Here is a 56,690-nt window from a genome sequence, read left to right as displayed (position 1 = left end):
ATGCCTGAGAGAACTTTTACCCAACGATACATTTTAACTGAAAATCAACGCGAACAAGGGCATCAATACGCACAGGTTAGCATCGATGGGGATATTCTAAAAATCAACGATATGCCTAAAACTGCCCAGGCCATCTTCCATCAGTGTAAACAGGCTTTTACTGACTTCTGTGATAAGAAAAATATTGCCTATGATAAAAATGATGTAGATAAAATTGCTATGTCATTAACCTCCGCATACTATGAAAACAATATGCAGGACGTGTCTTTATTCAATATTAACGATAATGGGAAAGTCTCGGTCGGACACAGAGCCCCCGGATTAATAATGGCTTCTGTAGATATGTGGGAAGCGGCTAAGACGCCGGTAGAGGAAAGCCTGAGCCAAATTCAGCAAACGGCACAACGAATTGAATATGAGGAGCAACAAAAACAAATCGTGCAATCCCAATCACGTGGAATGATGCTTTCTTAACTAAAAAGGCCGTCTGAAATCTGGAAATCAGGTTTCAGACGGCCTTTTTATCTATTCAAACCATCGGCGGATTTATACGCCCAAAAGTTCTTTGCCGAGGAAGCTGCCTTTTTCGACACCCGGCAGGACGAAGAAATAGCCGCCGCCAAATGGGCTGATGTATTCCTCCAGCGGCTCGCCGTTGAGCAGGTTTTGCACGAAGATGAAGCCGTCGGCAAGGTTGGCCTGATAGCAGATGAACACCAAGCCGACATCGAGCTGGCCGTTGGCGGCGAGGCCGCGCGAGTAGTTGAAGGCGCGGCGGTAGAGCAGGTGTTTTTTCATGAACTCCGGATCGCGCGGGTTGGCAAGGCGCATATGGCTGTCTTTGGGCGTGATTTTGCCGTCGGGGTCTTTGGCGAAATCGGCGGTGTCGCCTTCTTTTTTACCGTCCATGGGCGCGCCGCTGTATTTGCGCCGGCCGAAAATATCGGTTTGTTCCTGCATCGGGGTGCGGTCCCAAAACTCGACAAAGTGGCGGATGAGGCGGACGGCCTGATAGCTGCCGTTTTTCGCCCATGCCGGTTCGTCCAAGCTGTTGGCGGCAACGCCCGTCCACAGGACTTGATCGGCGACTTTGGGATCTTCGACTTTGGGATTGCCTGAGCCGTCGCGGAAACCTAAAAGATTGCGCGCGGCAATGGCGCCGGGTTCGGCTTTAGGGAGCCAACCGTCTATGCTCCAGCGGATGACGGCAAACTGGGCAGTGTTTTTGATGATGTCGCGCAGGGCGGCTTGGCAGGTTTCGGGGGAGAATGCGCAAATTTGCAGGCTGAGGTCGCCGTCGCACCAAGATTTTTGGAGTTTGTCGTTAGGAAAGTCGCGCATTTCCTGCAGGTGTTTCGGCTTTTTGTCTTTGAGGCCGAAGCGGTCGTCAAAGAGGCTGCTGCCGACGCCGACGGTAACCGTCAGCCCATCGGGACGGAATTGTTTGCCGAGGATGCCGCTACCCGCAGGCGGGAGCTTATCGTCGCCGTCTTGGTATTCGCCGCCTTGGGTGAGGAATTCGATGCGGGCGGTCAGGGCACGGAACAGGTTTTCAAGTTGTTTGGCGTCTTTGGCGGTAACGTCAAAGGCACACATGATGCCGAAGAGCTGGTGTGGCGTAACGATGCCTGCCTGATGCTCGCCATAACACGGATAGGCCAGCTCGGAATGTTGGTTGTTTTGGGTCTCGGCGGCGGATTCGCCTTGTTTTTTACCGGCAAAATAACCGGCAACGCCGATGGCGCCGGCGGCAAGGGCAGTTTTGAAAAGGGTTCGTTTTTCGGGTTGTGCCGGTTGTTTGTTTTGGCTCATGGTCTGCTCCTTGGCAGGGAACGGAAAGATTGCAATCGTGTGAAGTAAGGTCGGTTTTCAAGCATATTTTGTGTGGGCGATAATAAGATTCAGACGGCCTTTCAATATCCAAAGGCCGTCTGAAAACGCGTTATCTTATTTCAAACCCAAAATGCCGCGCAGTTTGGCCAAGTCTTCTGCCAAGGCATTAATCGGCGCTTGCAGGGCTTTGCGGTCTTCTTCGCTCAGTTTGTCGTACAGCTCGAAGCCGTCTTGTTTTTTGTATTTCGCCAAAATGTCTTCAACCTGTTTGAAGTTGGCATCGGTTTTTTCCAACAACGCTTTGTCTTTGGCTTCGATCAGCGGACGGAACAAATCAACGATTTTTTTGGAGCCTTCCACATTGGCTTGGAAGTCGCTCAAGTCGGTATGGCTGTAACGGTCTTCTTCGCCGCTGATTTTGCTGCCGGCCACTTCTTCAATCAGTTCGGACGCGCCGCCGACCACCTTACCCGGAGGAAACGCCAATGCGTCGATTTCTTTTTGCAGTGCTTCGACATCGGTCATCAGTTTGGCTGCAATTTCCTTCACGCCGGATACGTCTTTTTCTACCCAAAGGGCGTGTTCGATACGGTGGAAGCCGGTAAATCCGGCATCTTTCGCACCGTCTTTGAAGTCGTCTTCACGCGCATCGATGACGGGGTCGAGTTCGCTGAAAAGCTCGGCAATCGGTTCGATACGTTCGTAATGGACGCGGGTGGCGGCAAACAGGGATTTGGCCTTTTCAATGTCGCCGGCTTTAACGGCTTCGGTAAAGGTTTTGGTTTTCGCCACCAGCTCTTTAACCTCGCCTTGAACGTAAGCTTTATAGTCGGCGAGCGGTTGGGACAGTTTTTCCAAATCCGCTTCGTTGGCAGTGTCTTTGAAGCCGCTGTCGGTAACAATCAGCTTACCGCGCGGATTTGTCAACAGGCCGCAAGTCATTTCGTATTCGCCCGGCAGTAGGGTAACGGTCATTTTGTCGGATAAACCCGGGGCGATGTTTTCACGCTCGTCCACCACCATCACGCCTTTCAGGATTTCCCATTCCAGCTTGCGGCCGCTGTCGTTTTTAATGTTGAACACGACTTGGCCGCTGGGGACGGTCAATTCCATCGGTTCGCAGGCAGTATCGTTCACACCGATATTGACCGAACCGTCGGCATTGGCGGCAGCGGATGCGCCTGAAGCGGCAGGCGCGGCTTTTTCGGCTTCAGGCGGCTGACACGCGGTCAAACCCAGAGCCAACATTACGGACAAAGCAGTCAGATTGAATTTTTTCATTTTCATTCCTTTTTATTTAGTTAACGTTTTTGCCGGCGCACTGCCGCGCAAAAACCAAATCATGACGGGAACCAGATACAGCAGCCAAATCAGGACTTCGCCTTCGGTCGGGTGGTCGGTATAGCCGAAGAAACCGCCGAGCAGCACGCCTAAAGGGCTGTCTTCATGCAAATATTTCGATGTATCGAAAGCAATATCCTGCATCACATTCCATACGCCGGCCTCATGCAGCGCGCGAAACGAACCGGCCAGCAGACCGGCCGCCACCACAATCAAAAACGCGCCCGTCCAACGGAAAAACTTCGCCAAGTTCAGGCGCATACCGCCCTGATAAATCAGCGTACCGATGACAACCGCCACCAACAGCCCCAACACCGCGCCTATCGGCATAGACCATGTCGGGCTTTGCTGGAACACGGCCAGCAGGAAAAACACGCTCTCCAAACCTTCGCGCGCCACAGCCAAAAACGCCATGCCGACCAAGGCCCAACCCTGGCCGCTGCCGCGGTTCAAGGCCGACTGAACAGAATCCTGAAGATGCTGTTTCATCGAACGCGCGGCCTTCTTCATCCACAAAATCATGTACGTCAGCATCGCCACAGCCACCAGGCCGATGGCGCCGACCACCAATTCCTGTTCTTTTTGCGGAATCTCGCCGGTAGCGGAATGAATGCCGTAACCAATACCCAAACACATGACCGAAGCCAAAAACACGCCCAGCCAAACCTTCGGCATCAGCTCGCTGTGTCCCGACTGTTTCAAAAAACTGGCAACAATACCGACGATCAGGGCGGCTTCGATGCCCTCGCGCAGCATAATCAATAAAGCAATCAGCATAAAAAACTCTAAAGTGAAATGTTCATTTGTTAACGCATTTATAACGCTTTATGCTTAATAACGCAAATTATTTTTATTTTTTAATAACCCCATATTTATTAAGATTTTTTAAAATAAAATAACGGACGTAATCAATAAAAACTAAAAGGCCGTCTGAATAAGGCCGTCTGAATTTTATTTTTTCAGACGGCCTTAATTTATCTAAGCAATTGTAAATAAATAATAAAAAAGTTCCATAGTATAAATTTCCCTATCAGTGATATTTTCAGAATTTATCAAATTTAAAAGGTTGATTTACAACAAAAATTAAAACCGCCTTATCTTTTATAGTTGGCATATTGCTGGTGCAATCAGCAATCCATGACATAACAAACGCATAACAAAGGAACCCTCCTATGCCACGTTTAAAACTCCACCAAATCGCTTTGGCTTTGGCCGTTTCTGCCGCGCTGACCGCCTGCGGCGAGAAAACGGCTCAAACAACCGAAACCCCTCAAGCAGCTTCTGCCGCGAGCGGTGCCGATGCTGCCGCAAGCACCGCCGCTGTTTCGCCCCTCAAAATTCTGCCGATGTTTCTGCCGAAGACAAAGCCCTGTTGGAACGCGCGCAAGCTACGTTCAAACCTTTGCCTGACTTAGCCGAAATGCAAAAAGTTCGTCCGTTTACCGAAGAACAGGTCAAACTCGGCCAACAACTTTGGTACGAAAACCGCCTGTCCAAAGGCAACACCGTCAGCTGTAACTCTTGCCACAACTTGGCAACTGCCGGCGTAGACAACATGCCGACCAGCGCGGGTCACAAAAGCCAATTCGGTGGCCGTAACTCCCCAACTGCTCTGAATGCCGCCTTGTTGGGCAGCCAATTCTGGGACGGCCGTGCCGCCGATGTGGAAGAACAAGCCGGCGGCCCATTGCTCAACCCTGTTGAAATGGCCAACGCTACCGAAGCCGATGCCGCCGCCAAAATCGCCGGTATCCCTGAATACCAAGAAAAATTCAAAGCCGCATTCCCTGAAGACGGCGCGGTTTCCTTCAAAAACATCACCACCGCATTGGGCGCGTTTGAACGTACCCTGCTGACTCCGACCCGTTGGGACGACTACCTGAAAGGCAACGTATCTGCCCTGAGCGAACAAGAACGCAAAGGCGTACGCGCATTTATGGACAACGGCTGTATCGCTTGTCACAACGGCGTCAACTTGGGCGGTGCCATGTTCCAAAAATTCGGTTTGGTGGATGGTCCTTACTGGAAACACATCGACGATCCTAAACACGACAAAGGCCGTGCGGACGTAACCAAAAAAGCCGAAGACGAATTCTTCTTCCGCGTTCCCGGCTTGAGAAATGTTGAGCGCACCTATCCATACTTCCACAACGGCAGCGTTTGGGAACTGGATAAAGCCGTCAACATCATGGCAAAAGCCCAATTGGGTAAAACTCTGGCTCCGGAAGACACTGAAAACATCGTTGCCTTCTTGAAAGCCCTCTCCGGCAATGTTCCGGAGTCTGCCCGAACCATGCCTGAGCTGCCTGTCTCCCACGATGTCAAATCCCAACCTGACAACAAATAAGGTTTAGCGCAAAACAAAGGCCGTCTGAAAATCCGTTTCAGACGGCCTTTTTGTTGCCGGCCATATGGGCGCCTTTGTTTCACGATTCCACACAATATGGTAATCTTGAGCCGATTTTCACCATACATCCGAAAGGAACATCATGAGCCTGATTATTGAAGACTTGCAAGAAGGCCACGGCAAAGAAGCCGTCAAAGGCAAAGAAATCACCGTACATTACACCGGCTGGTTGGAAGACGGTACCAAATTCGACTCCAGCCTCGACCGCCGTCAACCGCTGACCATCACTCTGGGCGTCGGCCAAGTGATTAAAGGTTGGGACGAAGGCTTCGGCGGCATGAAAGAAGGCGGCAAACGCAAGCTGACCATTCCTTCCGAAATGGGCTACGGCGCACACGGTGCCGGCGGCGTGATTCCTCCGCACGCGATCTTGATTTTTGAAGTCGAGCTGCTGAAAGTGTACGAATAAGCATTTGACGCTTCCAAAGGCCGAGGCCGTCTGAAACCCGAAGTTTGGTTTTTCAGACGGCCTGTTTTTATCAAGATTCGGTATAATGCCTGTTTTACAAACAAACCATTTCCCAAGGAACCCTCATGCTTTTACCCGAACAAGTCAAAACCCTGATTGAAGGCGTTACCCCTTGCGAACACGTCGAAGTCGAAGGCGACGGCCATCACTTCTTCGCCGTAATCGTTTCTTCTTCCTTTGAAGGCAAAGCCCGCCTCGCCCGCCACCGCCTGATTAAAGACGGCCTCAAGCCGCAACTCGAAAGCAATGAATTGCACGCGCTGTCGATTTCCGTTGCCGCCACGCCGGCCGAATGGGCGGCCAAACAGGCTTAATTCGGAATCAAACAAAAGGCCGTCTGAAACTTCAGACGGCCTTTTTGCATTCAAACCCAAGCAGCCTCAGCTTCCGGCCTGCATCTGTTTTTTCGGGAAAAACTGCACCACATTCTCCCCTTGAGGCAACATCAATTTCTTCACGGCATGGCCGTACACAGTTTCAAGCGTGATGTTCAGACGGCCTTCGTTGGCAAAAATCTTATCCACAGCTTCCTTGGCCGCTTGCGGATTGCTGAACTTCAACGCATTCCACAATCCCAAGGTTTCCATGTCCTGCCAAAACGTCCCGGCTTTTTTATAGCTCAACTCAAGCTTGGCCGTGTCGGTTACCGGATCGTAAAAGCCGTTGTCGGCGAGCATATCGCCCAAGTCGTGCATATCAATCAGCGTGGGCGCTTCGCATTCGATGCCTTCATGGTTCAGACGGCCTGTCAGTTCGGTCAGGCTGTCGCGGCCAAAGTGCGTGAAAAACAATAATCCGTCGGTTTTCAAAGCAGCGGCCCAGTTTTTCAATACCGGCAAAATATCGTCGGCGCGGCTGAGGCTGAGGTTGGCCCACAGCATATCGGCAGCTGCTTCAGGCAGCGGCGCGGTCAGGGCTTGGCAATGTTGCGGAATGGTTTTGCCAGTCAGCTTCTGCCAGAAACCGCCTTTGCGCGCGGCGGCGGCGGTTTTCAAAAAGTCGGCATTCGGATCGTATTCTTCAAACACAGCGTCGGGATAACGCGCGGCCAGCAGGCTGCGGCTGATGTCGGCATCGGCACCAATCAGCATGATGCGTTTGGGTGCATTGCGGACCAGCTGCAGGCGCTCGTCGGTGTCTTGGGCGAGATGGCGGTGAATTTGCCAGCGTTTGTCTTGTTCGGTCATGGTGGGTCGTGTCAGCGGGCTTTGCCCGACAATATTCTGTTTTTATGGTTGATGTCTGTTTCAGACGGCCTTTTCGACGAAATTGCGGTAGGTTTCGGCAAATTCGTCGGCATGGCTTAAAAAGGGCGCGTGTGCGGCTTTGTCGATAAGGACCAGCTCGCTGTTGCTCAAATGGCGGTGTAAATATTCGCCCATGCGCGGCGGCGTAATGGCGTCTTTCTGTCCAAACACCAGCAATGACGGCGTTTGAATCAGCGGCAACAGCGGACGCGCATCGGCATGGTTGACCGCTTCAAGCGCGGCCTGTAAGGCGGAAGGCGTGCCGCAGCGCGCTAAATCGGGCAGCACCCGGTTTAAGATTTCGCCGGAATGGGGCGTGTGCAACAGTTGCAGTTGTAGAAACTGCTTAATATGTTTGGCATAATCCTGCTGGAATGCACCGACCATCTTGCCCAAGGCAGGTTGTGCCAAGCCTTCCGGATAATCCGTGTCGGCAGTCAATCGGGCAAAACTTGCCGTCAGGCAGAGCGATCGGATTTTATTGGGATAAAGCGCGGTCAGATACAGGGCAACCAGTCCGCCCAGCGACCAGCCGAGAATGTGTGCCGGCGTGTCGATTTGTCCGGCGAAGGCTTCGGCAACGGCGGCAATATCAAACGGCTCGGTAAAAGGCGCATCGCCGTGTCCGGGCAAATCAAGCGCGCGGACGTCCCAACCGGCAGGCAGGCGCGGTATCAAATCGTCGAATACATGGCGGTTCGCCGCCCAACCGTGTATCAGATAAACTTTTTTGGCGGAGTGTGGCATGAATGTTCTTTCTTGGTGGCGCAATTTGAAACGGCTCAATGCGCGACGTTGCGTATTATGCCACGATTCCGTTTCAGACGGCCTTTGCCGAGGCTGCACAAACGATTTGACGGAATATTTTATCGACGCGGCACAAAGCTGCCCTTTGTGTTTCCGCCATGTCGCGGGCGGGGCAGTGTGCGGCAGTTGTCAGAAAAAGCCGCCCGCATTTGATAGAATGTGGGCCTCGCTGTATTACGAACCGCCCGTCAGCAGCATGATACGCGAGCTGAAACACTTGGCCGACTTGGGCATGAGCCGTCCGTTGGCGGATTTGATGTGCCAAAACGCACCGGACTGGCTGGCGGCGGAACACTTCGATTTCGTCCTGCCCATGCCTTTGAGCAAAGAGCGGCGGCTCAAGCGCGGATTCAACCAAAGCGAGGCATTGACGGATATTTTGGCAAAACGCTACGGCTGGACGCTGCTGCCACGCCACGCGGTTTTCAGACGGCATGGCGAGCCGCAAAGTACGCTAAAAAGCGACGAACGTCGGCGAAATATCAAGAATGCATTTAAAATCAAAGCCGAATTGCCGAAGGCGTGTAATATTCTGTTAATTGACGATGTCTTCACCACCGGTTCGACTTTGGACGAATTGGCGAAAACGCTGAAAAAATCAGGCGCAGGTAAGATTTTTTGCTGGAGCTTGGCGCGTCCGCCAATGAAAAAATAGCTTAAAGTTTTTGACACCCATGGAACATTTCGGCATTATGCCACTCTATAAGTGATTGATTTATATGTTTACCATAGTTTTGTACCAACCCGAAATCCCGCCCAATACGGGCAATATCATCCGCCTGTGCGCCAATACCGGTGCCGATTTGCACTTGGTCAAGCCGCTTGGGTTTCCGCTGGATTCGTCCAAAATGAAACGCGCGGGCTTGGATTATCACGAGTTTGCCAAACTGACGGTACATGAGAATTTCGAAGACTGCCTCAAGGCCCTTGAAGGCCGCCGCATTTTCGCGCTGACCACCAAAGGCTCTACCCGCCCCGACGAAGTTTCCTTCCGCGAAGGCGACGTGTTGCTGTTTGGTCCCGAAACACGCGGCCTTCCTGCCGAAGTTCTCGACAGTCTGCCTGCCGGACAAAAAATCCGCCTGCCGATGATGCCCGGCAGCAGGAGCATGAATCTTTCCAATACCGTCGCCGTCATTCTGTTTGAAGCATGGCGACAAAACGGTTTTGCCGGCGGCGTATAACAGGCCGTCTGAAACCGCTGCGTTATCAACTCAAGAACGGAACCCGTTTTGACTTTTACCAAAAAAACCCTCCTTTCCCTAGCCGCCGCCACCATCGGCGTCCTTTCCATCAATGCCGCTGTTGCCGACAGCGTGGTCCGAGTCGAAAAACTGCATCCTTCTGCCAACCGCAGTTACAAAGTTGCCGGCAAACGCTACACGCCGCTGACCCAAGTTTCCTCTTTCAGCCAAACCGGCAAAGCCTCATGGTACGGCAACCAATTCCACGGCCGTAAAACTTCCAGCGGCGAGCGTTACAATATGAACGCCCTCTCCGCCGCCCACAAAACCCTCCCTATTCCCAGCTACGCACGCGTGACCAATATGCAAAACGGCAAAAGCGTCATCGTTCGCGTCAACGACCGCGGCCCTTTCCACGGCAACCGCGTCATCGATGTTTCCAAAGCCGCCGCCCAACAATTAGGCTTCATCAACCAAGGCACGGCCAACGTCAAAGTTGAGCAGATCATCCCCGGCCAAACCGCCGCTCAAACCATTATTTCCCCAAACAACAAAGAATTTTTTGTTGATTTGAAATCCTTCGGTACTCAACGCGAAGCACAGGCTTATTTGAACCAAGCCGCACAAAGCCTGCCGTCAGACAGCAAAATCATGCTTGAAAAACGCAACTACGAATACGTTGTCAAAATGGGGCCGTTCAGCAGCCAAGAACGTGCCGCCGAAGCAGGCGAACGCGCCCGTCATCTGAACCTGGCATCCGCCATCTGATTTCGTCCGCGTAACCGCTGAAGTTTGATACAATACAAGGCCGTCTGAAACCCGATTGCAAGGTTTCAGACGGCCTTTTTTAATCACAGGGGAACACCATGATCAGCAGGCTCACAGGCAAATTGATTGAGAAAAATCCGCCGCAGGTCGTTATCGACGTCAACGGCGTCGGTTATGAAGCCGACGTTTCCATGCAGACTTTCTACAACCTGCCCCCCGTTGGCGAAACCGTCCATCTCTACACCCAGCTTGTCGTCCGCGAAGACGCGCATTTGCTGTTTGGATTCGCCTCAGCCGAGGAACGCGCCACTTTCCGCCAACTGGTCAAAGTCAGCGGCATTGGTGCCAAAACCGCATTGGGCATTTTGTCGGCCATGAATGCCGACGAGCTGGCGCAAGCCGTCGCCGAAGAAGACGTCAAACGTCTCTCCTCCGCCCCCGGCATCGGCAAAAAAACCGCCGAACGCATGGTGTTGGAACTGCGCGGTAAACTCGTATCCCATACCGTTTCAGACGGCCTGTTTGCCCCTGATACCGTTGCCGACGAAAGCCAAGACATCATCAACACCCTGCTTGCCCTCGGCTACAACGAACGCGAAGCCAAAGCCGCCACCAAAGGCATTCCCAAAGGCACGGAAGTCGGCGAAGGCGTGCGCCTGGCCTTGAAAAACCTGCTCAAATAAGGCCGTCTGAAACATGAAGGCATTGGCCCTGAGCATCACCCTCTTTCTAAGCGCATGCGTCTATACCGAGACCCCGTATGGACGCACCGCCGTCTTAGACCTGCCCGTCCACTCGCAAACCACTGTCAACAAAACCGTGACCATCAACGCCCCGCCCGGGACGACCGTCATCTATCAAGACAGCGAACCCGTCCGCAATTACCCGGCCTATCCCGTTTATCCCCGCCGGGTTTATCGTTATCGATAAACAACGCTGACCGTTTGAAACCATATATTCAGACGGCCTGTTGAGAGACCAACCATGAAATACATCCTTCCCCTGCTTTTACTCCTGAGCGCCTGCACACCGGATACCAAGACCACGGATGCCGCATCCACCCCCAAAACACACGGCTTCGCACACCGCCTGACCGAAGGCGAAAAACTGCTGACCCAAGCCCTCATCAAACAAGACCTCGCCGCCTACTTCAAACACGAAACCGGCGGCGCATTTGCCGAACAAGCCCCCTTATTCTCGGCCCAGCAACTTGCCGAACAGAAAAACATCCCCAAAAACGATGCCATCGGCGTTTACGGCAAAATCATCAAAACTCAAGGCCGCACCGCCTGGCTGCAAACCGACAAGCAAACCCTCAAACTCGATTTGGCCGAACCGCTGCAAGAAGCTCAAGGCGAAGTTACCCTTGTTTGCCAACACGAAAACACCGCATTCCAAGACTGCCAAACAGAAGAAAACTTCGCCCGACGCTTTACCGAACAAATTTTCTCGGCGGTCGAGTCCGGACGCGTATCCGCCCAAACAGACGCACCGGCCGAAGAAATCATGGCCGGCCGCCTCATTCCGTTTTTAAGTGCCGCCAGCGACTTTACCGGCAACTTCAAAGCCTGCGCCACCACCATGACCGAATACTGCACCAGCCGCCTGGCACGCGAAATGCCCGAATCCGCAGTTCGCAAAAAAGCACAGGAATTGGGTTTGACCGAAATAGCATTTAAAAAGAAAAAATAAATATTTAGGCCGTCTGAACCCTATGGCGGCTGTGTTATAATCCGCACCTCATACAGGTCGGACAGACAGTCGCCGCGTATCGCGTAAGGCATACGGGGAGGAAAGTCCGGGCTCCACAGAGCAGAATGCCGGCTAACGGCCGGGCGCGGTAACGCGACGGAAAGTGGAACAGAAAGCAATACCGCCGATGATTGCCTTCGGGCAAAACAGGTAAGGGTGAAAAGGTGCGGTAAGAGCGCACCGTGCATTTGGTAACAAAGCGTAGCAGGCTAAACCCCATTCGGAGCAAGACCAAACAGAACGCGATGACGCTGCTCGCCGAGCGTTCGGGTAGGTTGCTTGAGCACACCAGCAATGATGTGCCTAGAGGAATGACTGTCCGCGACAGAACCCGGCTTACCGTCCGAGCTGTATGTCCCCATACCGCGGCAGGTTTTTAAAACCTGCCGCATTTTTATAGAAATAAAAAGGCCGTCTGAAACCTCAATCTTGGTTTCAGACGGCCTTTTTTTAAACCGCTGTTTATGGACGGTATTCCGGTTTCATGCCGTTGGGCAGGAGCTGCCATACATAGCCGGTGGTTTTCATTTTGCCGGCCACTTCGCCTGCTTCGTCACCATAACCCCAGAAATAATCCACACGGACCGCGCCTTTAATCGCGCTGCCGGTGTCTTGCGCCATAATCAAGCGGTTGAGGGCTTTTTTGGTGATCGGGTGGGCAGTGGCGACAAATAATGGTGCGCCAAGCGTGATGTAGTGACGGTCGATGGCACCGGCGTATTCGCCCATCAACGGCGTACCCAATGCACCCACCGGGCCGGAATCACTGCTGCCAGTCAGCTCGCGGAAGAAGACGTAGCTTGGGTTTTGCCCCAAAACTTCGGCAAGGCGGCCGGGGTTTTGCTTCATATAGGCCTTGATGCCCTGCATGCTGGTCTGACCCAGCGGCAGATAGCCTTTGTCCGCCATATAACGGCCGATGGAAACATACGGATGTTCGTTTTTATCGGCAAATCCGACACGGATGTATTTGCCGGACGGTGTTTTCAGACGGCCTGAACCTTGAATGTGCATAAAGAAAAGTTCGACCGGGTCATCTGCATAACCCAAAATCGGTGCTTTGCCGTTAAGCGCGCCGCCGTTGATTTGGCTGCGGGTGTAGTAAGGAACAAAACGGCTGCCTTCAAAACGGCCTTTCAGCGCAGTGCTGCGTGCTGTAATCGGGAATCTGGACAAGTCGGCCGTGTATGTGCCGCTGTTGTCAATGACGCCGCTGTTTGGGCCGGTTTGGCGGATGCGGACGGTGGCTTTGCTGCCCCTCAAGTTTGCAGCCAGCGGAACGGAAACGAAATCGTTCGGAATGCCGTAAATAGGGAAACGGGATTGGCTTGTGGATTTGTCGTCGCCGTGCAGGACCGGTTCATAATAGCCGGTAATGGTGCCGGCAGGATTGCCGCCGTTATCGACGCGCCATGCGGTGAAATAGCGCTCGAAAAAGTGCTTGGCTTGGAAATGGTGCACCGGTGTTTGCATGGCTTGGATACAAACGTCCTGCCAGCCTTGGCGGTTTTTAAGTTTTTCACAGCCTAAGCGGAAAGACTGCAGGCTTTTGGTAAAGTGTTGGAGGTCCCAGTGCGGCAATTCGTTGTAGGAAACTACGGTGTAGTTTGCTCCTCCCTCGCTCACTGTCGTACCGACGGGATCGGGCGTGCCAGTGGGGCGGTCGGGGCCTTTGATAACGCTGGTGTCGGTTTCGGGGAGGTTTTTAATGCTTTTGCTCGGACAGGCGGCAAGAATGGCTGCGGCAATACTGACGAGCGTGATGCGGTACAGATGTTTTTTCATGGAATCAATAGCGTGCTGAAAGGCCGTCTGAAAGCTATTTTTCAGACGGCCTATGTTGGAAAGTGCTGATTTTAACACAAAAAAGCCATTTATCGGCGCGGCGGCAATTTGACGACAACCGTATCGGCCAGTATATCGTAGAGCGTGCGGCGGTCGCGTTTGACAGAGAAGAGCATGATGAAGTTGATCAGTGTAATCAGTAGTGAATAAATTAAAATGTTTCCTTTTAATACAAAGTATGTAGCAAACACAATGGCAAGTACAATTAAGCCCCATGCAACTTCTCGTACCAATACCGTACCAAGAAAACCCGGATTGCTGCCATTGCTTTTCAATACTCGAATACGCATGATCTTTTTACCCAAGGATTGACCATAGCGGCTCATGTAATAAAGCTGAACAACACCGACAATTAAATATACGATAGAGGTCAATCCTAGCATCTGTGTCATATCGGCCCGCTCGCTGACACTTATTATAAGCTCTTGTGTAAAAGCAATATTTTTCTGCTTGGCAATTGCTGCTGTCTCAGTATATAAAATATAATAATAGGGTAAAAAAATAATTACATTAAATAAATAATTCAACAAATATGCCGCGACCCGTGACCATACTGAAGCAATATGGACATCCACTATTTCTGTTTTAGGCAAATCCGACAAATTGATTTCGCTCATTTAATCTTCCTCTGTGCTATTTAATGAGATGCAATTTCATTGCCATCTTAACCTATTTTTCCATCATTCTAAAAAATTTCGATAAAAACCTTTACATTTTCCGCAGACAGCGTTAAAACGTTTGTTTTCCCCTTTTTTATAGTGGGTTAACAAAAGTCTGAACAAAGCGCAGGCGATGCCGTTCCGATTTTTGTTAATGCACTATAAACTTATCCGGATTTTCTTTGTAAGGAGTAACACATGAAAGTAGGTTTTGTCGGCTGGCGCGGTATGGTCGGCTCTGTTTTGATGCAGCGTATGAAAGAAGAAAACGACTTCGCCCACATTCCCGAAGCGTTTTTCTTTACCACTTCCAACGTCGGCGGCGCTGCCCCTGATTTCGGTCAGGCAGCCAAAACATTGTTGGATGCCAACGATGTTGCCGAATTGGCAAAAATGGACATTATCGTTACCTGTCAGGGTGGCGATTACACCAAATCCGTCTTCCAACCCCTGCGCGACAGCGGCTGGAACGGCTACTGGGTTGACGCGGCTTCTTCCCTACGCATGAAAGACGATGCGATTATCGTCCTCGACCCTGTCAACCGCAACGTCATCGACAACGGCCTCAAAAACGGCGTGAAAAACTACATCGGCGGCAACTGTACCGTTTCCCTGATGCTGATGGCTTTGGGCGGTTTGTTCCAAAACGATTTGGTCGAATGGGCAACCAGCATGACCTACCAAGCCGCTTCAGGCGCAGGTGCGAAAAACATGCGCGAACTCATCAGCGGCATGGGTGCGATTCACGCTAAAGTGGCGGACGAACTTGCCGATCCTTCCAGCGCGATTCTCGATATCGACCGCAAAGTGTCCGATTTCCTGCGCAGCGAAGACTATCCGAAAGCCAACTTCGGCGTACCGCTCGCCGGCAGCCTGATTCCGTGGATTGACGTAGACTTGGGCAACGGCCAGTCCAAAGAAGAATGGAAGGGCGGCGTAGAAACCAACAAAATCCTCGGCCGCAGCGACAATCCGACCGTAATCGACGGCTTGTGCGTGCGCATCGGCTCTATGCGCTGCCACAGCCAAGCCCTCACCCTGAAACTGAAAAAAGACCTGCCTGTTTCTGAAATCGAAGCCATCTTGGCAGGTGCAAACGATTGGGTGAAAGTTATCCCCAACGAAAAAGAAGCCAGCATTCACGAGCTGACGCCTGCCAAAGTTACCGGCACGCTGTCTGTTCCTGTCGGCCGTATCCGCAAACTGGAGATGGGCGGCGAATACATCAGCGCGTTCACTGTCGGCGACCAACTCTTGTGGGGTGCTGCCGAGCCGTTGCGCCGCGTATTGCGCATTATCTTGGGCAGCCTGTAATTTAGGTTGGCATGAAAAAAGCAACGGTTTGAGCCGTTGCTTTTTTTGTCACAACAAGGCCGTCTGAAATGTTCAGACGGCCTTATTTCCTATTCTTTCTTACCGGCCAAACCGATTTCTTTGGTAGAGTCGCCAACTTTGATTTGCGCCTTACCGGCAATTTCTTCAGCCTGAGGGCCGAAGAGTTTCAAATCATAACGGCCGCTTTCGATACCGTTCAAACTGGTTTTACCGCTGATGGCAGCTTTACCATTGTTATTGGCAATGCCTGCGGCAAGCAGATCGACATTATTGTGGGAAGCCATGCTGCTGATTTTGCCGTAACCTTGTTTTTTATCGAAATCGACGGTGTATTTCAGACGGCCGCTGCGGTCGTCGCCGTTAAACGCAATACCCGAATACTGATAGCTGCCTTGTTTGGGCAAATTGCGGTAAGCGGTTTCATCGCCTTGGACTTCGCCGACAGTGAATGTGTATGTATCCAGGTTTTGCAGCTTGCCTGCGTCATCGGCTTTTTGTTTGGCGTAACGCGCGGCAACAGTGGAATAATTTTGTTTATACACTTGGAAGTCGCCGGTTTCCAAAGTGATGACTTGGCCGTTTACCTTGATTTTTTGGGCGTAGTCGTAAGAGGATACTTTATCGGTTTTCAAAAAGCCGGTATCGAGTTTGCCGCCTTTTTGCAGGGTTTGCGTTTTACCGTTAGCCGTCAGCTCCAACGTACCGTTTTCAGGGACGGATTCGTTCAATTCAACGGACAACACGCCTTTCGGATGCGGATTGAGCGGCTCGGTCACGGCATTCGACAAGCCGCTTGTTGCGCCGCCGCAGGCAGCCAGCATCAAAGACAGGGAAGCAGTCAAAGCAGAAATGCGGAGGGTTCTCATCATTTTTTCCTTTCCTTTTTTATTTGATATGATATTTATCATATACCTAAAAAAATGAACAATAAATGATTTTTGTCAAAATTAAGTATTTTGAATATTGATTTTATAAATATTGAAACATTTTTAGAATATCGGGCATTCAGTCCTTCCCGCCTCCCTTCCGCTATAATCATTTTATTTTGCAAACGGATTTCATCATGCCGAAAATCACCCTTATCGCCGCCTACGCCGCCCGCCGCTGTATCGGCATCAACAACACCATGCCTTGGCATTTGCCCGAGGATTTTGCCTTTTTCAAATCCTACACCACCGGCAAACCCGTCATTATGGGCCGCAAAACATGGGAATCTCTGCCGCGCAAACCGCTGCCCGGCCGTCAAAATATCGTCATTACCCGCCAAGATTATCAGGCCGAAGGCGCGCAAACGGCGGCTTCTTTGGAAGATGCGCTGGCTTTGTGTCAGGGAGTTGAAGAAGTCATCATCATGGGCGGCGCGCAAATTTATGCACAAGCCCTGCCGATTGCCACCGATTTACGTTTGACCGAAGTCGGTTTGGATGTGGATGGCGATGCGTTTTTTCCTGAGTTTTCCACAGAAACATGGCAAGAAGCCTCTCGGGAAAACCATGTTTCCGCCAAAGGCATCGAATACGCATTTGTGCATTATGTGAAGGCATAATCCGACAACGCAAAGGCCGTCTGAATCCCTGTTTTTCAGGTTTCAGACGGCCTTTTTATTTCGTTTGTTTACGGCATACCGTTTAAGCTGTTTTGTTTTTCAAAGGCAGTTTGATATGCGGTTTGGCCGGCTTGGGTGCTTCTTTCAGTCCAAGTTCGATTTGTTGCTCTTCGCTCAACAAATTGCTCCAGTCGCCTTTTTTATACCAGTCGCGGCCGTCCAACTCGATGGGGTGCTGAATGCGCTCGCAACCGTTGCCGCATTGCAAATCGTCTTCTTTGCAGTATTTGTCGCAACCCCAGCAGATACGCTCGGGATTTTTCGGGAAAATGGGAAATTTCTTGGCCATGATGTTCTTCTTTTGTTTGTGTGCGGTATGGGCAGAATTATAAGTGATTTGAATGGGGCTGGCGGCGGGTTTATCGTGTTTTACGCTGATTTTTTAAGATGTGTTAACCTTTCAGACGGCCTATACTGTAAAAATAATCCCTACGCGGTACAACAAAAGGACCCGATATGAACATATGCCGTCTGAAGCCTGAATTTATCGAGCCTTTAGCCCTCGCGCTGTTTGAGGAGTGGCACGATTTTGCGCCGTGGTCGTCTCTGGACAAAATCCGTGCATATTACGCGCAGTGCCTCGATGGGGATGACTTGCCGCTGGCGTTTGCGGCTGTGGATAAGGAAGGGCGGCTGATGGGTTCGGCGGCATTGAAGCAGTTTGATATGGCGTGTTTTCCCGAATACGAATATTGGCTGGGCGATGTGTTCGTTTTACCGCAATTTCGCGGTTTGGGCGTAGGCAGGCAGCTGGTCTCGTTTTGTCTGGATAAAGCACGCGAACTGGGTTTGCCGCATCTGTATCTCTATACGCCGGATGTGCAGGCCGTGTATGAAAAGTTCGGCTGGAAAGAAATCACGCAGACTTGGCACAACGGGGAAACCGTATCCGTCATGAAATTGGATTTATAGCTTGAAAAGAATAAAAGGCCGTCTGAACATTTGGTTTCAGACGGCCTTTGCCTTTGAATTATCCACAACTACCCTATCCGTTTAAACGGCGGCAAACAGGCCAATAATTGTTGGCCGTAGCGTTGCGTTTTGACGCGGTTGTCGAGGATGGTCACGCGGCCGTAATCCTGTTCGGTACGGATAAGGCGGCCGACGGCTTGAATCAGTTTGATGCTGGCTTCGGGTACCGTAATTTCGATAAAGGGATTGCCGCCGCGTTGTTCAATCCAACGGTTTTGGGTTTTCTCGATGGGATTGTCCGGCATGGCAAACGGCAACTTGGCAATAATGACTTGCACACAGGCCGTGCCGGGCAGATCAAGGCCTTCGGCAAAACTGTCGAGGCCGAAAATAATGCTGGCTTTGCCTTCGGCAATGGCTTGATGGTGCCTTTGTAAAAGAACGGCCTTGGGCAACTCGCCCTGCACAAGCAGAAGCGGCAAGTATTCGTCAGGCAGTCGTAAGGCGACATCCTGCATTTGCTTGCGCGAGGAAAACAACACCAGCGTACCGATGGCTTCAACCGGCGAAACCAGCTTCGGCAACCATTCGACAATGGCGGCCGTGTGCGCATCAGGGTCTTTGGGGCTGGCGTGTACGGGCGGAATATACAGCTCGCCTTGCGTATCGAAATTAAACGGGCTTTCCAATGCAAGCGTGGTGGTTTCAGGCAGCCACAGCAGGCCGGTTTGGCGCAAAATCAGGTTGAAGCTGCCGAGCGATTGCAGGGTGGCCGAAGTCAGTACCGCGCCTGCCGCACGCCGCCACAGGCTGTTGGCAAGGTGGGATGCGCTGCTGATGGGGCTGGCGTTGAAAATGTAGTCGTTTTTGTCGTCGGCACGGCGGGTTATCCATTTCGCCAACGGCTCTTCGCCTTCAATGGGAACGGTGGAGAGTAAATCCCAAACCGCGCTGATTTGTTCGATACGGGCGATAAAAAGGCCGAACTCGCTGGTCAGGCGGTCGAGGAGCGTGCTGTCCTGCTCTTTTTCGCGGCGTGCGGCGGAAAGCGCATCATTCAGCCCGACAACGTGTTTGAGCAGGCTGCGCGCAGCAATGGCCGTATTGGAAACTGTGGTTTCCAGGCCTTCGGGGATTTTGCCGTCTTCCCACAGCCAAGTCGGTTCATTATGTTTCCGCCTGTCGTTTTCAGACGACCCAAGACTTAAAGACGGCTCTTCCGCCAAATGGAACTGCCATTCATGCAGGCTGTCGAGCAAGGATGTGGCAGCTTCATCGGCAAGGTTGGCAAGTTCGGCTTTATCGGTCAGCGCGGCAATTTTGCCGGTAAGCTGCGGCAATTTTTCCAGCGTCCAAACGGCAATATTCCATGAATGTTCGGCGGCAAAACGGCTGAGGGCTTTTTTGGGCAGGTGGTGCGCTTCGTCTATGCAATAGAAACTGTTTTCGGGCGCAGGCAGAATCACTCCGCCGCCCATACTGATGTCGGCAAGCAGAAGATCGTGGTTGGCAACGACGACATCGACGGTTTCCAAGACATCGCGTGCCAGGTAAAACGGGCATTCCGGACGGTTGGGGCAGGCGGCTTTCAGGCAGCCGTGGCGGTCGTTGGTCACTTTGAGCCAAATCGCGTCATCGATTTTTTCCGGCCAAGCATCGCGATCGCCATTAAAGCGGCGGGCGGAAAATTCATCGGCAATGTAGCGCAACAGATTTAATTCTTCCGGCTTGGGTTTGCTGTCCCACAACACTTCCGGCGCTTCAAAACCAAGCAGGTTTTGCTGGGCGTTGTTTTGCGTCAGTTGATAGAGTTTGTAGGGGCAAAGATAACGGCCGCGCCCCTTGGCAAGCGCAAAGGTCAGCTCCAAACCGCTTTTTTCGACCAGAAACGGCAAATCGCGGTCAACCAACTGCTCCTGCAAAGCCACCGTCGCGCTGCTGACAATCAACCGTTTGCCGCGCGTCTGCGCCATGATGCCGCCGGCCAAAAGGTAGGCCAACGATTTACCCACGCCGGTCGGCCCTTCGATCACAGCAATGCTCTCGCCCTCGCGTTTGGGCGCTTCTTCGCCTTCTTCACGTGTCAACGTCCGCGAAAAAGCGTTCGCAATCGCCGCAATCATTTCCCGCTGCGAAGCGCGCGGACGGAAACCGGGCAGATTTTTGCCGATGTTTTGGTAATGGTCGCGGATGGCGTTTTTTTCTAAATCGGTGAGCATTGAGGCCGTCTGAATGGGTTTGCAAGAATAGCGTATTTTAGCATTTTTACCTTCATGAAGCCCTTGTTAAATTAAATGTAATTAGCATAGATTATAAGATATAATGTTTATAAGTAATCTACTTAGGAGTGCCTACTATGACCATAGAAATTTATTCTCATAATGCTTTACATTATTTAGTTGATATTACCCGCTTTGAAGAAGAACTAAAAAAAGAAATAAAATTCAACCAAAACGTTAAAGTATTTTTTATAAATAATCCTAAAATCAAAGGATTAGTAGAAACTGATATTGATTTACTCCTACTTATTGCTATTGAAAATAAAACTAATAGTTATTACACTATAAAATCCAAGGAAGATAATAAAATATTGTATTTCAATAATCTTATTATACCAATTAAATTTATTGATTATCTTGAAGATATTATAGCACCTGAACCTAAAGGAAAAATTAATTATATTTATACTGATAAATATGAAGAAAATATTGGTATATATATTAATGAATTATCAAATAAAACAAAGCATTATTTAGAATCTATTTGGAAAGATTGCCAACTTGATCTGTCTTTTAAAGACAATCCTATTAAATTTAAAATTACACCACATCCAATTATTTGGACACTAAGCCATAATAATAAATACTATGATTTCACTCGACCTAATTTTATTTATGCTCCAAGATTTGGATTTAATGAACTCATCTATTATCTAAGAAATAATCCTCCTGAAAAAACAAACCGATTTACCTCTAATGCACACTGGTCTATTGAAAAAGATAATCATAAGGCCTATATGATTATTGATGATCATATTAACTTATTAAAAAAACAATTAGAAAATGATAATAAGATTGGATTATTAACTAAGAAAAAAATTGATCGTCTAAATAAACAATATGCAGAAGATTTAAAAATATATGAAAAATATCTTTCTGAACAAGGAAATATTCCTCAAGAAAATAATAACATCTTTGATTTTGTTTTTGGGTTAGACAATAAAAAACAAAAAATAACTATATTACCAGAAAGAATTCGGGCAGAAAAAGAACTTAATAAGAATCTTATCATCATTAGTGGCAAGGCTGGTTCTGGTAAAACATTTGAAATGCTGTCATTAATCAAAAAATCCTATGAAAATGCAAAAGAAAAAACAGCTTATGGGGCAAGAAGTGGTTACTATTTAACTTATAATAAATTATTAGCAAACGATGTTAGAACAATAACTAATCACTATCAAAGTGGGACAAAAACTGCAGTAAAAACAATACATAAATTTATTTATCAAAGAACAATGAGTTTATTAATATTAAGAATAATGAATACAGAAAGAATTAAAGAACTTTTAGAAATTCAAGATGAAAGAAAAAACAAAGTAGTAGAGTACATTTCTAAAAAACCTATAGTCAATACTCCTGATAGTTCATGGGATAAAGGTACAAGGGAGTTTTTCTTAAGATGGATAGGAAAATCTAAAAACCCTTCATTAGAAGATTTAGAAAAACATGTTTATGCAAATAAAATAAAAATTGAAAATAAAATAAATCGTGAGGTATTTTTAGTAGATTATTATCAAGTTTTACGTTATCTCATTCTTGCAATTCAAAATCCAAGAGAATTATTTTATAAACTAAAAATAAATTCTCTCACTGAAAAAAGATGGGAGGAACTTCTTGCCCTAAAAGAAGCGAAAAACAAATATAAACAGACACCGGAAGATTTTACTAAACTTGTAAATCGTTCTTTAGGAAGTGTTCGTGGGCAGGGAAAAATTTTATTTATTGATGAAGGACAAGATTGTCATCCTCTTGAGCGTGATCTTTTTCTTTTACTTTGGGGAAAGAAAAATATTGTAGTATGTACAGGAGGTAAAGAACAGCTTATCCGCCATAGTGAAGAATGTAACTGGAAATACCTAGATACTGAAAAAAGAGTTGTTCATAACGTAATTGAGATTCAAAAACGTAATCGTACCTTTAGAATGAAACAGAATATTGTTGATTTCTGTAATTTTATTGCTAATGAATTCCAAATCAACCTTGATTTAAGTGCTATTCGGTCTAACGAGGATAAAGGTACAGTCCTCATTGAGATGAATGACCCTATACATACTAAACTTAAAAGTACAGTAGATACACTAAAAAAAATAGGTATAGATAACGAACTTTCAAATTACGAAAGTATTCTATTCTTAATGGAGTCAGATTCTAAATGTTTATTCGAAGAAGGAAAAAAAGTTGAAGATATTCAAATTGATAGTAATAATAATGTACTAGAATCTGAATCAACAAAAGATAAGATCTCAAATTTGTCCCAACTAGTCGGTATTCCTGAAGAGAATTTATTTTTACATAATCAGGAGAAAAAAAATCAACAAATTCACGAAAATAATATCCAGGAAGATAGTTTTCATGTTGAGGAATTTCCATCTGCAGATACTTATCGAGGTATTTTTTATGAATCTTGTAGAGGTTTAGAAGCATGGTCTGTTGTCTGTCTTGATCTTGATTTATTCTTTGACCGTAAAAAACAAGAAGAAACAGCAGCAAGTTATCTAAGTGATGATTTATATTTTACAGAAGAAGAGCGCAAACAAAAATATGCAGCAACTTGGGTATTAATGGTACTTACTCGACCAATTGATACACTATATATTCATATTAATAACCCAGCTTCTGAATTGGGAAAATTAATGCAAAAATATATTGATCAAAAATAATCAATTGTATTGAAACCGTGATTTACTTTCTTTCTACACAAAATTATTTTCATCTTCCCTAAAATCTTTTTATAAACAGATTTTAGTAGTTGTAATGAAAGAATTATTTTTCCGGATCAGTAAATCTTAAAGCCATCTGAAACTTTATTATAAATTTCAGACGGCCTTTTGCTTTGGGAGAGAATAAATAGGGGATATCGTTAATTAATTGCTGTCTTACAGCAAACGGGCATGTGTATCGTTATAACCGATATCTGTAATTTCTCACACGCCGGTAGCCGGAACGGTAAATTTCACGCAGTCATCGTCTTTACGCGGATCACATGCATCGTAGTATTCAACCTTAGTCAAACCTGGAATCTGGCCGGAGTCATTGGCATGGTTCCATTCAGACATACGACTGTCAGCAAATGATGCGGTGGCGGCAGTTGCAATAATCAGGGTCAGGAGTGTTTTTCATGATACTTTCCTTTTTTAATCAGAATATTATCTATGTTTAGGTTTATGTTTAACCGATGAAATGCATTGTATTGATTTTATATTGGTTGATAAATACACATTTATTGATGTTGTATTAACCAATAAGAAACAATAAACCGCTTACACACTCAAGGCCGTCTGAAACTTTAGCCGCACTGATGCAGAGGTACCCACAATTTTTGCTTGTCGGATTTGTTTTTCTCGTAGCGGTTCCACGCTTTTTCGTGAAAATAAAAGACGACGGTATTGACGATGGGTTCGACCAAAGCCACCGCGCTGGAAACGCCGATACTGCCGGTCAAAATATAGGCGACACTAAATGCGACGCTGAAATGCAAAATAGCAAATGTAATGGTTTTAATCATGCTGTTTTCCTGATACATTGATGTTTTAATCGCTACATAATAATTATTATCAACTAACGCGTAAATTTTAAATCCTTTATCCTAATTTAGATTTTATAAATCGATATTTTATTTTTGATAGGAATTTTATGAACCCGCTCCATATTGTCGTCCTCGACCGCGATACTCTCGTCAACCGCCCGTTTGATTTTGATTTTCCACATACATTGAGCAGCTACGGCACAACCGAAGCGCACGAAACGCTGGAGCGTATCCGCGGTGCGGACATTGTGATTACCAACAAAGTCGTGATTTCCGCCCAAGCATTTGCCGAAAATCCACAACTCAAGCTGGTTGCCGTTACCGCGACAGGCGTCAACAATGTGGACGTTGAGGCTGCCAAACAAAACGGCACGGCAGTGTGCAATATTCGCGCTTACGGCAATGAATCCGTGGCGGAACACGCGTTTATGATGATGATTACCCTGATGCGCAACCTGCCTGCCTACCAGCGCGACGTTGCTGCAGGCTTATGGGAAAACTCGCCGTTTTTCTGCCATCTCGGCGCCCCGATGCGCGATTTAAACGGTAAAACGCTGGCGATTTTCGGTCGCGGCAATATCGGTAAAACGCTGGCAACTTATGCTCAGGCTTTCAAAATGAATGTCGTGTTCGCCGAACATAAAAATGCCCAAAGCGTCCGCGACGGCTATGTTTCCTTTGACGAAGCCATCCGCTCTGCCGATGTCGTGTCGCTTAATTGCCCGCTTACGCCGCAAACGGCAAACATGATAGGCGAAGCCGAATTGCAACAAATGAAACCCCGCGCCATCCTCATCAACTGCGGTCGCGGCGGCTTGGTCGATGAAGCCGCTTTGGTTGCGGCGTTGAAATACGGCCAAATCGGCGGTGCAGGTTTTGACGTATTGACACAAGAGCCGCCACGCGACGGCAACCCTCTGCTGAAAGCCCGACTGCCCAACCTTATCGTTACGCCACACATTGCATGGGCAAGCCAAGAGGCCGCCAACCGCCTGTTTGACATTCTTTTGGACAACATCAACCGCTTTGTGGCCGGCAATCCGCAAAATCTGGTTTAATCTATGGAAAACCTGTTGATAAGGTTGTGAACAATTTTAAAGGCCATCTGAAATATTCAGACGGCCTTTATTAATCTTTATTCATTTCATAAAGTTATCTATCAAATAGGCTAAATCGTTTCATTCTTCATTGTGGATAACCCTATAAAAAGGCCGTCTGAAATACTCAGACGGCCTTTTGTTTGCTCAGGCAAATTAAATATCGTATGTGGTTGAAGCGGTATCGCCACCCTTGCCTGTCCAGTTGGTATGGAAGAACTCGCCGCGCGGTTTGTCTGTACGCTCGTAAGTGTGCGCGCCGAAGTAGTCACGTTGCGCTTGCAGCAGGTTGGCAGGCAGGCGCTCGGAAGTGTAGCCGTCAAGGAAGGTAATGGCAGAAGCCATGCAAGGCATCGGAATACCGCATTCGATCGCTTTAGCCACCACTTTGCGCCATGCAGGCAGACAGGTTTCCAATACGCCTTTGAAATAAGGATCGGAACCCAAGAAGACCAAATCAGGATTGGCTTCGTATGCGTCGCGGATGTTGCCCAAGAACGCGCTGCGGATGATGCAGCCTTCACGCCACAAGAGGGCGGTGTTGCCGTAATTCAATGCCCAATCGTTGTTTTCGCTGGCTTCGCGGATCAGCATAAAGCCTTGTGCATAAGAAATGATTTTGGATGCCAACAGGGCTTGGCGCAAAGCATCTACCCATGCGGCTTTATCGCCTTCAATCGGGGTAATGGTTTTGCCAAACAGGCTGTTTGCTTGGATGCGTTGGTCTTTAAACGCGGACACGCAACGTGCAAACACGGCTTCGGAAATCAGGGTCAACGGGATACCCAAATCGAGGGCATTGATGCCGGTCCATTTGCCTGTACCTTTTTGACCTGCGGTATCAAGGATTTTTTCAACCAAAGGTTCGCCGTTTTCATCTCTGTAACCCAAAATCGCGGCGGTAATTTCGACCAGATAAGAATCCAGTTCGGTTTTGTTCCATTCGTTGAAAATGCGGTGCATTTCGTCGTAGCTCAGACCCAAGCCGTCTTTCATGAATTGGTACGCTTCGCAAATCAACTGCATATCGCCGTATTCGATGCCGTTGTGCACCATTTTGACGAAGTGGCCCGCACCATCGCGACCGACCCAGTCGCAGCAAGGCTCGCCTTGAGGCGTTTTGGCGGAGATGGCTTGGAAAATCGGCTTAACAGCAGGCCATGCGGCTTCATCGCCGCCAGGCATGATAGACGGACCGTGACGCGCGCCTTCTTCGCCGCCGGACACGCCCGCGCCGATAAAGCGGATGCCTTTTGCCGCCAGCTCGTGGGTGCGGCGGGTGGAATCGGGATAGTTGGCGTTGCCGCCGTCAATAATAATGTCGCCTTGGTCCAAAAGCGGAACGAGTTGTTCGATAAAGTCGTCAACGACAGAACCTGCGCGAACCATCATCATGATTTTGCGCGGTTTTTCCAGTTTATCCACTAAATCTTGCAATGAATAGGCACCGATAATGTTGGTGCCTTTAGCTGCGCCGTTGAGAAAATCGTCTACTTTAGCGGTGGTCCGGTTGTACGCCACGACTTTGAAACCGCGATCGTTCATATTCAAAATCAAATTTTGACCCATAACGGCCAAGCCGATTACGCCGATATCGCCTTTCATTGATGGAAGCTCCATTATTAATTTAATTTATCAACCGTAACTCTATCTGATTTACAGAGATTTAACAATCCTTAACTATCTAATTTTTTGAAAAGATGCCTTTACGTTTCAGACGGCCTTTACCTTTGGGAAAACAAACTATAAATTAGATTTTAAATAATAAATAGAAGATGATATTGAGTGCTGCCACAGCTTGTTGATAACTTTGATTATAAAAATTTTTCAAATACTTAGCTGATATTTTTTGATGAGGATAAAGTATGGTCGGCCTTGTTTGTAGGTGTGGATAAATTTTTTCTGCTGCTCCATTCTGTGGGTAACTTTTTGCCTGTGCACAATCTTAGCTTGTTTTATACTTCTCCAATTGGAACTGATTGACTGGAGAAATAGTCAAATAGTTTTTTATTTCAAGCTATTTTCATATTTCCTTTTGTTTAAGCTGGGAAAAGGCCGTCTGAAAATATGTCAATAAGGGTATGCATATGAAGTTTTCTTTTAGTATTAACCTGTTATCCGTTTTGATTTTGGCCGCTTGTGCGCAACAGCCAGTTCAAAAGCCTCAAGTTTCCCTGCCCTCCGTATCTATGGATAACCATGCGCCGGAGCAAGGGACGGGGCTGACGGAGCAGAAATTAATCCGCGCCAAACATTATATGGCGGCGTCTGCCAATCCGCTGGCAACTGAAGCCGGTTATGAAATTTTGAAGCGCGGCGGCAGTGCGATAGATGCGATGGTTGCCATGCAGACAACTTTGGGACTGGTTGAGCCGCAGTCTTCCGGATTGGGCGGCGGCGCGTTTTTGGTGTATTGGGACAATAAGGCGAAAAAGCTGACAACGTTTGATGCCCGAGAAACGGCGCCGAAAGCGGCAACGCCGGGGCTTTTCTTGGACGAAAACGGCAAACCGATGGGCTTTATGAAAGCTGTGGTCGGCGGCCGTTCGGTCGGTGTGCCGGGGATTCCGAAGCTGCTCGAAGATGTCCACAAGCGTTACGGAAAATTGCCGTGGGCAAGTTTGTTTGAAAAACCGATTACTTTGGCGGAACAGGGTTTTGCTGTTTCTCCGCGTATGGCGAAATCCATCGAACAAAATTTGGAACCCTTGCAACGTTATCCGCAAACTGCTGCCTATTTCTTACCCGACGGCAAACCTTTGGCTACGGGAACGGTTTTGAAAAATCCTGAATTTGCGCGTTCTGTGCGCCTGTTGGCGGAAAAAGGCAGTGCGCCGTTTTATCAGGGAATGCAGGCGCAGAATATTGTTCGTGCCGTTACCGGTGCTGTGGATAATCCTGGCAAAATCAGCATGGCGGATTTGAAAAACTACCGCGTTATCGAGCGTGAACCGGTTTGCGCGCCGTATCGTGAATATGAAGTTTGCGGTATGGGCGCACCAAGTTCGGGCGCGATTGCTTTGGGGCAGATTTTGGGTGTATTGCAGAATCAGGATATGAAGGCGTTGGGTGTGGAAAATATCCACAGTTGGCGCTGGATAGGCGATGCGTCGCGGATTGCTTTTGCCGACCGTGATTATTATGTCGGCGATCCTGCGTTTGTGAATGTTCCGACCCGTGCCATGATTTCTCAGGCTTATTTGAAACCGCGTGCTAAAGAAATCCGCCAATCCGACAAGGCATTGGAAACTGTTCAGGCAGGCAAGTTCGGCAAGGTATACGCGCAAGGCATGGCGGTCGAGCTGCCGTCCACCAGCCATTTGGTGGTTGTGGATAAAGACGGTAACGTTGTATCGATGACGACTTCGATTGAAAACGCGTTCGGTTCGGGGCTGATGGCAAACGGCTATCTGCTCAACAACGAATTAACCGATTTTGCCTTCAACCCTGTCGGCGCGGACGGTAAAACGGTGGCAAACAGCGTGGCAGGCGGCAAACGTCCGCGTTCTTCGATGGCGCCGACCATTGTGATGAAAGACGGAAAACCTTATATGGCGGTTGGTTCGCCGGGCGGCAGCCGCATTATCGGTTTCATTGCTAAAACACTGGTGGCGCATATCGATTGGGGTATGGACATTCAGACGGCAATTTCACTGCCGAATATGCTCAATCGCGGCAGCCAGTATGAAATCGAGGATAAAACAGCGGCTGCGGATAAAGCGGCTGCGTTGGAAAAACTGGGCTACAAAGTCCAAATCCGCGATTTGAATTCCGGCGTGCAAGGCATTGTGATCGGCAAAGACGGTTTGCTCGGTGGCGCCGACCCGCGCCGTGAAGGCAAGGTCATGGGCGATTGATATTGTCAGTTTGACTGAAAAAGGCCGTCTGAAACCTAGTTGTTCAGACGGCCTTTTAGTTTTAGAAAATATATGGATAAGTTGTGTATAAGAATAACGTTAAATTTTAATATTTTTATTTTTCAATAGGATAAAATGGATGAATATGTGGATAATTACTTGTGGAAAATGACATGAAAAAGGCCGTCTGAAAGGTTCAGACGACCTTTTCATTGGACTGCTTTATCTATTTTCTATCAGGCTGCCGGCAACTCGTGAAAAGCAGTGGGCAAGTCTTCGTCATCGGCAAACTCAACCCATTCGTAAGCGCTTTCATCTGCCAAAACGGCACGCAACAATGCATTATTGATGGCATGGCCTGATTTGTAACCTTCAAATGCGCCGATAATCGGATGGCCGACAATGTATAAATCGCCAATAGCATCAAGGATTTTGTGGCGGACAAATTCATCGGGATAGCGCAAACCTTCCGGATTCAAAACATCCATGTCGTCAATCACGATGGCGTTGTTCAAATTGCCGCCCAGTCCGAGATTGTGGGCGCGCATCATTTCCACTTCGTGCATAAAGCCGAAGGTACGGGCACGGGCAATCTCATCAATATAGGATTTTCCTGCAAAATCAATCTCGAAAGTAGGTGCGCTGCGATTGAATACGGGGTGGTCAAATTCGATGGTTAAAGTAACTTTAAAGCCATCGTAAGGCGTAAAGCGCACCCATTTTCCGGTTTCTTTGATTTCAACAGGTTTGAGGATTTTTAGAAAACGTTTTTGGGCTTTTTGATCGACAACGCCTGCATTTTGTAAAAGGTAAATAAACGGCAGGCTGGAGCCGTCCATAATCGGAATTTCGGGTGCGTTCAATTCAATCAAGGCATTGTCGATGCCATAGGCAGACAGAGCCGACATAATGTGTTCAATCGTGCCGATGCGCACGCCTTTATCGGTAACGATGGTTGAAGAGAGGCGGGTATCGTTGATCAAATAAGGATTCAATTTGATTATTTCGCCCATTTCCCCACTTAAATCGGTACGGCGGAACGAAATACCGCTGTTTTCTTCGGCAGGATGCAAAGTCAGAGCGACCCTTTCGCCCGAATGCAGGCCAACGCCAGTAACGCTTACTGATTTGGCTAAAGTCCGTTGCAGCATAATTGCTTCCTTTTAAAAAGTCTGATGGGCAAATGATACGTTAAAAAGGAAAAAACAAGCCATCATTTTTAATAGTATTTGCCAATATGGATGTTTTGCGGGTGTGAATTTCAAAATTTTAATTATCCACAATAGCATGTGAAATTGAAGTGGGTAATTTGGGTTTTATCCACAGAAAAATAGAAGAACTAAGATTCTATCCTTTTTTATTCCGGCATTCAGTTGGGGTTGGCCTCAAAGATAAAAAGCGACTATCAAATTGGTTTTAAAGAAAGTTATTCCGTTATCCACAGATGGTTTGGTTCTTCATCAAAATCATCATTTTAAAAATTAAAATATTATAATTTGAAGAAAACACTGAATTATCAACACAAAAATGGCAAAATACGGAGGAAATAGAACTAAGTTTATGATTTCCATAAACTTATGAAACTTTTAAGATTGTAAAAAGGTTTTTATGAAATAAAATATCAAAATTAAGGACTGATTCGATTTACCTGATATTTTCCTACAAACAAGAATTTCATGTTTTCTTTATTTAAATCAAACAACTTAAAAGTAATTATCTATAATCCTAGAAAGTAATTTTATTTCAGGATACAATGGCTTTACTGAAAAATTTTTCCCATTCCATCTAATAGGAGTAGCAAAATGAGTATTAAAGTAGCGATTAATGGTTTTGGCCGTATCGGTCGTCTGGCATTGCGTCAAATTGAAAAAGCCCAAGGTATCGAAGTCGTTGCTGTTAACGACTTGACTCCTGCCGATATGCTGCTGCACCTCTTTAAATACGACAGTACTCAAGGCCGCTTTGAAGGCTCTGCCGAATTGAAAGATGATGCGATTGTTGTGAACGGCAAAGAAATCAAAGTATTTGCCAATCCTAATCCTGAAGAATTGCCTTGGGGCGAGCTGGGTGTGGACGTTGTTCTCGAATGTACCGGTTTCTTTACCAATAAAACCAAAGCTGAAGCCCATATCCGTGCCGGTGCGCGCAAAGTTGTAATTTCTGCACCTGGCGGCAATGATGTGAAAACCGTTGTATATGGCGTAAACCAAGATATTTTGGACGGCAGCGAAACTGTTATTTCAGCCGCTTCTTGTACGACTAACTGTCTGGCCCCTATGGCTGCGGTATTGCAAAAAGAATTCGGTATTGTTGAAGGCCTGATGACTACCATCCACGCTTATACTGGCGACCAAAACACCCTTGACGCGCCACACCGTAAAGGCGACTTCCGCCGCGCCCGTGCCGCTGCATTGAATATCGTACCGAACAGCACCGGTGCCGCTAAAGCCATCGGCTTGGTTATTCCTGAGTTGAACGGCAAACTTGATGGTTCTGCCCAACGCGTTCCTGTTGCTACCGGCTCTTTGACCGAACTGGTTTCTATTCTCGAACGCCCTGTTACCAAAGAAGAAATCAATGCAGCCATGAAAGCCGCCGCTAGCGAGTCTTATGGCTACACTGAAGATCAAATCGTTTCTTCCGACGTTATCGGTATTGAATACGGCTCACTCTTCGATGCGACTCAAACCCGTGTGATGACTGTTGGCGACAAACAATTGGTGAAAACCGTTGCTTGGTACGACAATGAAATGTCTTACACTTGCCAATTGGTTCGTACCTTGGAATTTTTTGCCAGCAAAATCTAAAGGATAACGGGCTGAATCAATCAGTCTATGGATAATTAAAAGGCCGTCTGAACATTTCAGACGGCCTTTTGTTTGTAGATAGATTCAATTTGCAATCAGATTGTGGATAGTTTAATCACTGTGGCACATTTGTTTTCTATCCTAAACTGCACTTCATAATCTGCAATATTCATTACATAAACCCGTTCGGGAATATCTTGATAGGCAGGACGGGGATCTTGGGCGATGCTTTGTTCAATGAGATGTTTTTCTTCTGTGGATAAATGTTCCGCAAGCGTACTTTCTGCCCAGACTACACTCAATTCTTCAGGTTTGCCGCTGACAAAGCCTGATGATGCGTCAGGTTTGGATTCCACAAACGGGATGTAGGGTTTGATATCCACTACCGGAGTACCGTCCAACAGGTCTGCACCGCTGCAATAGATGCGGACAGGTTTGCCTGATTCGATGCGTTCGAGTTTTAGCAGGGATAAACCGAGATGATTGGGGCGGTGCGGGCTGCGTGTGGCAAATACGCCCATTTTTTGTTTGCCTCCAAGCCGTGGCGGACGCACCATTTGCGCCCAACCTTCATCCAATACGCCGTGGAAAATAAAACTTATCCACACATAGTCGAAATCTTCCAAGCCCCGAACGCTGTCAGCGGTAAATTCAGGAGTGAGTTTAATGCAAATTTCTGCCGCAGGAACCAAACCTGGTTGGCGGGCAATGCCGAATTTTTGTTTGTAGGGGGAATGAACGGTTGCAATAGGCGTAATCGAATAGGACATAATTTGTGGATAAATATTCTGTGCAAACTGTCATCATATCACAGATGTTTTCCCACATTTTGCAGTAGTAATTTGTTATAATACAAAGCATTTATTCCAAATGTCCGTACATTGGCAATAAATGAATAATTTAAATTATTTAAAATAAAATCAATAGGTTAAATTAATACATGATTGTTTCTATCGATGTAGATGCACAAAAAACGTTTACGCCTTTGTGCCCGAAAGAATTACCTGTTGCCGAAGGTCATCTGATTGCGGATGAACTCAATGTCCAAGCCGCATTGGCGGATTTACGCGTTATGACGAAAGATGCGCATCATGTCGCGGCAAAATGGCTTGTGGATAATCCTGTTGATATGTTAAAACCGACGGGTTTACCCGATGCGGATTTGACTTGGGTGTCACATGCGATGGTTGGAACATATGGCTATGAGTTGTTGGATGGCCTGCCTTCAGCCAAGGAATACGATTATTGTGTTTGGAAAGGCGTCGATCCTGAGTTACATCCTTACGGCGCATGTTTTCACGATATTGAGGAAAAGCTCAGTACAGGTTTGATCGAATGGTTGCGCTGTCAAAATGCAGATACAGTTATTGTCGGCGGTTTGGCAACGGATTATTGTGTGAAGACAACGGTTTTACAGTTGCTTAAAGGCGGGGCTTGGAAAGTCATTGTCAATCAGGCTGCTTGCCGTGGCATTGCTCCGGAAACGGTTGAATCTGCATGGCAGGAAATGCATTCTGCCGGGGCTATTATTTTAGAAAACGCCGAAGAAATAAGAAAATACATTAATAATCAATAAATTATATTTTTAAATTCTGTTGTTTCACGTGAAACATTTTCCAAAATATGAAGATTTTACTTGTCCGCTTGTCCAGTATGGGCGATTTAATTCATACGTTGCCCGCAGTTGAAGATTTAGCGCGACAATGTCCTGATGTGGAGCTCCATTGGCTGTGTGAGGCAGGGTTTGCAGATATTGCCTGCTTGCATCCTTTTGTCAAAAAAGTTCATGTAATGAAATGGCGGCAGTGGCGCAAACACCTTTTTCAGGCTGAAACGTGGCGTGAAATAGGCCGTCTGAAAACGGATTTGCAGGCTGAATCTTTTGATTTTGTTTTAGATAGTCAAGGACTGATTAAAAGCGCATGCTTTGCCAAAATGGCGAAATCCCCTATTTACGGTTTGGATAAACACAGCGCGCGTGAAAGTTTGGCTGCCCTTGCATACAGTAAAACGTTTGTCGTACCGAAAGGCAAAAATGCGGTTTGGCGAAACCGTGAATTATTTGCCCAAGTATTTGGTTATACAATGCCTGAGACGCAGGTATTTGGTTTGTCGGTTCCTGAATCAGGCCGTCTGAAAAATTTGCAATCCCCTTATTACGTTGCTTTGCATGCAACCAGTCGCGACAGTAAATTATGGCCGGTAGAACACTGGCGTGCATTATTGAAAAAGTTGAATGAAGAACAACAATGCAATGTGTATCTGCCGTGGGGAAATGAAATCGAAAAAATGCGTGCCGAACAGATTGCAAGCGATTTATCGTTTGCTTCGGTTTGCGACAAAATGAATTTATTACAGGCTGCATTTTTATTGAAAAACGCAGAGGGTATTATTGGCGTAGATACCGGACTGCTGCATCTTGCTAATGCGCTGGAAAAGCCTGTTGTAGGAATTTATACAGATACAGATCCGGCCAAGACCGGCGTTCAAGTTTCGGCTTATGCAAAAAATTTAGGCGGTATTGCTCAAATTCCCAATATTGACGAGGTTTATCAAACCTTGATGGATTGTGTTGCAGCATACGGTAAATAATTGCTGGGGAGTTGGATTTATTTTCTGAGTAAATGCTTTAGAAATGATATAATTCCGCTCTATTTACCAAGATTTATACAAATTTGGTTTTATCATGTTGGTGAAAACCGAATTGGATTTTATATAAAGAATGTATCAAAAGCAGTATGCTAGATTTGATGGACATTCTTTTTAGGAGAATTGAATGAAAGCACTGGTCGCAGTAAAGCGCGTAGTGGACTATAACGTCAAAGTTCGTGTGAAAGCCGATGGTTCCGATGTGGATATCGGTAATGTCAAAATGTCGATGAACCCGTTTGATGAAATCGCGGTAGAAGAAGCTGTCCGTTTGAAAGAAGCCGGAAAAGTAAGCGAGATTGTTGCTGTTTCTCTTGGCGAGAAAAAATGCGAAGAGACGTTGCGTACTGCTTTGGCGATGGGTGCCGACCGTGCGGTTCATGTTGAAACTGATGCGAAGTTGGAGCCTTTGGCCGTTGCGAAATTGCTGAAAGCTGTTGCGGATAAAGAAAATCCGCAAATTTTATTGCTGGGTAAACAGGCAATTGACGATGACGCCAACCAAGTTGCCCAAATGCTGGCTGCGTTGTTGAATGCGGCTCAAGGTACTTTTGCATCAAAAGTGCAAATTGAAGGCGAAGAAGCATTGGTAACCCGTGAAATTGACGGCGGCGAAGAGACTGTTGCATTGAAGCTGCCTGCGGTCATCAGTGCAGATTTGCGTTTGAACGAACCACGCTTTGTCAAACTTCCTAATATCATGGCGGCAAAGAAAAAGCCTTTGGAAAAATTAAGTCCTGCCGATTTGGCTGTGGATATTTCTCCGTGTTTGAATACCGTGAAATTTGCCGAACCTAAAGCACGTCAAGCCGGTGTGAAAGTGGCTGATGTTGCCGAGTTGGTTGAAAAGCTGAAAAACGAAGCCAAAGTGATCTAAGGAGTATGAAATGAGCGTATTGATTATTGCGGAACATAATAACCAACATTTGAATCCTGCCACTTTGCATGCGGTAACAGCTGCCGCTAAATTAGGTAATGTAGATTTATTGGTTGCTGGCAGTAATGCTGCTGCGGTGGTTGAAGAGGCAAAACAGGTTGCAGGCGTAGCGAAAGTTTTGGTAGCCGATGCGCCCTATTACGCTGAAGGCTTGGCAGAAGAATTAGCGCCTTTGGTTGTTAAACTGGCTGCGGATTACCGCTATGTGGCTGCGACTGCAACTGCGTTTGGTAAAAATCTGTTGCCCCGGGTTGCTGCCCTGTTGGATGTACCACAAGTTTCCGATTTAACCGAAGTTGTGGATAACTCGACATTTGTTCGTCCGATTTATGCCGGTAATGCATTTGAAACTATTCAATCCAATTCTGAAAAATTGGTACTGACTTTCCGTGCGACAGCATTTGATGCTGCCGGACAAGGCGGTAATGCAGAAGTGATTAATGTTGAGGCAACGCCTGCTCAAAACCTGAGCCGTTTCGTAAACCGTCAACTTTCCCAGTCTGACCGCCCAGAATTGACTCAGGCAAAAGTGATTGTTTCCGGTGGTCGTGCATTGGGCAGCGCTGAAAAATTCAATGAAGTATTGACTCCTTTGGCTGATGTTTTGGGTGCGGCGATTGGGGCATCCCGTGCAGCAGTGGATGCCGAGTATGCGCCAAACGATGCCCAAGTCGGACAAACCGGTAAAGTGGTTGCGCCGCAACTGTACTTCGCTATCGGTATTTCCGGAGCTATCCAACACGTTGCCGGTATGCAGGACAGTAAAGTGATCGTTGCTATCAACAAAGATGCTGACGCTCCGATTTTCAATGTAGCAGATTATGGCTTGGTTGGTGATTTGTTTGAAGTTGTGCCTCAACTGACTGAAGCACTGAAAAACTAATGTTTCACGTGAAACGTTCAGACGGCCTTTGCTATATAAGGCCGTCTGAAAATATTTCGGCATGATTACGACCTATAAAACCATTACCACTCCGACACAGGCTGAATTTAAAGATAAAGGCAGCCGCTTCATCGCATATGCCTATCCGATCCGCACGTTAGCTGATGTGAAGAAATATCTCGACCCATTAAAGGAAGAGCATCACAAAGCACGACATTGGTGCTACGCCTACCGATTGGGTGTGGATGGAATGCAGTTTCGCGCAAATGATGATGGAGAACCGTCCGGGAGCGCTGGCCGCCCTATTCTGGGGCAGATTGATTCTGTCGGCGTAACGGATGTGTTGGTTGTGGTTGTGCGTTATTTTGGCGGTACGCTATTAGGCGTTCCCGGTTTGATTCATGCCTATAAGGAATCAACGGCTCAGGCATTGGCGATAGCTGAAGTTGTTGAAAAGAATGTTGAAAAAACAGTTTGGTTGAAATGTGAATATCCTGTTTTGAATGAGGCGATACGGATTGCCAAACAATATCAGGCCGATATTGTGGAACAGGATTTGCAGCTGGATTGTAAGTTGACAGTGAAAATAGCGTTGGCCGATTATGAAGCCTGTATTGCCGCCTGGAAAAATACGCGCCAAATTGAAGTAGATACTGAGAAGCCGTTTGAATAAAAGGTCGTCTGAACATATTTGATCAATCAAAAGTTTCAGACGGCCTTTGATGTTTTAGCCTTGGTATCTGTCTAAAGCATTTACGCTTGAGCGCAAGTGTTCCCAAGCCAGTTGATGAAATTCTCCCAGTGCGTTCCATAGGGCATCTTCGCTCATAATGCTGTATTCGCCCTGTGTACGCAAATCAACATCTACCCCTTCTTCAATGGCTTGATAACACGCTTGGTATTCGTTGGTATAGAATTCATCCATGTCCTGCATGAGGCTTGCAGCATGTTTCCAGCGGGCGATATCTGCTTCCAGTTGCGGCAGTAATTCGCACCATTCGCGGTATTTGCTTTGAATTTCGTCAATACGTTTTTGCATGATTTGTCCTTTCGTTGTTTGAAATTAGAGTATGGTTGTCTTGGTGCAATATTATTCTTAATTTGAAACAGCTATACAAGATGGAACAATAATTCCATCGATTGAATTTAATTGACAACATCTATTCTTCAAGGAGACGGTATGAAATTGCTCGTTATTGGTAATGGTGGACGTGAACACGCACTGGCTTGGAAATTGGCGCAGTCGTCTAAAGTAGAAACTGTCTTTGTTGCACCTGGTAATGCCGGAACGGCAATTGAACCTAAACTTCAGAATATCGCATTAACGGCGCATCAAGATTTGATTGATTTTTGCCGTAATGAAAATATTGCCTTTACCGTAGTCGGCCCTGAAGCTCCTTTGGCTGCGGGTGTGGTGAATGACTTCTGTGCTGCCGGATTGAAGATTTTTGGCCCGACTCAATACGCTGCCCAGCTGGAGAGTTCAAAAGATTTTGCTAAAGCGTTTATGGCAAAATATAAGATTCCAACCGCGCAATACCAAACCTTTGAAAATGCCGATGTGGCACATGATTACGTCAACCAAAAAGGTGCGCCGATTGTTATTAAAGCGGATGGCTTGGCTGCCGGTAAAGGCGTGATTGTCGCCATGACTTTGGATGAAGCCCATGCCGCTATCGACGATATGTTGTTGGGTAATAAAATGGGCAATGCAGGCGCGCGTGTCGTGATTGAAGATTTCCTGCAAGGCGAGGAAGCGAGCTTTATCGTTATGGTGGACGGCAATCATGTTTTGCCGATGGCAACCAGTCAAGATCATAAACGCCTGTTGGATGACGACAAAGGCCCTAATACCGGCGGTATGGGCGCATACAGCCCTGCTCCGGTGGTAACGCCTGATGTGTACGAGCGTGCGATGAATGAAATTATTTTGCCGACTGTGGCCGGTATGAAAGCAGAAGGTCATGAGTTTACCGGCTTTTTATACGCAGGTTTGATGATTGATAAAAGCGGTGCGCCTTATACCATCGAATTTAACTGCCGTTTCGGTGACCCTGAAACTCAGCCGATTATGAGCCGTTTGAACAGCGATTTGGTGGATTTGGTTGAAGCGGCAATCGACGGCAAACTGGATAGTGTTACCGCCGAATGGAATCCGCAGACTGCCGTAGGCGTGGTGTTGGCCGCACAAAACTATCCTGACTCTCCGAAAAAAGGCGATGTGATCTTTGGCTTGGATAAGGCCAATCAAATCGGTAAAGTTTTCCATGCCGGTACTGCAACGAATGAAAAAGGCGAAGTGGTAACCAACGGCGGCCGTGTGTTGTGTGTCGTCGGTTTGGGCGATGATGTTGCACAAGCTAAAAGCAAGGCTTATGAGGCATTGGAAACCATCCGTTTTGACGGTATGCAATACCGTAAAGACATTGCCGATAAAGCCATCAACCGTTAATAATGAATAGAAACAAGCCGTCTGAACACAGATTGTCCGACAATCTCAGTTTCAGACGGCCTTGGTATATGATGATGTTCCCTAGAATTTTATCGGCTGCAGCCCAACGCAGGTTGCAGGCGCATCTTAAAAAAGGCGGTTTGGTCGCCTATCCCACCGAGTCTTGCTATGGCTTGGGCTGTATCCCTACTTTGCCCAAAGCACTCAATCAACTAATCCATCTGAAAAAACGACCGCAACACAAAGGTATGATTGTCATTGGCTATAGCTTGGAACAGTTGCAACCTTTGCTGCAAAGGCCGTCTGAAAATATCCAAACCATGCTGCATGAAGCATGGCCGGCTCCGAAAACTTTTTTATTGCCGGCCGGCAATAAAGTATTGTCTTCGTTGCGAGGAAAAGGACGCAGTAAATTGGCTGTCAGGGTTCCGGCGCACGCAGGTGCAAGGCGTTTGTGCCAGGTTTTGGAAATGCCTTTAGTCTCTACTTCATGCAATCGCGCAGGCAAACGGGCGTGCAAAACGGAAAGGGAAGTCAGAAGACAGTTTGGCAGGAAAGTATGGGTTGTAGGCGGATTGATAGGTAAGCAGAAAACGCCTAGTCAGATTATTGACGGAGAAACAGGAGCAAGGCTGCGTTAAAGAAGGGTTGTATTATCAAAGGAAAGGTATTCATTTGGAGAAGCCAATTTTTTCCAAAAGATTGGAATACCTGTGTGAAAAGCATTTAGTGCAGATCCAGTTTGATACATAGCAGTCTGTAAATACAGATCGATTAAGCAGATAGTAAGTCAGTAAATAGAGTAGAAAGCAGTATTTTGTGAAATACTCTGGCAAAAAGTGAAGCAAAATTTGAGCGTAAAAGAATCGCTGTAATAAATTATTTTTGAATAAACAAATTTTGTGGATAAATTTGAAGATAAATTTCCATAAAAACATAAAAAGGCCGTCTGAAACTTGATATTCAAAGCATTCAGACGGCCTTTTAAATATTTAAACTGTGGATAACTTTGTGAATAAGTGTGGATTAAAGCTTATGTCCGCACACTGTTTCATATTGTTTTTCAGTAATCGTGCCGCTCATGACGCTCATTGGGCGGATGCTGGTCGGCGTATAGCTTTGGTTGGAAATCACCCGGCCGTGTTCGTCCATCAGTTGCAGCGCTGCCAGGCGATAGGTTTTGTTTGAGCAATGAATTTCCCAGCTGCCGATGGCCGTTTTATAGGCAGGCGTGTTGACGAAACGTTCCTCTTTCAGTTTGGAAACGGTTTTTTTATCGCGGAAAGTAACCAGTGCGCCATTTCTTTTAATGCTGCTTTTATCAATGGCTACTTTGATATTGCCTTCAGAGATGGTGCCGATGTTGGTCCAGCTGCCACCGCCGCTCGATGTGGTGGTTGTTTCACAGGCACTCAACATCAAAGCCGCAAATACGGTTGCAGTTAGGGAAAAACGTTTGATATTCATAAAACCTCATTATTTACAGAAAGTCAGCCGATATTATCCGTGAAGATGGCATATATCGTAAATCGAATTTGCAAAGTTGAACCTCTGAAAAGAATTTTATGAGAAATACGCTGAAAAGGCCGTCTGAAACCTGCTTTTCAGACGGCCTTGAAGTGTAAAATCATGTATAATTGCAAACAATTTGGTTTTCATCCCATAGGAAGATCCGACATGATTAACCCTATCGCTGCACTTTCCCCATTAGATGGCCGCTACGCCAAATCTGTTGAAGCATTGCGTCCGATTTTTTCCGAATACGGCCTGATGCGTGCGCGTGTCAAAGTTGAATTAAACTGGCTCAAAGCCCTTGCCGCCGAGCCTAAGATTGTAGAAGTTCCTGCTTTCAGCGATTTTACGCTTGCCGAAATCGACAAAGTGATCGAAAACTTCTCGCTTGAAGATGCCGCCGCCGTCAAAGCCATTGAGGCGACCACCAATCACGACGTCAAAGCCATCGAATATTGGCTTAAAGAACGCTTCTCCGGCGTGCCTGAAGTGGCAGCCGCCAGCGAGTTCATCCACTTTGCCTGCACCAGCGAAGACATCAACAACCTGTCCCACGCTTTAATGCTGCAAGAAGCGCGTGAAGCTGTTTTGCTGCCGAAACTGGCCGAAATCATTGAAAAACTGACCGGCATGGCGCATGAGTTGGCTGCCGTCCCTATGATGAGCCGCACGCATGGCCAGCCTGCTACACCAAGCACATTGGGTAAAGAAATTGCCAATGTCGTGTACCGCCTGCAACGTCAGTTTAAAAACCTGCAAGCGCAAGAGTTCCTCGGCAAAATCAATGGCGCAGTCGGCAACTACAACGCCCATATGGTCGCCTATCCCGATGTGGATTGGGAAACCCATTGTCGCAACTTCGTTGAAATCAGCCTCGGCTTGACCTTCAACCCCTACACCATTCAAATCGAGCCGCACGACTATATGGCGGAATTCTTCCAAGCCATCAGCCGTGTCAACACGATTCTGATCGACTTCAACCGCGACGTTTGGGGCTATATTTCTTTGGGTTACTTCAAACAAAAAGTCAAAGCGGGTGAAGTCGGTTCTTCCACCATGCCGCACAAAGTCAATCCGATCGACTTTGAAAACTCCGAAGGCAACCTTGGTATGGCCAATGCCGTATTGGGCTTTTTGTCCGAAAAACTGCCGATTTCCCGTTGGCAGCGCGACCTGACCGACAGCACCGTATTGCGCAATATGGGCGTAGGCGTGGGCTATGCCGTATTGGGCTTTGCCGCCCATCTGCGCGGTCTGAACAAGCTTGAGCCGAATCCTGCCGTCCTTGCTGCCGATTTGGACGCTACTTGGGAGCTGCTGGCCGAGCCGATTCAAACCGTAATGCGTCGTTATGGCGTTGCCAATCCTTACGAGAAGCTGAAAGACCTGACACGCGGTAAAGACGGCATTACGCCTGAAGTGTTGAAACTCTTTATTGAATCGTTGGAAATTCCGGCAGAAGCCAAAGCCAAATTGCTTGAGCTGACCCCTGCGTTGTATGTGGGTAAAGCCGAAGAGTTGGCAAAACGAATTTAAAAGGTTTTTGTAGGGCGCACCTTCTTAGTTATTGAGATTTTCTGATAGATAAGAAACCGCTCTCTACATCCGACAAATTAAAAAGGCCGTCTGAAATCTTTTTCAGACGGCCTTTTTCGATTTAATCCGTTATTTCACTTTGTCTTTCAATGCACCGTAGCCGGCGGCGTCCATTTCTTCCAAAGGAATGAATTTCAAACTTGCGCCGTTGATGCAATAGCGCAGGCCGCCTTTGTCTTTCGGGCCATCGGCGAAGACGTGTCCCAAGTGTGAGTCGGCGGCATGGCTGCGCACTTCGGTGCGGCGCATGTTGTAGCTGAAATCGTCGTGTTCGGTAACGGCGGAGGCATTAATTGGATGGGTGAAGCTCGGCCAGCCGCAGCCGGAATCGAATTTGTCGGCAGAGCTGAACAGGGGTTCGCCGCTAACGATGTCCACATAAATACCGGGTTTGAACAAGTGGTCGTATTCGTGGCTGAAGGCATATTCGGTCGCGCTGTTTTGGGTAACTTGGTATTGCTCTTCGGTCAGAAGGCGTTTGAGTTCGGCAGCGCTGGGTTTTTTATACGTTGCCGCGTCAAAGCCTTTGCCTTGCGGGGCGGCTTTGATTTTGCCCGGCAGCGGTTCGTCGGCTTTGCGGATGTCGATGTGGCAATAGCCGTTGGGGTTTTTAATCAGGTAGTCCTGATGGTATTCCTCAGCGTCGTAGAAGTTTTGCAGCGGCTCGTTTTCGACGACGAGGGGCTGTTGGTATTTTTGCTGCTCGCGTTTGAGGGCGGCGGCGATAACGGCTTTTTCGGCGGGGTCGGTGTAGTACACGCCGCTGCGGTATTGCGTGCCGATGTCGTTACCTTGTTTGTTGAGGCTGGTTGGGTCAACGACGCGGAAATAGTATTGCAGGATGTTGTCGAGGCTGAGTTTGTCGGCATCGTAGGTCACTTTGACGGTCTCGGCATGACCCGTGTCGTGGTAGGACACGTCTTCGTAGCTCGGATTTTTCGTTTTGCCGTTGGCGTAGCCGGATACGGCGTCAACCACGCCGTCTATGCGTTGGAAATAGGCTTCCAAGCCCCAGAAGCAGCCGCCGGCGAGGTAGATGGTGCGCGTATTCATGATTGCTGAATCCTTTTTCTGTGTGTCGGGTTTGTAGAACGAATTTTTCAGACGGCCTATGTCGGCATTTGGGTCGCGGATTAATGCCAATGCCTGCGCTTCGTTGATGCTGCCTTTGACGATGCGCTGCACATCGCCGTCTTTGCCGATTAATGCCCATGAAGGGTAAACACTGATATTCAGGCTTTGGGCGATGGTGCCGCCGTTGTCGGTCACGACGGGCAGCTTAGGATAGTTCAAACCGGCATACCATTTTTGGAAGTCGCCGTCTTTTTTCTCGTGTAGAAAACCGGGCGAGGCAACGGTAATCAGGTTGGCAGAACCGAATTTTGTATCTTGCGCCCATTTTTCGGTTTGTCCCAATTCGGACAAACACAAAGGACACCAACTTGCCCAAAATTTAATCAGGGTGGGTTTGTCTTTTTGCAGGTAAATAGTGGCAGGGCGGTTGTCAGGGGTTTTCAACGAGGACAATGCCTGTGGTACGGTTGCGGCTTCGGTATCCATCATTTTGGATGAGCAGGCGCCAAGCGCAAGCAGGCAGCCGAACTTGGCGCAAAGGGAAAAGAAGGTACGGGGATTCATCTCTATATTTCCTGTATGGATGGTTTGCCTTGTTAGACGTTGGAAATGCCAAAACCTGACAACCTTGATTTTCAGACGACCTTGCCACGTAAAATACGCTACAATACTCCCTATTTCAAGTTTCTAAAATTAAAAGGAAAATTTAATGTTCAGCTTCTTCCGTCGCAAGAAAAAACAGGAAACTCCGGCTCCTGAGGAGGCTCAAGTTCAGGAAACCGCAGCAAAAGTAGAATCTGAAGTTGCTCAAGTAGTTGAAAATATTAAAGAAGATGCCGAATCTTTAGCAGAAAGCGTCAAAGGGCATGTTGAATCAGTTGTCGAATCGGCTGTTGAAACCGTCGGCGAAACCGTCGAGCAGGTGCGGGAAACTTTGACCGAAACGCCGTCTGAAACAGTCGAAAAAGTGGAAGAACACGTTGAAGCGGCAAAAGAAACGGCCGTTGAAACCGTCAGCGAGGCTGTTGAACAGGTTCAAGAAGCCGTTGCCGAGATGCCGTCTGAAGCGGCTGAGGCTGTTGAGGAAGCAGCAGAACAGGCTGAGGCGGCAAAAGAGGCGGCCGTTGAAACCGTCAGCGAAGCTGTTGAACAGGTTCAAGAAACCGTTGCCGAGATGCCGTCTGAAGTAGCTGAGGCTGCTGAAGAAGCAGCAGGACAGGCCGAAGCAGTAAAAGAAGAAGCTGTTGAAGCAGTTAGCGAAGCTGTCGAGCAAGTTCAAGAAACCGTTGCGGAAAAACTGGTTGAAGCCCCTGCTCCGGTGGAAGAACCCAAGCTCAGTTGGGCTGCGCGTTTGAAACAAGGCTTGACCAAATCGCGTGACAAAATGGCGAAATCGCTGGCCGGCGTGTTCGGCGGCGGACAAATCGACGAGGATTTGTATGAAGAGCTGGAAACCGTGCTGATTACCAGCGATATGGGCATGGAAGCCACCGAATACTTGATGAAAGACGTGCGCGACCGTGTCAGCCTCAAAGGCCTCAAAGACGGCAACGAATTGCGCGGCGCGCTGAAAGATGCGCTGTACGACTTGATTAAGCCTCTGGAAAAACCTTTGGTCTTGCCGGAAACCAAGGAGCCTTTCGTGATTATGCTTGCCGGTATCAACGGCGCAGGCAAAACCACATCTATCGGCAAACTCGCCAAATACTTCCAAGCGCAGGGCAAATCTGTGCTGTTGGCGGCAGGCGATACTTTCCGTGCCGCCGCGCGTGAGCAGCTTCAAGCTTGGGGCGAACGCAACAATGTGACCGTCATCTCGCAAACCACAGGCGATTCCGCAGCCGTTTGCTTCGATGCTGTCCAAGCCGCCAAAGCGCGCGGCATCGATATCGTGCTGGCTGATACAGCCGGCCGCCTGCCCACGCAGCTTCATTTGATGGAAGAAATCAAAAAAGTGAAACGCGTGTTGCAAAAAGCCATGCCGGATGCGCCACATGAAATCATCGTTGTGCTTGATGCCAACATCGGCCAAAACGCCGTCAACCAAGTGAAAGCCTTTGACGAAGCATTGGGTTTGACCGGTCTGATCGTCACCAAGCTTGACGGTACGGCCAAAGGCGGTATCCTTGCCGCCCTTGCCTCTGACCGCCCAGTTCCCGTCCGCTACATCGGCGTAGGCGAAGGCATCGACGATTTGCGTCCGTTTAATGCCAAAGCGTTTGTAGATGCCCTATTGGATTAAACGGACAGGCGGAGGCTTGTCAACGCAGTCTGCGGGGGATTTTTGAGCCGTATTTTGAATGACTCTGCATTCGGTTGATACCAGCCAAACAGGCTGTTAAAAAGGCCGTCTGAAACCTAAAATCAGGTTTCAGACGGCCTTTATTTTATTTTCAGGTTTAGTTTTTCCGTGCAGTAACAAACTCGGCCAGTTGGCGCAGGCGCAGGGCTTTGCCGCCGAATGGCTCAATCAGGGCAACGGCTTCTGCAATCAGCGTTTCTGCGTAAGTACGCGCGGCGTGCAGGCCCATCAGTTTGACGTAGGTCGGTTTGTCGTTGTCCGAATCTTTGCCGGCGGTTTTGCCCAAGGTGGCGGTATCGGCTTCGCAGTCCAATACATCGTCGATCACTTGGAAAGACAGGCCTAATTTGGCAGCGTAGCGGTCTAAGGTTTGGATTTGCGCCGGTGTTAAGTCCGGGCAGGAAAGTGCGCCTAAGGCCACGGCCGCGCGGATGAGCGCGCCGGTTTTGAGGCTGTGCATCTGTTCCAATTCGGCCTGATTCATGGCTTTGCCGACATTGGCCAGGTCGATGGCTTGTCCGCCCGCCATGCCGAGGCTGCCGGATGCCTGGGCCAGCGTGGACAACATGGCAAGCTGGCGTTCGGCAGGCAGGCCTGTCGGACGGCTCAGTACATCAAAGGCTTGGGTTTGCAGCGCATCGCCGACCAAAAGGGCGGTGGCTTCGTCGTATTGCACATGGCAGGTCGGTTTGCCGCGGCGCAGGCTGTCGTTGTCCATCGCCGGCATATCGTCGTGAACCAGCGAATAGACGTGCACCATTTCGATCGCCGCCATCGCCTGCTCGACGGCATTTTGGTTTGCTTCGCCCAATTCGGACGCGGCAAGCACCAAGAGCGGGCGCAGCCGTTTGCCGCCGCCGAGGGTAACGTAACGCATGGCTTCGTGCAGCGTGTGCGGCACTTGGCTTTCAGACGGCAAGAAATGCGCCAGCAGCAATTCGGTTTGCGCTTGGGCTTTTTGCTGCCATGTTTTGAGTTCATTCGCCGGGTTCAAGGTTCAACTCCTTCAGTTCGCCGGCATCCAAGACTTGCAGTTTCTGCTCGACTTCCGCCAATTTGGTTTGGCAGTATCTGACCAATTCGTTGCCTTCCTGATAGGCGGCCAGGGCGTCTTCCAGCGGCATTTCGCTACTTTGCATGGCCTGGGTCAGGGTTTCAAGGCGGGATAAAGCTTCTTCAAAGGATTGGGGGGCGTTTTTTTTCATGGTTTGAAATGATGGGCAGAAAAGGGGAATTGTAGCATTTTTAGATGATGAAGGCCGTCTGAACAGGGATGAAAACGAAATCAAAGATTTCTGTTTTTGCGTTCAGACGGCCTTTTTTAAAACGGAATAACGTTATCAGCCCGTTAAAACGGCTTTTTGATAGTTGAGCGCGATAAACTGCTTCTCGGCATCCAATTCAGTGATTTTGAACAATGCCTGCGATTTGGGCAGCGCGTCAAACGGAATACCGGTCGCGCGCGTTACCAGCGGCAGCCCCTCAATGCGGACGAGGTCTTCTTTGAGGATGGTGGCCGTCAGCTCGCTCATTCCTTGCTGTTGCAGGTAGACGAGGCTCCAGTAGGCTTCCATTTGGCGTTGGAAGTCGGCGTAGGCTGTATAGGCGGCATCGAAGTCGCGCAGCGCGGCGAAAAGCTCGGCATCGCTGTTTTGATACAGCGGCTCGGCAGTGTCGTCGATCAGGCTGATCAGCTGCTTTTGGTTGATGTAGTCGGCGGCGCGGCGCAGCGGTGAGGTAAACCAGCCGTAATGCTGCACGCCCATGCCGATGTGCGGTTCGGATTTGGTGCTCATGCGCACTTTGCCTGCCGGTTGGACGCGGAAAAGGCCGGGCAGCTCGTTTTCGTCCAGCATTTGCGCCCAAGTGCTGTTGGCAAGAATCATCATCTCGCTGACCAGCGTATCGATGGGCGAACCGCGTTCGCGGCGGACGACGGATACGTTGCCTTCCTCATCCAATTCGATGCTGTAATCGTATTGCGGCGCGCGGTCGGGTTCGTATTTGCCGCGCGCTTTTTGCAGGGCGATGGCGAATTGATAGAACCAAATCAGGTCTTGATGGTGGGCAAACATCATTTCGCCGGCTTCGTCCAAGCCGGTTTCGGCGTTGAAATGCGGCTCGATGGCTTGAATGCGCAGGTTTTCGGCGATGTTGACCGCTTCGATTTTGCAGGTTGGCGCGCCGACGTTGAACTCGCCGTCCACATCAAAATAAATGCTGACGGCAGGGCGGTATGCGCCTGCATCAAGGCTGAACGCGGCAATCCAGTTTTCGGGTAGCATGGTAATTTTGCCGCCGGGGAAATAAACCGTGCTTAAGCGTTCCATGATGTTTTTTTCCATTTTGTCGCCCGGTTTAACGGCAAGCGACGGCGCGGCGATGTGGATGCCGACGCGTTTCATGCTGTTGCCCAAATCGGTCAGGCTCAAGGCGTCGTCCACTTCGGTGGTCGATTCGTCGTCGATGGAAAAGGCGGTGACGTCGGCCTTGGGCAGGTCGGGCATTTCGGGCAGGGGGAGGTCGGGGAAACCTGTTCCTTTGGGGAAGTATTTGATTTCAAAACCGTCTTGCAGGTATTGGGGGATGGACGTAATGCCGCCCGTTTTTTTCGCCAATTCGTAGGAGGAGGTTTTCAGCGCGTCGGCGGCTTTGGTAAAGGCTTTATAGGTCAGCGATTGCTTGTCGGGCGCGTGCAGGATGGTTTTCAAATCCGCCGCGATTTCAGACGGCATCTCGCCGCGTTTCAAGGCTTCTGCCCAAGCGTCGATTTGCGCGTCTTGCTGTTTTTTGCGTTCGATGGCGGCAAGCGCTTGTTTCAAAGTTTCTTCAGGCGCGGCTTTGAACACGCCTTTGGCTTTTTTGTAGAAATACATCGGCGCGGCGTACAGCGCAATCAAAGTTGCCGCCAGCTCGGTTTTGGTCGGTGCATGGCCGAAATATTCTTCGGCGATGGCTTCGGCGGTAAACTCTTCTTCGCCGCATACTTCCCACAATAAATCGGTGTCGATGTCCGCCGCCTGCGCCTGCGCGTTCTCCAAAAACGCCGCCATATCGCCGTCAAACTCGGCAAAGACATTGTTTGCCTTCACTTTGGTGCGTTTGCCGTGTTGGGTATCGACTTGGTAGGTGGCGTCGTTTTTTTGGACGATGGCGGCAACTTTGAATTGGCCGGACTCTTCGTAAAAGATATTCATTTTTTTAGGATTTTATGATTTGTAGGAAACGCGTGATTTTAGCAGATTTGCACAAGAAAGGCCGTCTGAAAAACATACTTTCAGACGGCCTGTTCAAACGGCGGATGATTAATACTGATATGCCGCCAGTTTGCGTTTGATTTCAGGCAGGGCGGCGCGTGCGGCCTGTTCGCCCAATTGGATGGCGCGTTGTTTTTGGTCGAAACCGCCAACCGAACCCAGCTCCAAAACCTGCGGTTTGATGACCACATTGGCTTGGCCCAATTCTTGATGCAACGCAGTTTGACTCATTACGTTGAAGGTTTGGTCAAGATAGGAGAACATGCCTTGGCTGACGTTTTTGGCCGGACGGGCGGAAATATCGACGGCAATGATGAAGTTTGCGCCCAGTTTTTTCGCCGCGCTGACCGGTACGGGCTGCGACAGGCCGCCGTCCACATATTTGCGGCTGCCGATAACGACAGGCTGGAATACGTTCGGAATCGACGCGGAAGCGCGGACGGCCTGTCCGGCATTGCCTACGTTGAACACCACTGGTTTGCCGCTTTCAAAATCGGTCGCAACGGCGGCAAATTTGATGGGGAACTGCTGCATCGGGCGGTTGCCGACTTTGCGGTTGATGTAGTTTTGCAGTTTTTCGCCTTTGATGAAGCCGCTGGTGGACAAGGTCAAATCCACCAAATCGGTTTTACCCAAAATTTCCGCTTCCAATTCGAGGCGGTCGGGCGACATTCCCGAAGCGTACATACTGCCGACAATCGAGCCTGCGGATGTGCCGGTAACGATTTTGATCGGAATATTGTTTTCTTTCAAAACCTTAATAATCCCGATATGGGCAAAACCTTTGGATGCGCCGCCGCCCAAAGCCAGCGCAACCGTGGCTTTCGGTTTGGGTGCAGTATGCGAAACCGTATTTTGACCCTGCGTAGAAGGTTTGGATTGCGGCGCGTTGCCGCTCGGACAGGCGGCCAATACCAAGACGGACGAAGCGGCTAAAAACGTTTTGAATGTGGAAAAAAGTTTATTCATGTTCAGACAGCCTTTAATATGTCGAAAGGGTTATTTTACTCTGAAATTAAGTCGAAAGGCCGTCTGAAATCAGGATTCAGACGGCCTTGTAAATCCGGCTTAAGCCAATTCGAGCTGTTTTTCCAAGCTTTCGACCAGTTGGTCGTCCAAATTCAAAGCTTGGGACAAACGGCTCAGGAACACGATTTCCTTGCGCGACAAGTCTGCGCAGACCAATCGGGCCGCCAGATAAGTTTCGGCTGCCAAAGCCTCGTCGCTGCCGACAGAAGCAGCAATTTGCTCGATAGAGGCCGGTTGCGCATATTCCGCCTGCAACCATGCCGCCGTTTCCGTATCGCTGCCGCTTTCACGCTCAATGGCCGCGCGTTCCGCATCGTCAATCAGGCCGTCTGAAGCCGCCGCCGCAATCATTGTTTGCAAAATCACACGGCTGTGGTTTTCACCAATCAGGCCGGCAGGTTGGAACGCACTTTGCGGCAATTCGTCCTGCTGCTGGTTTTGTTTCCAGTTTTGATAGCCTTTATAAGCCAGAAAACCCAAAGCAGCGACCGAGCCGGCTTTGACCAGCTTCTTTGCGTTTTTCTTTTTCAACAGCATCGATGCCAAAGCACCCGTCAGCGCGCCGCCGCCGAAAGAATTGAGCGGGCTGTCCGCCACCGCTTTGCCGCCTTTTTGGGCCGCACCCAAAACCTGATTGAGCAACTGACTGAAATCCATAAAAAAATCTCCTGAAAACCAATACATTGCAAATATAGAGTAGAAACACTCAAAAACCAAGCCAAAGAAAGTTAAAAGGTGCAAACAAGTTTTCAGACGGCCATAGCCGACTTTCGGTACAATCACACCATTCCAAACAATAAATCCCATCATGACCGATACCGCCCAAATCATTACCAGCTATGGCCGTCGCTATATTGTCCGCACCCCCGACGGCCAAACATATGACGCCACCACCCGCAAAAAACGCGTCGATTTCGCCTGCGGCGACCAAGTCCGCATCAGCCCCATCAACGGCGAACAAGTCGTGATTGAAGACTACCTCCCGCGCGAAAGCCTGCTCTACCGCCAAGACGCGTGGAAAACCAAACTGATTGCCGCCAACGTTACCCAACTGCTCATCGTAACCGCCGCCAGCCCCTCACCCAGCGAAGCCCTGTTGCAACGTGCCCTCCTCGCAGCCGAAGCGGCCGGCATTAACGCCGTCATCGTCCTCAACAAAGCCGACCTCCCCGAAACCGCCCAATGGCGCGAGAAACTCAAATTCTACGAAACACTCGGCTACTCCGTGGTCGAAACCAACGCATTGGAAAACGCCGACATCCTGCGTCCCATTTTAGAAGGGCAAACCAACATCCTGCTCGGACAAAGCGGCATGGGCAAGTCCACCCTGACCAACGCCCTACTCGGCAACCAAGCCGCCCGAACCGGCGACATTTCCACCGCGCTCGACTCCGGCAAACACACCACCACCCACGCCCAACTATACGATTTAGACGCAGAAACCCGACTCATCGATTCCCCCGGCCTGCAAGAATTCGGCCTGCACCATCTCCAAGCCGCCGATTTATTGCAATACTTCCCCGACCTGCGCCATCTTATCGGCCAGTGCCGTTTCCACAACTGTACCCACCGCGCCGAACCCGGCTGCGCCGTCAAAGCCGCTGCCGAATCAGGCGAAGCCAAACCCGAGCGCATCGAGTTTCTGCAACGCGTTACCGATGAATTATTGAGATAAAGTTTGAATGGGAATAAGCATTTGGATAAATAAAAAGGCCGTCTGAAAATTTCAGACGGCCTTTTGTTGAAGCATAACCAAATTTACCATTCAACCGGTATCGCTACCTTAGCGGGAAAGAGACGGTGCTTTTCGCGGCGGATTGATCATGAGAAGAACGGCTTCTTCAATTTGTTTGTCCTCCCGATCATGGAGTTCTACCGGAAACTTCAGACGCAACACTGCAACAATAGCGCCAACTGATAAGCCTGCATCATGAAGCAACTCAATTTCTTTAAGTACCGGTGCGGAAAGGTTTAACATGGTTTCTCCTTAAGATTTGATACTTAGCCTACTTTATCCCCGGGCTGTGCGCCTGCGTCAACGTCGAGGAGCTTCAGTTTGCCTTCTGCCGTGGCGGCGGAGAGGATCATGCCTTCGGATACGCCGAATTTTGCCATTTTGCGCGGGGCGAAGTTGGCGACGGCGATGACCATGCGGCCGTTCAATTCGGCAGGATTTGGGTAAGACGCGGCGATGCCGGAGAAGATGATGCGTTTTTCAAAACCGAAATCGAGCTCGAATTTCAAAAGTTTGGTGCTGCCTTCGACGGCTTCGCAGTTCAATACTTTGGCGACGCGCATGTCGATTTTCATAAAGTCGTCAAAGCTGGCCTGTTCGGCGACTTTTTCGTATTTGCTCTCTTTGGCGGCAGGCGCGGCTGCAGCGGCGATGCTTTGTTTGTTGGCTTCGATTAAATCATCCACTTGTTTTTGCTCCACTCGTTGCATGAGGTGTTCGTATTTGTTGATGGCGTGTTCGCCCAAGGTTTCGCGTGTGTTTGCCCAAGTGATGGCTTCCAAATTCAGGAATTTGGCGGCGTTTTCGGCCACTTTCGGCAATACGGGGGCGAGGTAGGCGGTCAACATGGTAAAGGCGTTGATGAGCTCACTGCATACTTCGTGCAGGCGTGCGTCTTGGCCTTCTTGTTTCGCCAGTTCCCAAGGTTTGTTGGCATCAACGTATTCGTTGACAATGTCTGCCAAGGCCATGATGTCGCGCAAGGCTTTGGCGTATTCGCGGCTTTCGTAGCATTCGGCAATGGCTTCGCTTTGCGCAGTCAGTTTTGCCAGCAATGCGCTGTCGGCAACGTCTTTCAGACGGCCTTCAAAGCGTTTGGCGATGAAACCTGAGGCGCGGGCGGCGATGTTGACGTATTTGCCGACGAGGTCGCTGTTGACGCGGCTGATAAAGTCTTGCAGGTTCAAATCGATGTCTTCGATTTTGCTGTTGAGTTTGGCGGCGATGTAGTAGCGCATCCACTCGGGGTTCAGGCCTTGTTCCAGATAGGATTTGGCGGTGATGAAGGTGCCGCGCGATTTGGACATTTTTTGTCCGTCCACGGTCAAAAAGCCGTGTGCGTACACGCCGGTCGGGGCGCGGTGGCCGGAGAAATGCAGCATGGCGGGCCAGAACAGGGCGTGGAAATAGAGAATATCTTTGCCGATGAAGTGGTACATCTCGGTTTGGCTGTCGGCTTTGAAGTATTCGTCAAAATCGATGCCGATTCGGTCGCACAGGTTTTTAAACGACGCCATGTAGCCGACGGGCGCGTCCAGCCAGACGTAGAAGTATTTGCCCGGCGCGTCGGGGATTTCAAAACCGAAATACGGCGCGTCGCGGGAGATGTCCCAGTCGGACAGCGTGGTTTCTTCGCCTTCGCCCAGCCATTCTTTCATTTTGTTGAGGGCTTCTGGTTGCAGATGGGGCTTGCCGTCGTGCGGATTGTTGCCGGAAGTCCATGCTTTGAGGAAGTCGGCGCATTCGCCCAGTTTGAAGAAGAAGTGTTCGGATTCGCGCAATTCGGGTTTGGCACCGGAAACGGCGGAATACGGGTTAATCAGTTCGGTCGGGGAATAGGTGGTGCCGCAGACTTCGCAGTTGTCGCCGTATTGGTCTTGGGCGTGGCATTTGGGGCATTCGCCTTTGACGAAGCGGTCGGGCAGGAACATTTGTTTTTCAGGGTCGAAAAGCTGCTCGATGACGCGGCTTTCGATTTTGCCGTTGGCTTTCAGTGCGCGGTAAATATCTTGGGAAAACTGTTTGTTTTCAGGGGAGTGGGTGCTGTAATAATTGTCGTAACCGATGTTGAAACCGGTAAAGTCGGCGAGGTGCTCTTCGCGCACTTTGGCAATCATGTCTTCAGGCGCAATGCCTTGTTTTTGCGCGGCAAGCATTACGGGCGTGCCGTGGGTGTCGTCGGCGCAGCAGTAGTAGCATTCGTGGCCGCGCAGTTTTTGGAAGCGTACCCAAACATCGGTTTGGATGTGTTCGACCATGTGGCCGAGGTGGATGCTGCCGTTGGCATATGGCAGCGCGGAAGTGACAAGGATTTTGCGTGTCATGGTTTGTGCTTTTAAAAACAATGGATAAAGATGTCGGGAATTATACCGCAAAACAATACGCAAAGGCCGTCTGAAACCTGATTGCTGGTGTTTCAGACGGCCTTTTGAGATGTTCTAGAAAGGTTTTGTTACCCAATACTCATTCCACGCGATTGAGATTGTGCCAATTGTTTTTGTTGCTCTTCATATTCAGAGAGTTGTGCCGTTTGCTGGATTTGATTAAAGCTCTTTTCCGCGGGAATAGATGCAGATAGTCCTATATCCATAGAAGCAAGATTTAATGTAGGATTTCGGTTTCCGATTAGATACTGGTCGTTTTTTACACTAAATAAAGTAAGATCAGTTATATTTTTTGACTGAGCCAAGGCGGTAAGTGCCATCGCGGAATTTTGCAGTTTTTCCTCATTAATAGACAGATTGTTTGTCTTATGATATGTCGTTAGGTGCACCATTGCAGTATTGAAGATCTTTTGGGCTTCGGGGGAAAGGAATTGCGGTTTGGATGAAGAAGCTGCCTGCGTGTATTGAGGTACATCTTCAATGTTTTTTATAGAAGGCAAAATATCATCAGTTTTACTTAGAATATTTTTTTGGCTCCAACTTTGCTTCGGTAAAGGTCGTTCGATTGTTTTATTCAATGGGCTGTGAGGAATAGGATTAGAAATATCTTTTAACTCTTTAATATTTCGAGGAACGCGAATAGCACCTTCATGGTCAACCAGCCCAGTAATATCATTACCATAAACTTGTTTATGGTAAATATCCCCTTCTTTTAAAGCAGTATAGAGAAAATCTACACAGCTATTACTAAAAGCATTATAAAATGAAGAATTAAATCCATGTTTATCAGGGTGTAATCCAAAATCTTTTAAAGCATCATATTGCTTTTTTGTAATTTCCATAGTACGTTCAAGAACAGGGTTTTGATATATATTAAACTCATTATTTACGACTTTTCCTTTCCAAATAGGGAAAGAACTAGTAGGAGCAAACCCCCATCCCATCTGACGATTTCCATCACTTATTGAATAATATACATGCCCTACAGTTGACGTATCTTTTTCTCCACCCTTCAAAGTAGGCGTACCAGGCGCTGCAACATAAATCGTTAATGTATAACGATTTTCCATTTTTTACTCCTAAGATAAAAGTTAGTTAATTTCACGAAATATTTTTTTCAGCCAATATATCTGAAACATGGAGTTGATTATAATTGGAATTCCGCATAAAAAATATATTATTGATATTCCAATAAAGCAGGCATCTTCTTTTTGGAATACACATGTTGTAATCCATATAATTATAGATGGTATTAAAAAAGTTATTAGGAATACTACTTTTCTACCTATAGAATTATCTCTTATTTTAAATATTGAAACAAATATAGCCGTTATTATAGTTGGAATAAAAAACAAATACAGAAAATTTTCTCCAAGGCTAATTAGAAAGTCATGTAAAGCAAGCCGACTACTGGAGTCAAAATTTAATAAAACTGAAATAGATGCTGCCAATAAAAAAGACAATATTGCATTGAATAATACAAAATGCGTAATTACAGCTTTGTACGGATAGTTCTTTAAATCAAGCATGCTGTTATCCTAATAATCAAAAATTTAACTAAATAAGCACTATAATATACTTCGATTTCAGATTGGTTCTTACTCAGTCTTAGTAGTCCTTTCTTTTAACAATGAAGTTACTTTCAAATATTGTTTCAATAGATTCCTCTCTGTTTTATCTTGTTTTTGAGCGGCAAGCATCACGGGCGTACCGTTGGCATACGGCAGTGCGGAAGTGACAAGGATTTTGCGTGTCATGGTTTGTGCTTTTAAAAACAATGGATAAAGATGTCGGGAATTATACCGCAAAACAATACGTAAAGGCCGTCTGAAACCCGATTGCCGGTGTTTCAGACGGCCTTTTATTTATCGGCTGCGTATGGGATTAACCGCGTACGCGTTCGATTTTTGCGCCTACGCCGCCGAGTTTTTTCTCGATGTATTCATAGCCGCGGTCAAGGTGGTAGATGCGTTCGACGATGGTTTCGCCATCTGCGACCAAACCTGCCATGACGAGGCTGGCGGAGGCGCGCAGGTCGGTTGCCATCACGACGGCACCGGAGAGTTTTTCTACGCCTTTGATGTAGGCGGTGTTGCCTTCGGTGGTGATGTCTGCGCCCATGCGGTTGAGTTCGGGAACGTGCATGAAGCGGTTTTCAAAAATGGTTTCCACCACGCGGCTGCTGCCTTCGGCAATGGCGTTCATGGCCATAAACTGCGCCTGCATGTCGGTTGGGAAGCCTGGGTGGACGACGGTGCGTATGTCCACGGCTTTGGGGCGTTGCTGCATGTCGATAGAAATCCAGTTGTCGCCTGCTTCGATGATGGCGCCGGCTTCGGTCAGTTTGTCCAATACGACTTCCATGGTTTTGGGGGCGGCATTGCGCAGGACGACTTTGCCGCCGGTCATGGCGACGGCGCAGAGGAAGGTACCGGCTTCGATACGGTCGGGAACGACGCTGTGTTCGCAGCCGTGCAGCTCTTTTACACCTTCGATGGTCATGGTTGCTGTACCGATGCCGCTGATTTTTGCGCCCATTTTAACGAGGCATTCGGCCAAATCGACGACTTCGGGTTCAATGGCGCAGTTTTCGAGGATGGTGGTGCCTTCGGCGAGCGTGGCCGCCATCAGCAGGTTTTCGGTACCGCCTACGGTCACGACGTCCATGGTGACACGCGTGCCTTTCAGACGGCCTTTGGCTTTGACGTAACCGTGTTCGATGGTGATTTCCGCACCCATGGTTTCGAGGCCTTTGAGGTGTTGGTCAACCGGGCGCGAACCGATGGCGCAGCCGCCGGGCAGGCTGACTTGGGCTTCACCGAAGCGGGCGAGGGTCGGGCCCAAAACCAAGATGGATGCGCGCATGGTTTTTACCAGCTCGTAAGGTGCGCAGGTGTTGTTGACAGTGCCACCGTTGATTTCAAATTCGGAGATGTTGTCGGTCAAAACACGTGCGCCCATGCCTTGCAGCAGTTTTTGGGTGGTTTTGACGTCGGCGAGCATGGGTACGTTTTTCAGGCGTAAAGTGCCGGAAGTCAGCAGGCCGGCACACATCAGCGGCAGGGCGGCGTTTTTTGCGCCGGATACGATGATTTCGCCGTTGAGGGGGCCGTTGGCAGAGATTTTGAGTTTGTCCACAGGATGTCTTT

54 protein-coding genes, 1 other RNA gene and 3 pseudogenes (1 of these 58 cut by a window edge) are annotated in these 56,690 nt (G+C 48.4%); 30 read left to right on the top strand and 28 right to left on the bottom strand.

Translation table 11 applies throughout. The features are described from left to right. Positions 1–474: the final stretch of a hypothetical protein gene (locus tag ACTHTK_RS05985; protein WP_371459496.1), read on the top strand. The gene continues 612 nt to the left of window position 1, outside the view; 474 of the gene's 1,086 nt are visible here — the last part of the coding sequence; its start codon lies off the left edge, out of view; its stop codon occupies positions 472–474. Positions 475–546: 72 nt separating this feature from the next. On the opposite strand, the gene efeB is transcribed toward ACTHTK_RS05985, so the two are convergent. The 3 genes from efeB to efeU form a co-directional block, all read right to left on the bottom strand. After that, positions 547–1,812 carry an iron uptake transporter deferrochelatase/peroxidase subunit gene (gene efeB, locus ACTHTK_RS05980; RefSeq protein ID WP_070848853.1) on the bottom strand — a complete coding sequence of 422 codons (1,266 nt, stop codon included), beginning with the start codon at positions 1,810–1,812 and terminating at the stop codon, positions 547–549. 135 nt (positions 1,813–1,947) lie between these two features. Continuing rightward, positions 1,948–3,114 (bottom strand): iron uptake system protein EfeO, encoded by a 1,167-nt coding sequence (gene efeO / locus ACTHTK_RS05975; protein ID WP_049333129.1) that lies wholly within the window; start codon positions 3,112–3,114, stop codon positions 1,948–1,950. A gap of 12 nt (positions 3,115–3,126) precedes the next feature. After that, positions 3,127–3,951 (bottom strand): iron uptake transporter permease EfeU, encoded by an 825-nt coding sequence (gene efeU, locus ACTHTK_RS05970; RefSeq protein WP_036492490.1) that lies wholly within the window; start codon positions 3,949–3,951, stop codon positions 3,127–3,129. Between the two features lie 395 nt (positions 3,952–4,346). Between efeU and ACTHTK_RS05965 the strand changes: the two are divergent. From ACTHTK_RS05965 to ACTHTK_RS05955, 3 genes and pseudogenes are all read left to right on the top strand, one after another. Then, a pseudogene (locus ACTHTK_RS05965) lies at positions 4,347–5,521 on the top strand (cytochrome-c peroxidase). A gap of 139 nt (positions 5,522–5,660) precedes the next feature. After that, positions 5,661–5,990, top strand: a complete 330-nt coding sequence (locus ACTHTK_RS05960) for an FKBP-type peptidyl-prolyl cis-trans isomerase (protein ID WP_293202418.1) — start codon at positions 5,661–5,663, stop codon at positions 5,988–5,990. A 125-nt stretch (positions 5,991–6,115) separates the two neighbouring features. Beyond that, complete coding sequence (locus ACTHTK_RS05955; protein WP_003686612.1) at positions 6,116–6,364, top strand: BolA family protein; 249 nt, start codon at positions 6,116–6,118, stop codon at positions 6,362–6,364. A 66-nt stretch (positions 6,365–6,430) separates the two neighbouring features. Here the strand turns inward: ACTHTK_RS05955 and ACTHTK_RS05950 are convergent, their stop codons facing one another. Continuing rightward, a complete protein-coding gene (locus tag ACTHTK_RS05950; RefSeq protein WP_440378481.1) occupies positions 6,431–7,237 on the bottom strand; it encodes a methyltransferase in 807 nt (268 codons plus the stop codon). Positions 7,238–7,297: 60 nt separating this feature from the next. Beyond that, positions 7,298–8,044 carry a pimeloyl-ACP methyl ester esterase BioH gene (gene bioH / locus ACTHTK_RS05945; RefSeq protein WP_440378480.1) on the bottom strand — a complete coding sequence of 249 codons (747 nt, stop codon included), beginning with the start codon at positions 8,042–8,044 and terminating at the stop codon, positions 7,298–7,300. On the opposite strand from bioH, the gene ACTHTK_RS05940 reads away from it, so the two are divergent. The 7 genes from ACTHTK_RS05940 (at position 8,043) to rnpB (ending at position 12,163) form a co-directional block, all read left to right on the top strand. After that, positions 8,043–8,759 (top strand): ComF family protein, encoded by a 717-nt coding sequence (locus ACTHTK_RS05940; RefSeq protein WP_107723935.1) that lies wholly within the window; start codon positions 8,043–8,045, stop codon positions 8,757–8,759. The two genes, bioH and ACTHTK_RS05940, sit on opposite strands and share 2 nt — an antisense overlap. 64 nt (positions 8,760–8,823) lie before the next feature. Then, entirely contained in the window at positions 8,824–9,288 is a 465-nt protein-coding gene (trmL, locus tag ACTHTK_RS05935; RefSeq protein WP_049335654.1) for a tRNA (uridine(34)/cytosine(34)/5-carboxymethylaminomethyluridine(34)-2'-O)-methyltransferase TrmL, read from the top strand. A gap of 48 nt (positions 9,289–9,336) precedes the next feature. Then, entirely contained in the window at positions 9,337–10,056 is a 720-nt protein-coding gene (locus tag ACTHTK_RS05930) for a septal ring lytic transglycosylase RlpA family protein (RefSeq protein WP_070624865.1), read from the top strand. A gap of 98 nt (positions 10,057–10,154) precedes the next feature. Beyond that, a complete protein-coding gene (gene ruvA / locus ACTHTK_RS05925; RefSeq protein ID WP_107723934.1) occupies positions 10,155–10,739 on the top strand; it encodes a Holliday junction branch migration protein RuvA in 585 nt (194 codons plus the stop codon). A gap of 13 nt (positions 10,740–10,752) precedes the next feature. Beyond that, positions 10,753–10,986 carry a hypothetical protein gene (locus ACTHTK_RS05920; protein WP_049335660.1) on the top strand — a complete coding sequence of 78 codons (234 nt, stop codon included), beginning with the start codon at positions 10,753–10,755 and terminating at the stop codon, positions 10,984–10,986. A 54-nt stretch (positions 10,987–11,040) separates the two neighbouring features. Beyond that, positions 11,041–11,748 carry a hypothetical protein gene (locus tag ACTHTK_RS05915; RefSeq protein ID WP_107723933.1) on the top strand — a complete coding sequence of 236 codons (708 nt, stop codon included), beginning with the start codon at positions 11,041–11,043 and terminating at the stop codon, positions 11,746–11,748. Positions 11,749–11,801: 53 nt separating this feature from the next. Then, positions 11,802–12,163: RNase P RNA component class A (rnpB, locus tag ACTHTK_RS05910), an RNA gene on the top strand. A gap of 107 nt (positions 12,164–12,270) precedes the next feature. Here rnpB and mltA read toward each other — a convergent pair. Together mltA and ACTHTK_RS05900 are read right to left on the bottom strand one after the other, a co-directional pair. After that, entirely contained in the window at positions 12,271–13,593 is a 1,323-nt protein-coding gene (gene mltA, locus ACTHTK_RS05905; RefSeq protein ID WP_107723932.1) for a murein transglycosylase A, read from the bottom strand. Between the two features lie 89 nt (positions 13,594–13,682). Beyond that, positions 13,683–14,270, bottom strand: a complete 588-nt coding sequence (locus ACTHTK_RS05900) for an RDD family protein (RefSeq protein ID WP_371459504.1) — start codon at positions 14,268–14,270, stop codon at positions 13,683–13,685. Between the two features lie 240 nt (positions 14,271–14,510). Between ACTHTK_RS05900 and asd the strand changes: the two genes are divergently transcribed. Further along, positions 14,511–15,626: an aspartate-semialdehyde dehydrogenase gene (asd, locus tag ACTHTK_RS05895; protein ID WP_063076326.1), complete on the top strand. Its 1,116-nt coding sequence runs from the start codon at positions 14,511–14,513 to the stop codon at positions 15,624–15,626. Positions 15,627–15,715: 89 nt separating this feature from the next. Here asd and ACTHTK_RS05890 read toward each other — a convergent pair whose 3' ends face one another. Beyond that, on the bottom strand, positions 15,716–16,513 hold the full coding sequence (locus ACTHTK_RS05890; protein WP_371459708.1) for a factor H-binding protein: 798 nt from the start codon (positions 16,511–16,513) through the stop codon (positions 15,716–15,718). Positions 16,514–16,710: 197 nt separating this feature from the next. Here ACTHTK_RS05890 and ACTHTK_RS05885 point away from each other — a divergent pair, with 197 nt between their 5' ends. After that, complete coding sequence (locus tag ACTHTK_RS05885) at positions 16,711–17,193, top strand: dihydrofolate reductase (RefSeq protein ID WP_049349171.1); 483 nt, start codon at positions 16,711–16,713, stop codon at positions 17,191–17,193. Between the two features lie 82 nt (positions 17,194–17,275). Here the strand turns inward: ACTHTK_RS05885 and ACTHTK_RS05880 are convergent, their stop codons facing one another. Continuing rightward, complete coding sequence (locus tag ACTHTK_RS05880; protein ID WP_003686685.1) at positions 17,276–17,542, bottom strand: DUF3079 domain-containing protein; 267 nt, start codon at positions 17,540–17,542, stop codon at positions 17,276–17,278. Positions 17,543–17,709: 167 nt separating this feature from the next. Between ACTHTK_RS05880 and ACTHTK_RS05875 the strand changes: the two genes are divergently transcribed. After that, on the top strand, positions 17,710–18,165 hold the full coding sequence (locus ACTHTK_RS05875) for a GNAT family N-acetyltransferase (protein WP_371459505.1): 456 nt from the start codon (positions 17,710–17,712) through the stop codon (positions 18,163–18,165). Between the two features lie 68 nt (positions 18,166–18,233). Here the strand turns inward: ACTHTK_RS05875 and dinG are convergent, their stop codons facing one another. Continuing rightward, complete coding sequence (gene dinG, locus ACTHTK_RS05870) at positions 18,234–20,384, bottom strand: ATP-dependent DNA helicase DinG (protein WP_440378479.1); 2,151 nt, start codon at positions 20,382–20,384, stop codon at positions 18,234–18,236. 137 nt (positions 20,385–20,521) lie between these two features. Between dinG and ACTHTK_RS05865 the strand changes: the two genes are divergently transcribed. Continuing rightward, entirely contained in the window at positions 20,522–23,104 is a 2,583-nt protein-coding gene (locus ACTHTK_RS05865; protein ID WP_440378478.1) for a UvrD-helicase domain-containing protein, read from the top strand. A 264-nt stretch (positions 23,105–23,368) separates the two neighbouring features. Here the strand turns inward: ACTHTK_RS05865 and ACTHTK_RS05860 are convergent, their stop codons facing one another. Beyond that, positions 23,369–23,500, bottom strand: coding sequence for a hypothetical protein (locus ACTHTK_RS05860; RefSeq protein WP_283122213.1), 132 nt, complete (start codon positions 23,498–23,500; stop codon positions 23,369–23,371). Between the two features lie 230 nt (positions 23,501–23,730). After that, entirely contained in the window at positions 23,731–23,949 is a 219-nt protein-coding gene (locus tag ACTHTK_RS05855; protein WP_003686746.1) for a DUF2061 domain-containing protein, read from the bottom strand. 128 nt (positions 23,950–24,077) lie between these two features. Here ACTHTK_RS05855 and ACTHTK_RS05850 point away from each other — a divergent pair, with 128 nt between their 5' ends. Next, on the top strand, positions 24,078–25,028 hold the full coding sequence (locus ACTHTK_RS05850; RefSeq protein WP_107723924.1) for a D-2-hydroxyacid dehydrogenase: 951 nt from the start codon (positions 24,078–24,080) through the stop codon (positions 25,026–25,028). A 195-nt stretch (positions 25,029–25,223) separates the two neighbouring features. Here the strand turns inward: ACTHTK_RS05850 and gnd are convergent, their stop codons facing one another. Beyond that, complete coding sequence (gene gnd, locus ACTHTK_RS05845; RefSeq protein WP_107723923.1) at positions 25,224–26,672, bottom strand: decarboxylating NADP(+)-dependent phosphogluconate dehydrogenase; 1,449 nt, start codon at positions 26,670–26,672, stop codon at positions 25,224–25,226. 482 nt (positions 26,673–27,154) lie between these two features. Here gnd and ggt point away from each other — a divergent pair, with 482 nt between their 5' ends. After that, complete coding sequence (gene ggt, locus ACTHTK_RS05840; protein WP_107723922.1) at positions 27,155–28,924, top strand: gamma-glutamyltransferase; 1,770 nt, start codon at positions 27,155–27,157, stop codon at positions 28,922–28,924. Positions 28,925–29,160: 236 nt separating this feature from the next. Here ggt and lpxC read toward each other — a convergent pair whose 3' ends face one another. After that, a complete protein-coding gene (gene lpxC / locus ACTHTK_RS05835; protein WP_107723921.1) occupies positions 29,161–30,075 on the bottom strand; it encodes a UDP-3-O-acyl-N-acetylglucosamine deacetylase in 915 nt (304 codons plus the stop codon). Positions 30,076–30,726: 651 nt separating this feature from the next. On the opposite strand from lpxC, the gene gap reads away from it, so the two are divergent. Further along, complete coding sequence (gene gap / locus ACTHTK_RS05830) at positions 30,727–31,731, top strand: type I glyceraldehyde-3-phosphate dehydrogenase (RefSeq protein ID WP_107723920.1); 1,005 nt, start codon at positions 30,727–30,729, stop codon at positions 31,729–31,731. A 95-nt stretch (positions 31,732–31,826) separates the two neighbouring features. On the opposite strand, the gene tsaA is transcribed toward gap, so the two are convergent. Next, a complete protein-coding gene (gene tsaA, locus ACTHTK_RS05825; RefSeq protein ID WP_107723919.1) occupies positions 31,827–32,501 on the bottom strand; it encodes a tRNA (N6-threonylcarbamoyladenosine(37)-N6)-methyltransferase TrmO in 675 nt (224 codons plus the stop codon). Positions 32,502–32,671: 170 nt separating this feature from the next. Between tsaA and ACTHTK_RS05820 the strand changes: the two genes are divergently transcribed. The 5 genes from ACTHTK_RS05820 to ACTHTK_RS05800 all read left to right on the top strand — a co-directional run bounded on the left by ACTHTK_RS05820 (position 32,672) and on the right by ACTHTK_RS05800 (position 36,873). Beyond that, a complete protein-coding gene (locus ACTHTK_RS05820) occupies positions 32,672–33,307 on the top strand; it encodes a nicotinamidase (RefSeq protein ID WP_107723918.1) in 636 nt (211 codons plus the stop codon). Between the two features lie 47 nt (positions 33,308–33,354). Continuing rightward, positions 33,355–34,323, top strand: a complete 969-nt coding sequence (gene waaC, locus ACTHTK_RS05815) for a lipopolysaccharide heptosyltransferase I (protein WP_107723917.1) — start codon at positions 33,355–33,357, stop codon at positions 34,321–34,323. 184 nt (positions 34,324–34,507) lie between these two features. After that, a complete protein-coding gene (locus ACTHTK_RS05810; protein ID WP_107723916.1) occupies positions 34,508–35,257 on the top strand; it encodes an electron transfer flavoprotein subunit beta/FixA family protein in 750 nt (249 codons plus the stop codon). A 10-nt stretch (positions 35,258–35,267) separates the two neighbouring features. Further along, complete coding sequence (locus ACTHTK_RS05805; RefSeq protein ID WP_107723915.1) at positions 35,268–36,200, top strand: electron transfer flavoprotein subunit alpha/FixB family protein; 933 nt, start codon at positions 35,268–35,270, stop codon at positions 36,198–36,200. 61 nt (positions 36,201–36,261) lie between these two features. Next, on the top strand, positions 36,262–36,873 hold the full coding sequence (locus tag ACTHTK_RS05800) for an IMPACT family protein (protein ID WP_049333071.1): 612 nt from the start codon (positions 36,262–36,264) through the stop codon (positions 36,871–36,873). A gap of 54 nt (positions 36,874–36,927) precedes the next feature. Here ACTHTK_RS05800 and ACTHTK_RS05795 read toward each other — a convergent pair whose 3' ends face one another. After that, complete coding sequence (locus ACTHTK_RS05795; RefSeq protein ID WP_440378477.1) at positions 36,928–37,239, bottom strand: DUF4298 domain-containing protein; 312 nt, start codon at positions 37,237–37,239, stop codon at positions 36,928–36,930. 141 nt (positions 37,240–37,380) lie between these two features. Between ACTHTK_RS05795 and purD the strand changes: the two genes are divergently transcribed. Then, positions 37,381–38,652 carry a phosphoribosylamine--glycine ligase gene (gene purD, locus ACTHTK_RS05790; RefSeq protein WP_440378476.1) on the top strand — a complete coding sequence of 424 codons (1,272 nt, stop codon included), beginning with the start codon at positions 37,381–37,383 and terminating at the stop codon, positions 38,650–38,652. A 71-nt stretch (positions 38,653–38,723) separates the two neighbouring features. Further along, entirely contained in the window at positions 38,724–39,293 is a 570-nt protein-coding gene (locus tag ACTHTK_RS05785; protein ID WP_440378495.1) for an L-threonylcarbamoyladenylate synthase, read from the top strand. A gap of 385 nt (positions 39,294–39,678) precedes the next feature. Here ACTHTK_RS05785 and ACTHTK_RS05780 read toward each other — a convergent pair whose 3' ends face one another. After that, a complete protein-coding gene (locus tag ACTHTK_RS05780; protein WP_440378475.1) occupies positions 39,679–40,119 on the bottom strand; it encodes a surface-adhesin E family protein in 441 nt (146 codons plus the stop codon). A gap of 210 nt (positions 40,120–40,329) precedes the next feature. Between ACTHTK_RS05780 and purB the strand changes: the two genes are divergently transcribed. Then, on the top strand, positions 40,330–41,700 hold the full coding sequence (gene purB, locus ACTHTK_RS05775; RefSeq protein WP_440378474.1) for an adenylosuccinate lyase: 1,371 nt from the start codon (positions 40,330–40,332) through the stop codon (positions 41,698–41,700). 129 nt (positions 41,701–41,829) lie between these two features. Here purB and msrAB read toward each other — a convergent pair whose 3' ends face one another. Beyond that, entirely contained in the window at positions 41,830–43,398 is a 1,569-nt protein-coding gene (gene msrAB, locus ACTHTK_RS05770) for a bifunctional peptide-methionine (S)-S-oxide reductase MsrA/peptide-methionine (R)-S-oxide reductase MsrB (RefSeq protein WP_440378473.1), read from the bottom strand. Between the two features lie 145 nt (positions 43,399–43,543). Here msrAB and ACTHTK_RS05765 point away from each other — a divergent pair. Together ACTHTK_RS05765 and ftsY are read left to right on the top strand one after the other, a co-directional pair. Continuing rightward, positions 43,544–43,711, top strand: a pseudogene (locus ACTHTK_RS05765) (signal recognition particle-docking protein FtsY); the annotation flags it as partial. 57 nt (positions 43,712–43,768) lie between these two features. After that, entirely contained in the window at positions 43,769–45,076 is a 1,308-nt protein-coding gene (gene ftsY / locus ACTHTK_RS05760; RefSeq protein ID WP_440378494.1) for a signal recognition particle-docking protein FtsY, read from the top strand. A gap of 157 nt (positions 45,077–45,233) precedes the next feature. Here the strand turns inward: ftsY and ACTHTK_RS05755 are convergent, their stop codons facing one another. The 5 genes from ACTHTK_RS05755 to ACTHTK_RS05735 form a co-directional block, all read right to left on the bottom strand. Then, positions 45,234–46,130 (bottom strand): farnesyl diphosphate synthase, encoded by an 897-nt coding sequence (locus tag ACTHTK_RS05755; protein ID WP_314059622.1) that lies wholly within the window; start codon positions 46,128–46,130, stop codon positions 45,234–45,236. Beyond that, entirely contained in the window at positions 46,114–46,341 is a 228-nt protein-coding gene (locus ACTHTK_RS05750; protein ID WP_003681131.1) for an exodeoxyribonuclease VII small subunit, read from the bottom strand. The genes ACTHTK_RS05755 and ACTHTK_RS05750 overlap by 17 nt, the downstream gene beginning before the upstream one ends. A 135-nt stretch (positions 46,342–46,476) precedes the next feature. Further along, a complete protein-coding gene (locus tag ACTHTK_RS05745) occupies positions 46,477–48,333 on the bottom strand; it encodes a ribonuclease catalytic domain-containing protein (protein WP_440378472.1) in 1,857 nt (618 codons plus the stop codon). Positions 48,334–48,441: 108 nt separating this feature from the next. Next, complete coding sequence (locus ACTHTK_RS05740; protein ID WP_049333053.1) at positions 48,442–49,362, bottom strand: patatin-like phospholipase family protein; 921 nt, start codon at positions 49,360–49,362, stop codon at positions 48,442–48,444. Positions 49,363–49,461: 99 nt separating this feature from the next. Next, positions 49,462–50,079, bottom strand: coding sequence for a tellurite resistance TerB family protein (locus tag ACTHTK_RS05735; protein WP_314059627.1), 618 nt, complete (start codon positions 50,077–50,079; stop codon positions 49,462–49,464). 151 nt (positions 50,080–50,230) lie between these two features. Here ACTHTK_RS05735 and rsgA point away from each other — a divergent pair, with 151 nt between their 5' ends. Further along, positions 50,231–51,097: a ribosome small subunit-dependent GTPase A gene (gene rsgA, locus ACTHTK_RS05730; protein ID WP_314059629.1), complete on the top strand. Its 867-nt coding sequence runs from the start codon at positions 50,231–50,233 to the stop codon at positions 51,095–51,097. A 108-nt stretch (positions 51,098–51,205) separates the two neighbouring features. Here the strand turns inward: rsgA and ACTHTK_RS05725 are convergent, their stop codons facing one another. The 3 genes and pseudogenes from ACTHTK_RS05725 to ACTHTK_RS05715 form a co-directional block, all read right to left on the bottom strand. Beyond that, positions 51,206–51,400 carry a virulence regulator gene (locus ACTHTK_RS05725; protein WP_107723907.1) on the bottom strand — a complete coding sequence of 65 codons (195 nt, stop codon included), beginning with the start codon at positions 51,398–51,400 and terminating at the stop codon, positions 51,206–51,208. Positions 51,401–51,423: 23 nt separating this feature from the next. Beyond that, complete coding sequence (gene metG, locus ACTHTK_RS05720; protein WP_107723906.1) at positions 51,424–53,481, bottom strand: methionine--tRNA ligase; 2,058 nt, start codon at positions 53,479–53,481, stop codon at positions 51,424–51,426. Between the two features lie 128 nt (positions 53,482–53,609). Beyond that, positions 53,610–54,020 (bottom strand): annotated as a pseudogene (locus ACTHTK_RS05715) (hypothetical protein); the annotation flags it as partial. Between the two features lie 658 nt (positions 54,021–54,678). Here ACTHTK_RS05715 and ACTHTK_RS05710 point away from each other — a divergent pair. Further along, positions 54,679–55,053 carry a hypothetical protein gene (locus tag ACTHTK_RS05710; RefSeq protein WP_107723905.1) on the top strand — a complete coding sequence of 125 codons (375 nt, stop codon included), beginning with the start codon at positions 54,679–54,681 and terminating at the stop codon, positions 55,051–55,053. A gap of 86 nt (positions 55,054–55,139) precedes the next feature. Here the strand turns inward: ACTHTK_RS05710 and ACTHTK_RS05705 are convergent, their stop codons facing one another. Both ACTHTK_RS05705 and murA read right to left on the bottom strand, forming a co-directional pair. After that, complete coding sequence (locus ACTHTK_RS05705; protein WP_159068473.1) at positions 55,140–55,298, bottom strand: hypothetical protein; 159 nt, start codon at positions 55,296–55,298, stop codon at positions 55,140–55,142. Between the two features lie 127 nt (positions 55,299–55,425). Then, positions 55,426–56,679, bottom strand: coding sequence for a UDP-N-acetylglucosamine 1-carboxyvinyltransferase (murA, locus tag ACTHTK_RS05700; RefSeq protein WP_049333045.1), 1,254 nt, complete (start codon positions 56,677–56,679; stop codon positions 55,426–55,428). Positions 56,680–56,690 lie beyond the last annotated feature (11 nt).

This window comes from Neisseria sp. P0006.S009 (genome assembly GCF_051962915.1).
Lineage (GTDB): Bacteria > Pseudomonadota > Gammaproteobacteria > Burkholderiales > Neisseriaceae > Neisseria > Neisseria subflava_E.
Note: the sequence above shows the minus strand (reverse complement) of the source record. Positions and strands in the feature narration are given on the sequence as shown.

What these genes read in the sequence shown, in the direction of transcription:
- ruvA (WP_107723934.1), top strand. Translation starts at nt 10,155, where the DNA reads ATGATCAGCAGGCTCACAGGCAAATTGATTGAGAAAAATCCGCCGCAG.
- ACTHTK_RS05800 (WP_049333071.1), top strand. Translation starts at nt 36,262, where the DNA reads ATGATTACGACCTATAAAACCATTACCACTCCGACACAGGCTGAATTT.
- trmL (WP_049335654.1), top strand. Translation starts at nt 8,824, where the DNA reads ATGTTTACCATAGTTTTGTACCAACCCGAAATCCCGCCCAATACGGGC.
- ACTHTK_RS05810 (WP_107723916.1), top strand. Translation starts at nt 34,508, where the DNA reads ATGAAAGCACTGGTCGCAGTAAAGCGCGTAGTGGACTATAACGTCAAA.
- metG (WP_107723906.1), bottom strand. Translation starts at nt 53,481, where the DNA reads ATGACACGCAAAATCCTTGTCACTTCCGCGCTGCCATATGCCAACGGC.
- ACTHTK_RS05705 (WP_159068473.1), bottom strand. Translation starts at nt 55,298, where the DNA reads ATGACACGCAAAATCCTTGTCACTTCCGCACTGCCGTATGCCAACGGT.
- gap (WP_107723920.1), top strand. Translation starts at nt 30,727, where the DNA reads ATGAGTATTAAAGTAGCGATTAATGGTTTTGGCCGTATCGGTCGTCTG.
- ACTHTK_RS05785 (WP_440378495.1), top strand. Translation starts at nt 38,724, where the DNA reads ATGATGTTCCCTAGAATTTTATCGGCTGCAGCCCAACGCAGGTTGCAG.
- purD (WP_440378476.1), top strand. Translation starts at nt 37,381, where the DNA reads ATGAAATTGCTCGTTATTGGTAATGGTGGACGTGAACACGCACTGGCT.
- ACTHTK_RS05940 (WP_107723935.1), top strand. Translation starts at nt 8,043, where the DNA reads ATGAATGTTCTTTCTTGGTGGCGCAATTTGAAACGGCTCAATGCGCGA.
- ACTHTK_RS05955 (WP_003686612.1), top strand. Translation starts at nt 6,116, where the DNA reads ATGCTTTTACCCGAACAAGTCAAAACCCTGATTGAAGGCGTTACCCCT.
- ACTHTK_RS05865 (WP_440378478.1), top strand. Translation starts at nt 20,522, where the DNA reads ATGACCATAGAAATTTATTCTCATAATGCTTTACATTATTTAGTTGAT.
- ACTHTK_RS05885 (WP_049349171.1), top strand. Translation starts at nt 16,711, where the DNA reads ATGCCGAAAATCACCCTTATCGCCGCCTACGCCGCCCGCCGCTGTATC.
- efeU (WP_036492490.1), bottom strand. Translation starts at nt 3,951, where the DNA reads ATGCTGATTGCTTTATTGATTATGCTGCGCGAGGGCATCGAAGCCGCC.
- ACTHTK_RS05890 (WP_371459708.1), bottom strand. Translation starts at nt 16,513, where the DNA reads ATGAGAACCCTCCGCATTTCTGCTTTGACTGCTTCCCTGTCTTTGATG.
- ACTHTK_RS05795 (WP_440378477.1), bottom strand. Translation starts at nt 37,239, where the DNA reads ATGCAAAAACGTATTGACGAAATTCAAAGCAAATACCGCGAATGGTGC.
- dinG (WP_440378479.1), bottom strand. Translation starts at nt 20,384, where the DNA reads ATGCTCACCGATTTAGAAAAAAACGCCATCCGCGACCATTACCAAAAC.
- ACTHTK_RS05855 (WP_003686746.1), bottom strand. Translation starts at nt 23,949, where the DNA reads ATGATTAAAACCATTACATTTGCTATTTTGCATTTCAGCGTCGCATTT.
- ACTHTK_RS05745 (WP_440378472.1), bottom strand. Translation starts at nt 48,333, where the DNA reads ATGAATATCTTTTACGAAGAGTCCGGCCAATTCAAAGTTGCCGCCATC.
- lpxC (WP_107723921.1), bottom strand. Translation starts at nt 30,075, where the DNA reads ATGCTGCAACGGACTTTAGCCAAATCAGTAAGCGTTACTGGCGTTGGC.
- ACTHTK_RS05740 (WP_049333053.1), bottom strand. Translation starts at nt 49,362, where the DNA reads ATGAATAAACTTTTTTCCACATTCAAAACGTTTTTAGCCGCTTCGTCC.
- ggt (WP_107723922.1), top strand. Translation starts at nt 27,155, where the DNA reads ATGAAGTTTTCTTTTAGTATTAACCTGTTATCCGTTTTGATTTTGGCC.
- ACTHTK_RS05725 (WP_107723907.1), bottom strand. Translation starts at nt 51,400, where the DNA reads ATGTTAAACCTTTCCGCACCGGTACTTAAAGAAATTGAGTTGCTTCAT.
- ACTHTK_RS05805 (WP_107723915.1), top strand. Translation starts at nt 35,268, where the DNA reads ATGAGCGTATTGATTATTGCGGAACATAATAACCAACATTTGAATCCT.
- ACTHTK_RS05850 (WP_107723924.1), top strand. Translation starts at nt 24,078, where the DNA reads ATGAACCCGCTCCATATTGTCGTCCTCGACCGCGATACTCTCGTCAAC.
- efeB (WP_070848853.1), bottom strand. Translation starts at nt 1,812, where the DNA reads ATGAGCCAAAACAAACAACCGGCACAACCCGAAAAACGAACCCTTTTC.
- asd (WP_063076326.1), top strand. Translation starts at nt 14,511, where the DNA reads ATGAAAGTAGGTTTTGTCGGCTGGCGCGGTATGGTCGGCTCTGTTTTG.
- gnd (WP_107723923.1), bottom strand. Translation starts at nt 26,672, where the DNA reads ATGAAAGGCGATATCGGCGTAATCGGCTTGGCCGTTATGGGTCAAAAT.
- waaC (WP_107723917.1), top strand. Translation starts at nt 33,355, where the DNA reads ATGAAGATTTTACTTGTCCGCTTGTCCAGTATGGGCGATTTAATTCAT.
- msrAB (WP_440378473.1), bottom strand. Translation starts at nt 43,398, where the DNA reads ATGAATCCCCGTACCTTCTTTTCCCTTTGCGCCAAGTTCGGCTGCCTG.
- ACTHTK_RS05900 (WP_371459504.1), bottom strand. Translation starts at nt 14,270, where the DNA reads ATGAGCGAAATCAATTTGTCGGATTTGCCTAAAACAGAAATAGTGGAT.
- ACTHTK_RS05950 (WP_440378481.1), bottom strand. Translation starts at nt 7,237, where the DNA reads ATGACCGAACAAGACAAACGCTGGCAAATTCACCGCCATCTCGCCCAA.
- mltA (WP_107723932.1), bottom strand. Translation starts at nt 13,593, where the DNA reads ATGAAAAAACATCTGTACCGCATCACGCTCGTCAGTATTGCCGCAGCC.
- ACTHTK_RS05920 (WP_049335660.1), top strand. Translation starts at nt 10,753, where the DNA reads ATGAAGGCATTGGCCCTGAGCATCACCCTCTTTCTAAGCGCATGCGTC.
- ACTHTK_RS05875 (WP_371459505.1), top strand. Translation starts at nt 17,710, where the DNA reads ATGAACATATGCCGTCTGAAGCCTGAATTTATCGAGCCTTTAGCCCTC.
- ACTHTK_RS05735 (WP_314059627.1), bottom strand. Translation starts at nt 50,079, where the DNA reads ATGGATTTCAGTCAGTTGCTCAATCAGGTTTTGGGTGCGGCCCAAAAA.
- purB (WP_440378474.1), top strand. Translation starts at nt 40,330, where the DNA reads ATGATTAACCCTATCGCTGCACTTTCCCCATTAGATGGCCGCTACGCC.
- bioH (WP_440378480.1), bottom strand. Translation starts at nt 8,044, where the DNA reads ATGCCACACTCCGCCAAAAAAGTTTATCTGATACACGGTTGGGCGGCG.
- efeO (WP_049333129.1), bottom strand. Translation starts at nt 3,114, where the DNA reads ATGAAAAAATTCAATCTGACTGCTTTGTCCGTAATGTTGGCTCTGGGT.
- ACTHTK_RS05880 (WP_003686685.1), bottom strand. Translation starts at nt 17,542, where the DNA reads ATGGCCAAGAAATTTCCCATTTTCCCGAAAAATCCCGAGCGTATCTGC.
- ACTHTK_RS05780 (WP_440378475.1), bottom strand. Translation starts at nt 40,119, where the DNA reads ATGAATATCAAACGTTTTTCCCTAACTGCAACCGTATTTGCGGCTTTG.
- ACTHTK_RS05710 (WP_107723905.1), top strand. Translation starts at nt 54,679, where the DNA reads ATGGAGTTGATTATAATTGGAATTCCGCATAAAAAATATATTATTGAT.
- ACTHTK_RS05915 (WP_107723933.1), top strand. Translation starts at nt 11,041, where the DNA reads ATGAAATACATCCTTCCCCTGCTTTTACTCCTGAGCGCCTGCACACCG.
- ACTHTK_RS05820 (WP_107723918.1), top strand. Translation starts at nt 32,672, where the DNA reads ATGATTGTTTCTATCGATGTAGATGCACAAAAAACGTTTACGCCTTTG.
- tsaA (WP_107723919.1), bottom strand. Translation starts at nt 32,501, where the DNA reads ATGTCCTATTCGATTACGCCTATTGCAACCGTTCATTCCCCCTACAAA.
- rsgA (WP_314059629.1), top strand. Translation starts at nt 50,231, where the DNA reads ATGACCGATACCGCCCAAATCATTACCAGCTATGGCCGTCGCTATATT.
- ACTHTK_RS05860 (WP_283122213.1), bottom strand. Translation starts at nt 23,500, where the DNA reads ATGTCTGAATGGAACCATGCCAATGACTCCGGCCAGATTCCAGGTTTG.
- ACTHTK_RS05750 (WP_003681131.1), bottom strand. Translation starts at nt 46,341, where the DNA reads ATGAAAAAAAACGCCCCCCAATCCTTTGAAGAAGCTTTATCCCGCCTT.